The organism is Desulfoluna sp., assembly GCF_030145185.1.
Lineage (GTDB): Bacteria > Desulfobacterota > Desulfobacteria > Desulfobacterales > Desulfolunaceae > Desulfoluna.
Genome location: NZ_JAQYWB010000049.1, coordinates 1 through 43,670 on the forward strand (window position 1 = coordinate 1; position 43,670 = coordinate 43,670).

The 43,670-nt window shown below is 54.1% G+C and carries 32 protein-coding genes; 27 read left to right on the top strand and 5 right to left on the bottom strand.

Translation table 11 applies throughout. The annotated features are described in order from the left end of the window. The first annotated feature begins 487 nt into the window (after positions 1 to 487). From Q1Q75_RS15605 to Q1Q75_RS15645, 9 genes are all read left to right on the top strand, one after another. Positions 488 to 2,665: a sensor histidine kinase gene (locus Q1Q75_RS15605; RefSeq protein WP_300672499.1), complete on the top strand. Its 2,178-nt coding sequence runs from the start codon at positions 488 to 490 to the stop codon at positions 2,663 to 2,665. A gap of 9 nt (positions 2,666 to 2,674) precedes the next feature. Further along, entirely contained in the window at positions 2,675 to 4,108 is a 1,434-nt protein-coding gene (locus Q1Q75_RS15610) for a sigma-54 dependent transcriptional regulator (RefSeq protein WP_300672501.1), read from the top strand. A gap of 894 nt (positions 4,109 to 5,002) precedes the next feature. Continuing rightward, positions 5,003 to 6,073, top strand: a complete 1,071-nt coding sequence (locus Q1Q75_RS15615; RefSeq protein WP_300672503.1) for a calcium/sodium antiporter — start codon at positions 5,003 to 5,005, stop codon at positions 6,071 to 6,073. 64 nt (positions 6,074 to 6,137) lie between these two features. Beyond that, positions 6,138 to 7,178 carry a sulfite exporter TauE/SafE family protein gene (locus tag Q1Q75_RS15620; protein ID WP_300672505.1) on the top strand — a complete coding sequence of 347 codons (1,041 nt, stop codon included), beginning with the start codon at positions 6,138 to 6,140 and terminating at the stop codon, positions 7,176 to 7,178. Between the two features lie 164 nt (positions 7,179 to 7,342). Next, positions 7,343 to 7,840, top strand: a complete 498-nt coding sequence (locus Q1Q75_RS15625; RefSeq protein ID WP_300672507.1) for a hypothetical protein — start codon at positions 7,343 to 7,345, stop codon at positions 7,838 to 7,840. Between the two features lie 210 nt (positions 7,841 to 8,050). Further along, positions 8,051 to 9,718 (top strand): sensor histidine kinase, encoded by a 1,668-nt coding sequence (locus tag Q1Q75_RS15630; RefSeq protein ID WP_300672509.1) that lies wholly within the window; start codon positions 8,051 to 8,053, stop codon positions 9,716 to 9,718. A gap of 5 nt (positions 9,719 to 9,723) precedes the next feature. Next, positions 9,724 to 12,087: a histone deacetylase gene (locus tag Q1Q75_RS15635; RefSeq protein WP_300672511.1), complete on the top strand. Its 2,364-nt coding sequence runs from the start codon at positions 9,724 to 9,726 to the stop codon at positions 12,085 to 12,087. Between the two features lie 237 nt (positions 12,088 to 12,324). After that, positions 12,325 to 14,037: a PAS domain-containing sensor histidine kinase gene (locus Q1Q75_RS15640; RefSeq protein WP_300672513.1), complete on the top strand. Its 1,713-nt coding sequence runs from the start codon at positions 12,325 to 12,327 to the stop codon at positions 14,035 to 14,037. A 188-nt stretch (positions 14,038 to 14,225) separates the two neighbouring features. After that, positions 14,226 to 14,675, top strand: coding sequence for a response regulator (locus Q1Q75_RS15645; protein ID WP_300672515.1), 450 nt, complete (start codon positions 14,226 to 14,228; stop codon positions 14,673 to 14,675). Positions 14,676 to 14,780: 105 nt separating this feature from the next. Here the strand turns inward: Q1Q75_RS15645 and Q1Q75_RS15650 are convergent, their stop codons facing one another. The 5 genes from Q1Q75_RS15650 to Q1Q75_RS15670 all read right to left on the bottom strand — a co-directional run bounded on the left by Q1Q75_RS15650 (position 14,781) and on the right by Q1Q75_RS15670 (position 22,429). Continuing rightward, complete coding sequence (locus Q1Q75_RS15650; RefSeq protein ID WP_300672517.1) at positions 14,781 to 17,228, bottom strand: transporter substrate-binding domain-containing protein; 2,448 nt, start codon at positions 17,226 to 17,228, stop codon at positions 14,781 to 14,783. A gap of 350 nt (positions 17,229 to 17,578) precedes the next feature. Further along, entirely contained in the window at positions 17,579 to 18,997 is a 1,419-nt protein-coding gene (locus Q1Q75_RS15655; protein WP_300672519.1) for an MFS transporter, read from the bottom strand. A gap of 143 nt (positions 18,998 to 19,140) precedes the next feature. After that, a complete protein-coding gene (locus tag Q1Q75_RS15660; protein WP_300672521.1) occupies positions 19,141 to 19,599 on the bottom strand; it encodes a MarR family transcriptional regulator in 459 nt (152 codons plus the stop codon). Between the two features lie 186 nt (positions 19,600 to 19,785). Then, positions 19,786 to 20,778, bottom strand: a complete 993-nt coding sequence (locus tag Q1Q75_RS15665) for a hypothetical protein (RefSeq protein ID WP_300672523.1) — start codon at positions 20,776 to 20,778, stop codon at positions 19,786 to 19,788. Positions 20,779 to 21,265: 487 nt separating this feature from the next. Further along, positions 21,266 to 22,429, bottom strand: coding sequence for a methyltransferase dimerization domain-containing protein (locus Q1Q75_RS15670; RefSeq protein ID WP_300672525.1), 1,164 nt, complete (start codon positions 22,427 to 22,429; stop codon positions 21,266 to 21,268). A gap of 365 nt (positions 22,430 to 22,794) precedes the next feature. On the opposite strand from Q1Q75_RS15670, the gene Q1Q75_RS15675 reads away from it, so the two are divergent. From Q1Q75_RS15675 to Q1Q75_RS15760, 18 genes are all read left to right on the top strand, one after another. Further along, the gene (locus Q1Q75_RS15675; protein ID WP_300672527.1) at positions 22,795 to 23,031 is read left to right on the top strand and encodes a hypothetical protein; all 237 of its coding nucleotides are present in this window, start codon (positions 22,795 to 22,797) and stop codon (positions 23,029 to 23,031) included. Between the two features lie 20 nt (positions 23,032 to 23,051). Further along, positions 23,052 to 23,921 carry a hypothetical protein gene (locus Q1Q75_RS15680; protein ID WP_300672529.1) on the top strand — a complete coding sequence of 290 codons (870 nt, stop codon included), beginning with the start codon at positions 23,052 to 23,054 and terminating at the stop codon, positions 23,919 to 23,921. Between the two features lie 490 nt (positions 23,922 to 24,411). Continuing rightward, on the top strand, positions 24,412 to 24,543 hold the full coding sequence (locus tag Q1Q75_RS15685; RefSeq protein ID WP_300672531.1) for a hypothetical protein: 132 nt from the start codon (positions 24,412 to 24,414) through the stop codon (positions 24,541 to 24,543). Between the two features lie 119 nt (positions 24,544 to 24,662). Continuing rightward, the gene (locus Q1Q75_RS15690) at positions 24,663 to 25,805 is read left to right on the top strand and encodes a type II secretion system protein (protein ID WP_300672534.1); all 1,143 of its coding nucleotides are present in this window, start codon (positions 24,663 to 24,665) and stop codon (positions 25,803 to 25,805) included. A gap of 591 nt (positions 25,806 to 26,396) precedes the next feature. After that, complete coding sequence (locus Q1Q75_RS15695; RefSeq protein ID WP_300672536.1) at positions 26,397 to 28,412, top strand: prepilin-type N-terminal cleavage/methylation domain-containing protein; 2,016 nt, start codon at positions 26,397 to 26,399, stop codon at positions 28,410 to 28,412. Positions 28,413 to 28,813: 401 nt separating this feature from the next. Next, positions 28,814 to 30,316, top strand: coding sequence for a PilN domain-containing protein (locus tag Q1Q75_RS15700; RefSeq protein WP_300672538.1), 1,503 nt, complete (start codon positions 28,814 to 28,816; stop codon positions 30,314 to 30,316). Then, positions 30,313 to 30,855 (top strand): type 4a pilus biogenesis protein PilO, encoded by a 543-nt coding sequence (gene pilO, locus Q1Q75_RS15705; RefSeq protein WP_300672540.1) that lies wholly within the window; start codon positions 30,313 to 30,315, stop codon positions 30,853 to 30,855. The genes Q1Q75_RS15700 and pilO overlap by 4 nt, the downstream gene beginning before the upstream one ends. Positions 30,856 to 31,081: 226 nt before the next feature. Beyond that, complete coding sequence (locus Q1Q75_RS15710; RefSeq protein WP_300672542.1) at positions 31,082 to 31,441, top strand: hypothetical protein; 360 nt, start codon at positions 31,082 to 31,084, stop codon at positions 31,439 to 31,441. Between the two features lie 26 nt (positions 31,442 to 31,467). Continuing rightward, positions 31,468 to 33,255, top strand: coding sequence for a hypothetical protein (locus Q1Q75_RS15715; RefSeq protein WP_300672544.1), 1,788 nt, complete (start codon positions 31,468 to 31,470; stop codon positions 33,253 to 33,255). 721 nt (positions 33,256 to 33,976) lie between these two features. Further along, the gene (locus tag Q1Q75_RS15720) at positions 33,977 to 35,149 is read left to right on the top strand and encodes a type IV pilus twitching motility protein PilT (RefSeq protein WP_300672546.1); all 1,173 of its coding nucleotides are present in this window, start codon (positions 33,977 to 33,979) and stop codon (positions 35,147 to 35,149) included. Then, positions 35,150 to 36,802: a type II/IV secretion system protein gene (locus Q1Q75_RS15725; protein ID WP_300672548.1), complete on the top strand. Its 1,653-nt coding sequence runs from the start codon at positions 35,150 to 35,152 to the stop codon at positions 36,800 to 36,802. It begins immediately after the preceding gene. Between the two features lie 3 nt (positions 36,803 to 36,805). Further along, entirely contained in the window at positions 36,806 to 38,023 is a 1,218-nt protein-coding gene (locus tag Q1Q75_RS15730; RefSeq protein ID WP_300672551.1) for a type II secretion system F family protein, read from the top strand. 350 nt (positions 38,024 to 38,373) lie between these two features. Further along, complete coding sequence (locus Q1Q75_RS15735; RefSeq protein WP_300672553.1) at positions 38,374 to 39,246, top strand: peptidyl-prolyl cis-trans isomerase; 873 nt, start codon at positions 38,374 to 38,376, stop codon at positions 39,244 to 39,246. A gap of 352 nt (positions 39,247 to 39,598) precedes the next feature. Then, positions 39,599 to 40,123 carry a hypothetical protein gene (locus tag Q1Q75_RS15740; protein ID WP_300672555.1) on the top strand — a complete coding sequence of 175 codons (525 nt, stop codon included), beginning with the start codon at positions 39,599 to 39,601 and terminating at the stop codon, positions 40,121 to 40,123. After that, a complete protein-coding gene (locus Q1Q75_RS15745; RefSeq protein WP_300672557.1) occupies positions 40,120 to 40,497 on the top strand; it encodes a type II secretion system protein GspG in 378 nt (125 codons plus the stop codon). Before Q1Q75_RS15740 ends, Q1Q75_RS15745 begins: the two co-directional genes overlap by 4 nt. A gap of 225 nt (positions 40,498 to 40,722) precedes the next feature. Then, positions 40,723 to 41,277 carry a hypothetical protein gene (locus Q1Q75_RS15750; RefSeq protein WP_300672559.1) on the top strand — a complete coding sequence of 185 codons (555 nt, stop codon included), beginning with the start codon at positions 40,723 to 40,725 and terminating at the stop codon, positions 41,275 to 41,277. 175 nt (positions 41,278 to 41,452) lie between these two features. Beyond that, positions 41,453 to 42,598 (top strand): type II secretion system protein, encoded by a 1,146-nt coding sequence (locus Q1Q75_RS15755; RefSeq protein WP_300672561.1) that lies wholly within the window; start codon positions 41,453 to 41,455, stop codon positions 42,596 to 42,598. Between the two features lie 287 nt (positions 42,599 to 42,885). Next, positions 42,886 to 43,512: a DUF4405 domain-containing protein gene (locus Q1Q75_RS15760; RefSeq protein ID WP_300672563.1), complete on the top strand. Its 627-nt coding sequence runs from the start codon at positions 42,886 to 42,888 to the stop codon at positions 43,510 to 43,512. Positions 43,513 to 43,670: the final 158 nt, after the last annotated feature.

The following is a 43,670-nucleotide window of genomic DNA, read 5'->3' on the forward strand; positions in this document are numbered from 1 at the left end:
TGCGCTCATATGCAAGGCATCAGAGCTGAAGATGTAGTGGTTTACCTCAAAGCTCTGATAACGCGGCAGATGAGTGCACCCGGCTCGCCCGAAGGGTGAGAAAATCAAACAGAATACCGTGGATTACATTTTGCATTTTTGAAATGACTGAAAATATTACCGCAAAGAACTGTAATTACGAATTATTCCTTAGTCCTGATTGTTTTTTCATGAAATATTCGGGATAGGGCGCTGGCTTTCCCCGGCGGTCATGGTGAATTTTACAATCTGTAAAAGATATGTACATCCCCGCCGCCTGAGTTCTTTTTATGTCCGGTGAGCAGGATCGGGCAATCTATTGATATTCAGGTCTATAATTCCGAACCTTTCTTCTTGCTCTCATTGGCACAGTCGTTGCCACTGTTTGATAGAGGCACATGGGAAAAGAGATCCGCAAACGGTGGTTTCCCATCCTCAGAAGTGACCTCAGGCACAGGATATTCAGGTTGTGAAAAGACCAAAGACGGGAAAACACCAGACACCGACCCTGAAACCATCCTATCGGTACCAGCGTTCGGGAATAGAGAAAAGTATTATCATTATGGTGGCCCTGACGGCGCTTATTTTTGTTGCCGCCAGTGCGGTGATGTCCCAGTGGTCTATTCGGGCCATGAGCCAGATTGTGAGGGATCAGTTCAATAGAGAGCAGATGGTTGTGGCACACAACGTCAGGGACTTTATTGAAATGAAATTTTCGGCATTAAATCGGGAGATGGTCGTTTTGTCCCGTGAGATAGAAAATGAGGGTGATCCCGAAAAGGCGATTAAAATGACCCTTGCCCGTGTCATCGAATTCGGCGTCAGTAAAATTGAATACCGTGACACAGAGGCAGGCATGGTTTATACCGGCGCTCCTTTCCATGACGAACTTCTTCGGGCTTCTCTTGGAACGCAGCCGCTGCTTCCTTTTAATCTGGACGCCGACAGCCAGGGAGAATTGAGATTTTCAAGGCCGCAAAAGACCCCCTCCGGTCTTTTTATTTTGCTGGGTATCCCCGTGGGCGGACAGGGTTCCGGGAGTCTGGTCTGTCACGTGAACATCTCATGGCTTCTTGGCCCCTCCATTAAGACGATCCGTTCCGGGCGGACCGGGTACGCATGGATTATCGATTGTGACGGAAATTTTCTGTATCACCCTGATGTCACATTTACCGGCCAGAACGCATTTATAGCGCGGAAATCAAAATTTCCTGACCTCTCTTTTGTGGCGATCAATAAAATTCAACGGGAGGAGATGCTCAAAGGAAACCAGGGCTCGGGGTCGTATATGGCGGGATGGCATCGGGGGCAGACAGGCCCGATCGAAAAACTGATCGCATACACGCCCGTGACGATCGCAGAGGCCCCGGCTCAGACGTGGTCGATTGCGGTGGTGGCCCCTGTTTCGGAAGTGGAGGCCGCCGTGAGGGAAAAATACAATCGCCAGTTTTATGCCCAGCTGGCCGTGATCCTGATTATTATCGGCAGTGCTTCGGTCATCATGTTTTTTGAAGTGAAATGGTCCGGGTATATGGAGAAAGAGGCCAATCGTCAGACCGATGAGCTCGTAAAATCCGAGGCGAAATACCGATCCCTTGTGGAGAGTGCGGAAGACTTTATCTTTACCGTCGATCGCAACGGGATTTTTCAGTCCATGAACAGCTTTACGTCAAATTTTTTTGAATGCAGGGCAGAGGATCATCTCGGCAAGGGGCTCTCGTCTTTGTTTCCTCTTGAGTTGAGCCGGAAGATGGAGCGGCTTTTTCACAGAATTTTTGAAAGTAAAAAAAGCATCCGAAAGGAGGCCCGGTTTGACCTAGGTGGCGCGCAGATCTTTATCGACGCCAACATGGTGCCTGTGCGCAGCGAAGAGGGGCCGGTCAACTTGGTCCTCTGCATTGCACGGGATATTACGGAAGATAAAAAACTGGAGCGTCATCTGATCCATACAGAGAAGCTGGCCTCCCTGGGAACACTGGCTGCCGGGGTTGCCCACGAGGTGAACAACCCCTTGGGCGTGATCCTTGGCTTTTGTGACCTTTTATTGCGCAAAAAAGACCCGGCCTCCCAGGAGTACGAGGACCTTAAAACCATCGAACGCCAAGGGCTTCATTGCAAAGAGATCGTCGAAAACTTGCTGAGTTTTGTGCGTACCGGAGAAAATCAGGGGCCTCGACACACGGATTTGAACCTTTGCCTGAAAGACGTGATTCAGATCGTCAGGCATCGGCTGGCCAAAGAAAAAATTGATTTAACCACCGATCTCCTGGACACTCTGCCCCTTGTCAGGGGCGATTTTCATAAGCTTCAGCAGGTGTTTCTTAATTTGATTAACAACGCCGCCGATGCAATGCCTGAAGGTGGGTCTCTGACCCTTCGGACATCCATGGATACGCATCACGACATGGCAGAGATTGTGGTTCAGGATGAAGGCATCGCCATCGCAGAGAAAGATATCGATCATATATTTGAGCCGTTTTTTACCACCAAACCCGAGGGAAGGGGAACAGGACTCGGCCTGTTTGTGAGTTACGGCATCATCACAGGGTTTGGGGGGATTATGGCGTGTGAGAGCAGGGCGCATTCTTCATCAGATGCCGCAGACGGCGGGACAACCTTTACTGTCAAGCTGATGGTTAAATCGTGAGGAGGAAAGATGAGCGGTCGTATTCTGATAGTCGATGATGAAAAGGACATGTTGACACTGCTTGGCAGGATTGTTTCTGAAGATACGAATTATACGGCTGTCACGGAGAACAACCCGGAAAAAGCCCTTGAGATGTTGAGAGAGGAGCCCTTCGATTTGGTCATGACCGACTTGAACATGCCCGGGATGTCCGGGATCACCCTGATGGAAAAGGTCCGGGCGATGCGTCCAGATATATCGGTGGTGATTCTGACGGCCTATGCCACCATTGAGACGGCGGTGGAAGCGACACGCAAAGGGGCAGACGATTATCTCACCAAGCCCTTTCGTCGGGAACGGCTGCTGGTTACTCTGGATCGGGTGATGAAGTGCCAGCGGGTGGTGAGAGAAAACAGGCAGCTTCGCAAGGCCCTTGAAAAAAAGAACGATCTTTCCATCATCGGATCCACGGCCTCCATGGCCGATGTGTTCCAGCGCATTCGGCAGGCAGCGCCCACCTCCGGCACGGTGCTGATTACGGGTCCCAGTGGCACGGGTAAAGAGCTGGTGGCCCGGGCCATCCACAAGAACAGCCGGAGGCGTGAAAAAAATATGGTGACGATCAACTGCGCAGCCATTCCTGAGAATATGATCGAAAGCGAGCTGTTCGGATACGTCAAGGGGGCCTTCACCGGGGCCGTGGTGGATAAGCCTGGCCTGGTGGAAGAGGCGCAAGGGGGGACCCTGTTCTTAGATGAAATCGGAGACCTGAACCCTGGGTTTCAGACAAAATTGCTCCGGCTGCTTCAGGAAGGGGAGTACCGCCCCGTCGGCAGCGTTAAAACTCTGAAAGCAGACCTCCGGTTTATTGCGGCCACCAACAAAAATCTGGAACAGGCCATGGTGGAAAAAACATTTCGGGCCGATCTTTTTTATCGCCTCAACGTGATTCGTATGGAGATCCCTTCCCTTGGCGAGAGAAGGGAGGATATTCCCATTCTTTGCCATCATTTTTTTACCAAATATGCGGCACTCAATGGAAAGACGATTCAGGGGATCGCGGCACATGCCCTCCAGGTGCTCAAGGAGAGGAATTACCCTGGCAACGTCCGGGAGCTTGAAAATATCATCGAACGGGGCGTCATTTTTTGCAACGGAGAGACCCTGACTCTTGCGGATCTGGGACTCGCCGGACCGAATCAGGGGTGTCTTCCCCGGATGAATTTAGAAAAACCTATGATGAGCTTTAAAGACGCCAAAGACGAAAATATCCGGACCTTTCACGACCTTTATATCCGTACTCTCCTGAAAGAGAGCGGCGGGAACATCAGCAAGGCCGCTGAAACGGCAGGGATACAGAGGCAGTATCTTCACCGCCTGATGAAGGAATCGCACATTGAAGCCGATGAGTTCAGGGGCAAGAAATCGGATTCTGCCAAGGATCTTTTTCTGGTCGCTGGCTAAGTCCGGATCCGGCCTTTGACCAGATATCCGTTGGCGTAAAAGACCTGTTTTTAGAGAAAGCAGACTACTTATTTTAAGTGGTCTGCTTTTTTTGTTTGCCCTATCCCGGCTCGCCCGAAGGATGAGAAAATCAAACAGAATACCGTGGATTACATTTTGCTTTTTGAAAATAGCAGAATTTTTCATAGCAACCCTCTGTAATAACCGTTCATTGACGTAGCTATTCAGCTATCCATTTTTTCTTTATAACCCCGGCCTGACAGCACCCTACGCTTTTCGTCTTCCCCGCGCAGGCGGGAATCCATGTATGAAAATCCGTATCGTCCTCATTTTTACAATGCAGTACCGGGTGGATGCGTAGGGTGCGCCTTGCGCACCGTCAGGCGTATCGTAATCCGGAAACACCGCATTTTGAAATAAGACGCGTGGCCATCGTTCACTTGCGAGGCCGATGGTCCTCTCTACGGTAGAAGGTGCGGGAGCCGCACCCTACGCGGTGATGAAAAGGTGTGACGTATTGGCATTTGAATCTTTCTGTCATTTGCCTCGACGACCTGGCGAAGGCAAACTGAATAGTTACTCATTGTCTTAATCTAATCGTTTCTCATGAAATATCCGGGATAGATGCCACAGAGGGGACACGGGCTGTCCACAGTGAAGTGACATTGCTGAATGGTAAGTGTCCACCCACAGGTTTTGTCTGGTGTCTGTCTTCAGGAGAGTGACAGGAAAAAAGGTGTGCTTTACTCATTGAAATCAGGGGCCTACTGGGTTTTACTTCTTTTCTTAATTTGTTGGTACGCCTTTTGTAATAACTACTACAGAAGTGAACGTCGGCAAGCAACGTACCGGCTTCGTTATTTATAAGGAATGTTGATTCAGGAAGGAGGGTTTATGCAACACACTATCTGGCAATGGATCGGAGATGAAGCCTTGCTGTCGCAAGCGTTATCCGCTCTGTCAACTCCGGCCTTGCTGGGCGTAATTGTCGTCTGCATCATTTTGCTGTCCAAAGGGGCGGATTGGATGATCGACGGCGTTGTTGACCTGGCAACACGGACGGGGATTCCCAAAATAGTAATCGGTGCAACGATTATCTCTCTGGGAACCACCATGCCCGAGGCTTTTGTTTCCGTCATGGCGGCCTTCATGGGGAACCCTGGGCTGGCCCTTGGCAACGGGGTGGGCTCCATCATCGCGGATACCGGTCTGATTTTCGGACTCACATGCATCCTGGCAGCGGTCCCGGTCAATCGGTTTATCCTTAACAGGACCGGCTGGGTGCAGGTGGGCTCTGCAACCCTTCTCGTTTTTATTGCCGTGGTTGTGTTTTTTACCTCCTCGGGCGCTCCGGTGATCGGTCGATCCATCGGGATCTTTTTTCTGATCCTGCTGGCGGTCTATATGTACGCCACCTTCATGTGGTCAAAGCATGGCTCCCTGCAGGGTGACGAAGAGGCAGACAGTGACGAGGGGGATGAAGCCGAGCTGATGGGGCTCTTCCAGTGTTGGCTCATGGTCATCGGCGGTCTCTTCTTCGTTGTTCTCGGTGCCCGTATTCTGGTCCCGAGTGCCTCGGAGATCGCCCTGCGGTTTGGCGTGCCTGAAGATGTTATCGCCGCGACCATGGTGGCCTTTGGAACCTCCCTGCCGGAACTTATGACCGCCATTTCGGCGATCCGAAAAGGCTACCCCGAAATCACCGTCGGCAACATCGTCGGTGCCGATGTTCTCAATTGCCTCTTCGTTATCGGAGCGGCTGCCACGGCCAAGCCCCTGGCCATTCCACAGAATTTCTATTTCTTCCACTTTCCGGCCATGCTCATCATCCTCTGGTCTTTCAGGGCCTTTATTACGATGAACAAGGACGGCAAGTTTAAACGGGTACAGGGTTATTGGCTACTCGGCGTCTATATCAGCTATGTGGTGCTTCAGTACGCGTTGAATGTGAAATTACCGGCTTAAAATGAACGTAAAAGACAGGACAAAATAAACAGGAAACAGGATTGGACTGAAAAGGAGAGAACGTATGACTGGACATGAAAACAAGAACATGGGCTGGGAAGTGGCCCGGGAGCTGGAGAAAGAGAAGCAGACCATCGCAGAGCGGTTTATTCCCGAGTGGCGCCATATCCGCGCCGCTCTGGGGGCTGTGTTTGTCTTTTTTCTGGTGTTTCTCCTGGGCATCTGGCTGGCAGGAAACCCCTTTGAGCCCACGGTCAGGATTCAGTCCGACTGGGTCGTCGCACACGGCCTTCAGGGAAACCAGTGGACCATCGTCTGGAGTGTGGTTCTTTTGGCCGCATTTTTTGAGTTCATGGACGCCTCTGCGGGCATGGGCTTCGGGACCGCGTTGACCCCGATCCTTCTCGTGATTGGCTTTGACCCCAAGCAGATCGTGCCGGTGGTCATGGTTCAACAGGGCGTGGCAGGCATTGTCGGTGCCTTCCTTCACCGGGAATTTGAGAACGTGGAGTGGAAGTTCAGCCCCATGTCTGAAACCGTCCGGCTCTGGCTTATTATTGCGGTGACAGGATGTATCGCGGTGGCCATCTCCATCTGCGGTGTCTACAAATACCTCCATGTGGACAAGGTCTGGATCAAGCTCTATGTGGCATGCCTGCTTCTCATGATGGGTGTGATCTCCGTTTGGAGCGCCAAGAAAGACATGCCTTATAAACCGAATAAGATGATCGGGTTTGCTGCCCTGGCTGGGTTCAACAAAGGGGTCGGCGGCGGGGGCTACGGGCCGGTTGTGACCATCGGTGGCCTTCTCTCCGGTGTGCCTGTCAAGAGTATGCTGGCTGTGACGGCTATCTGTGAAGGCACGGTCAGTACCTTTGCCATTGTTGTCTGGCTGGCGCTTCTCTCCAGCGGTGTTCAGATTGACTATCTGCTGCTGCCGTCCATGATGCTCGCGACCATGTTCTCTGCGGTTGCGGCACCTTACATGACCCGCGTCTTCCCGGAAAAATTGTGGAAAATCATTGTCCCGGCTTACTGCCTGATCGTGGCTGTGCTCTGCTTCTACAAGATTATTCCAGGGATCTATGCAAAACTCGTCGGCTGATCTCCTCAGCAGTTGAGATGACCCGATGACGATCATATCGTCAGACCTCTCCCTCCCCGATTTCGGGGGAGGGAGACCCGACGGGATTTCGCGGTGCCGGGTTTGGAGAAGAACGAAAATGCCGGGCGGACAGCGGCCGGAGCTTGGATGAAAGGAGAGATGAAATGAACGGCAACCCAATGGATCAGAGTCAGTATTTACGAAAACGCACCCACAGTATCGGGGTGAGCATGATTGTCATGGGGGGGTCGTTTTTCCTCTATTACCTTGGGCTTTTCGGAAATGTCCAGGGCCCGTTGACGCCGTCGACCCTCGGTGCTTCATTGGCTGGGCTGGGGCTGACGAAGAAGCATATGCTCTTGTTCTTCCTTTCATTTTTTATAATGTCATTGATCTGGAATCATCTGTTTAACCTCACCGCTTTTGTGACAGGGGCTCGGCGGCGCTGCCTCGGCGAGGATGAGGAGGGCCATGTCTGTGGCGCGGTGACCCGGAAAATCAAGGGGATCTCTGCGATCGGTGAAAAGGTGGTTCAGTATGAATGCGCACAGGGGCATCTGTGCACCGAGGCTCATTTTGAGGCGGTGAAAAAAGGGGTGGTCAGCTATACGGTCACCGTTGCCGCCCTGATGTTTTGTGTCATCGTGATGTATTGTTCGTGAACTGCCCGTGCGTTGGGGAATTTTTTGTTCCCGTTGAGGCCGGGCCGCTGTTAAGTGGTCTGGCCTTGTTGCGTTGCCTGAGGTGAAACCAAAAGGATGGCGTGCGACCGGAGGTCACCTCCATTCTTTGTTCAAACAGGTTTTTAAGTGATGTTTCACGTGATTAATAAATTCACGAAGTCATCTCTTCAGAATCGGAAGATACAAGCCATGTCTGACAGATCTTTTTTTACATTATCGGCACCCCGGGATTTTCCTTATTATCGGAAAGTATGGAAAAGAGTGGTCGCTATTTTGACGCTTTCAGCTTTCCTGCCCCTGCTCGTCATCGGGGGGGGAATGTATTTTTACATGGCCGGTTCTTTGAAAACTAAGACGATCGATGCTCTGCAGGCCGAGGTGGTTTCTCATAAGAGGTCCATCGATTTATTTCTTTCCGAACGGATCATGGATTTAAAGTTTATTTCTCAGAACAACAACCTGGCCCAGATGGTGTCGCAGGACCGCTTTGATCGTATTTTTACCGCCCTTCAGCAGGAAAAACCCTATTTTGAAGACATGGGCATCATCGGCAGTGACGGCAACCACCTTGCCTACATTGGGCCGTACGATCTCAAGGGGAAAAATTACCGCGAGACCCGCTGGTTTAAAATAGCGATGTCTGACGGGGTGTATGTCAGCGATGTGTTCACCGGTTTCAGGAATCAGCCCCATTTTATTATCGCGGTCAAGCGCAGGCAGGGGGAGGTCACCTGGATCCTCCGGGCCACGGTGGTCTCCGGATTGTTTGACAACATTGTGACCCGGGTGGCTCAACACCGGGACGGCGATGCCTATCTGATCAACAGCCAGGGGGTGTTCCAGACCAACCCGAGGAAGGGGGGCGGCTTGATGATGATATCTCAGGTACCGGTCCCCCAACGTTTTGAAGGCGTTCAGGTAGACGAGAAAGGCTCGGCCGTGACTCTGACCACCTGGCTTGAGGCCGTGCCATGGCTCAGTGTGGTGAGCATCCAGAAAAAAGATATTTTCAAAGAGCTGCACAAGGTGCGGACCACCGGTCTCTTTGTCGCCTTGCTGGGCGGATTTATCATTGTGTTGACCGTTCTTTTTACCACGGACAGCCTGGTGATGATGCTTGAGGATAAACGGAAAAATTTAAGGCGTCTGGACAATCGCCTGCGGACCACAGCCAGCTTTGCTTCCTCCATGGAGCTTTCAAAGGGCGTGTTCAGTGACCTGAATGATATCCTGTCAAATATTCACGTAACCGCTATACTGGTGAACGAGGAGGTGGGCCATGCCAGCGTGAGCGAGACCTGTTTTATCACAAACCAGATCCTCACGGAGTCCATCCGAGGGCGCAACCTGATCGACAGTTTTTTAAAGTTTGTCGGGACGGAAGACCCGGTGATTATGGAGGTGGATGTTCATCTGATCTTGGACCGGATCCTTGGCTTTCTAAAGGCCTCCCTCATTGAAAAGAATATGAGTGTAGTGGCTCATTGGGGAGAAGGATGTCCTGCTGTGAGAAGTGACGGGACGGCGCTGCGTCAGGTATTTCAGGATCTTTTACTCAATGCGGTGGCGGTTACCGGGGCAAACGGGGCCATCGGCGTCTCCACATCCGTTACAGCCTCCAGTGTCGTGGTTTCGGTCTCCGATGCGGGGCTTCCGTTGCAGGAGGCAGAGGTCTCCCAGCTTTTTGACCCGCATTACTCCACGGGTCGTGGGGATTCAAGTCTGGGCCTCTCTATCAGCCAGCGTATTATGGAGAGGCTCGGAGGGAGCCTGACGGCCAAAAACGGGGAAGAACAAGGCGTGGTGTTTGAGATTGAGATCCCGAAGGAATTTATGAAGGAATCGTTGAAGGCGTAACGCTCATGATATTGAAACGGGAACATATCAAACAGGCTGTGGATGCCATCGGCAAGAGACGGCCGGAGATCGCTTATACCCTCAATATCATGTTGGGGAAGGGTAGGATCGACGTGCCTTGTGCATCCGAGGCCTCGGAGGAAAAAAGACCGTATTTTTTATTCTCCGGCCGGAAAGCCTTTGTCAACAAGTACCAGTTTTTTAACGACGGAACCGCCCCGGTCGAGCAGGCCCTGTTGCTCTTTTACGGAGAGATGGCCCAGAAGCGCGCGCTGCTCCATCAAGAACCCGAGGGAACGCCCGGAAAACATGCATCTCAAACCGATACGGCCGGTCTTTCCCTGGTGATAGACTATGAAATCGATCGTGCCGCGGCCGACCTGAATCATCGCATCGCCCTGGCCCGTCAAAAAGGGGGGGAGACCGAGGGGAGCCCCCGGGTGGATTTATTGACCCACAGGCTTCAGCGGCTCGAGATGATTCGATCCGTCGATACCTTGGATGAGGGGTTTCGGCATGCCTCCGATGACCCCCCGACTCTTTTTCGGGGGGTCATCGGCGATGAGACGAAAGCCATGTTTATGAGCTTTCCGTTTACACGGAACAGCCTGATGCAGTCCGCACGCCTCAATCTGGACTATTTCCATATTCGTTTTCTTTTGAATTGTCTTATCACCGGCACGGAGAAGCTGCTGTTTGCCGGTGTCGCCGGGGAGGCCCTCCAGGGTCTGATCTTTCTTGAATTGTTGACGAAGCCTTTTTACCAGAGCCTTGAGGTCAAATACATCGCGACGCGGGGTGGCTTGCCGGAGGGCAGCGGCATCCGCTCGATGAAAGGGACGGGGACCTTTATCATGGCCTCCACCTGGATGCTTTGGAAGAGCCGGTTTCCCAATGTAAAAGAGCTTTCTCTGGACTCGGAGATTGAAGCCGAACGCTTTTACTCATCCATTGGGTTTCATCGGAGGGGGCTCTACCGATGTGTCCTGACCTCCCCGGAAGGGAGGCTCCTCACCTCCATTACCGCCATGTCCGCCTTTTCGAAAAAAAGGTACCCTTCCATTACCCACTCACTGTGCAACAGAGTGGCCGGACAGGTGAAGCTTCTCAGGCGAAGAAAAACGATGAACGGGAAGCGAAGCACGGCGCGTGAGTTTCTGAAAATTGCGATTCATCCTGCTGGGTCGGACCTGCTGGCCCGGACCACGGTGCGGCTGCTGATGAAAAACAGGTCCCGCATCCCTGAGGGCGAAGCGCTGTTTGCCCTGGCGAAGGCCTTCGGTCGAACGGCCACGCAGTCAGGCCACGGGGGGGACTCCATGCCGGTTGCGGTGGTCACGGACCGGCGATATCGGAATCATCTCCAGGGCATCGCACATCTTGAAAACTACCGGCGGATTAAGGCGGTGGAAGATGTCTTGAGTCACCGTTGTCTGGATGGGCACTGGTTCGGGATTGCCCCCCGCCTGGCGGAAATATATGAGCTGACCTGGGTGCATACCCCGGAGTATGTGGCAAAGGTGGCAAACACGTCGGGAAAAAAACTTTCTGCCTTTGACTTTGATACCCAGACGACGGAAGAGTCCTGGGCCACGGCCAGGTTGGCGGCAGGAGGGCTCTTTTCTCTTTTGGACGCCATTATGTCCGGCATGGCGCGACGGGGTTTTGCCTTTATTCGGCCTCCGGGACACCATGCCTTGCCCTCGCGGAGCATGGGGTTTTGTATTTTCAACAACGTGGCGTTGGGGGCACGGTATCTCAAGCACCGATACGGGGTCTCGAAGCTGATGATTATCGATATTGACGCCCATCACGGCAACGGCACCCAGGAGGTGTTTTATGACACCGATGAGGTCCTTTTTGTCTCTATCCACGAGTCGGGTTCGTTTCCGGGCACGGGGCGGGTTGAAGAGACCGGCCGGGGAAAGGGGGAAGGCTATACCATCAACATTCCCCTGGGCAAGGGGAGCCGGGCACGGGACATCGGAAGGGCGCTCTATTTTATGGCCGGACCGGTGGCGCAGGCCTATGAACCGGAGATGATCCTTGTCTCTTTTGGGTTTGACCTTTTTATTCATGACCGGCTGGCCGGCATGAAGGTGACGCCCAATGGCTATGCCATTTTAACCGCGCTTCTCCTGGAAATGGCGGAACGCCTGGCAGGGGGCCGTATTGCCTTTGTGATGGAAGGGGGCTACAGCATTGACGGGATTCGCAAATGTGGGCTTGAGGTGATGAAAGAGGTCTGCAACGTGTCGAGTGTCAGTCGGGAAAAAGTCGATAACATACGTAAAAGTGACCTCCGCAGCCTGGCAGGCCTTAAAACCGTGATCAACACGCATAAAAAGTATTGGGAGGTCCTCCAGTAGGGATCCCGAACTGTCATATGGTACTTTCCACCCCTGTCTCCTCTGTGATGACAATGCCCGTGAATGCACGGGCTTTTTTTTTGCCTTCTGTTATGTAAACGATGATATTTTCGAGGGTTGTCACGAAATGGCATGGAGGGCTCTGTCTGGCACGCTTGTTGTAATGCTTGTTGTATTGAACGGATAAAGAATCAGCCGGCGGAATGTTTACTTCATCATGTCCATGGGGGGGGCTGCATGACTCAATACTCAGAAAGCAGAAAACAGGCACATTATTCCCGTCTCTTTCGTCGGTTTATTTTTCTGACCATGATCTGCTCTCTGGTTCCCCTTCTCTTTGCTGGCTGGGCCATCAATATCCATTATTCACGGTTTGCCAGAGAACGCACGATGAACACCCTCTGCACCCGGGTTGATTATCACAGGAAAATTATTGAACTTTTCTTGAAGGAAAATCGGGACAGACTCGATTTCATCGCGCGCACGCATTCCAAGTCCAGCCTGGTTGAAGAGGGCCAGCTCACGCAAATTTTAGAAAATGTGAACCGCGATTCCTGGATCCTCACCGATATAGGCATCATCGATGATACCGGGGAGCACCTCGCCTATGTCGGCCCGTTTGATCTGATCGACAAAAATTATTCCGAAACCATCTGGTTCGGAGAGGTGATGGAGAAAGGCATTTATACCAGCGACATGTTTATGGGGTTCAGAAAAGTACCGCATTTTGTCATGGCTGTGGCACGGCATGAAAACGGCCGGTGCTGGATATTGAGGGCCACGGTCAACACGGATCGGTTTCGGTCCCTGGTGGAGAACATCAGGTTGGGCAAGACCGGAGATATCTATCTGGTGAACAGCCAGGGCCTCTATCAAACAAGCCTCGGGTCAGGTGGGGAGATGATGACTCCGGCTCCTGGATTTGACGGCATCGCGCACCCCCATTCGAAACCGGAGTGTTATGAAACCACCGGCAGGGGGGGGGACCAGCGGATTGTCTGTGAAACCTGGCTGGAGGATCCCCGGTGGCTTTTGGTGGCGAGCCAGGGGAAGGCCGAATTGTTTAAAGAGGTTCGTTATGCTAACAGGGCGTCCCTGGTGTATTTGCATCTCAGTGCATTGATTATTTTAATTGTCACCATCTTGATTACCCGGCACATGGTTTCGGTGATTAAAAAAAGAGATCTCGAGGTTGAATGCATGAACCTTCAACTCATGCATGCCGGGAAAATGGCCTCCATCGGTGAGCTTTCAGCAGGCGTCGCCCATGAGATCAACAATCCCCTTGCCATCATCATGACGGAACGCCAGCTTTTGCTGGATACGGAACAAAGGGCTCGCATCACAGATGAGGTCTTCAGGAAACAATTTGAGGATTCTCTGAATCAGATTAACATCCAGGCACGTCGGTGCAAGCACATTACACGAAGCCTTTTACGGTTTGCCCGAAGGACACGCTCCGATATCGAGACCGTGGATGTGAATCAATTTATTAAAGAAGTGATCGATCTGATGGAAAGGGAAGCCAAATCGGACGGCATCAAGTTTGTCGCGTTGCTGGAGGCCACCCTGCCGTCCATTTTGTCGGATCCCTCACAGCTTCAGCAGGTGTTTTTGAATATTATCAACAACGCCATTGAGGCCCACGAAGAAAAAGCCTGCGGTGTGATTACTATTACGACGGCTTCTGCCAAAGATCAGAGCGGGATCGTCGTCACCGTCGAAGATACGGGCACGGGAATCCAAAACAGCGATATGGGAAAAATTTTTGATCCTTTCTTTACCACAAAGCCTCCGGGAAGGGGCACTGGCCTGGGGCTCTCCATCTGCTACAGCATTGTCAAGCAGCTTGGAGGGCTGATTCACGTGGAAAGCGAAGCCGGAAAAGGGGCCGCTTTTATTCTGGAGCTGCCGTTGACCCCTCCCGAAGAGCGGGTGAAGAAGGGATGAACTCGACTCCGTTTTAATTGACTGGGGAAGGTGACGTTAAAAAAAGAATCGAGGGGAGACGAAAAGCCGATGCACATGGCTTGGAGGCTCTCCCTGGTTTTCGATGCCCCTAAGGCGCGAGGTAAGTGTCGATGTTTTTTAGGGTCACCCATGTTGACCAACCCTTAATGAAGGAAAGGAGATGGCCTATGATAGGAAGTAAAATACTATTGGTTGATGACGAGGAAATTTTTGCTAATAATATGGCGAAACTTCTCGAAAACAGGCAGTACAAAGTCACGGCGGTCTACAATGGAGAGAGTGCCATAAGCGCTCTTGAAGACGACAAATTTGACGTCGTTGTCCTGGATCTTAAGATGCCGGGGATGGATGGACTGGCAACCCTGAAACAGATCAAGCAATTGGGGCTTCTTACCGAAACACTTCTCCTGACCGGCCACGGTTCCATTGATGCTGCCGTTGAAGCGATTCGTCTCGGAGCATACGATTTTCTCACCAAACCCTGTGAAATCGACGACCTTGTCGAAAAGATCGAGGGGGCGTGGAGAAAAAAAGATGACGCCTGGAAAATAGATATGGAGGGAAAACTGAAAAAACTTGTGGAATCACCCTCATCCGTTTTTGATTTGTTTGATTGATGCGTCTGACAACATATGAGGCGCTTATCCAAATGAATGGGTGAGGTTTACAAATCGTGCTGGCCTCGGAATTCTGCCTGAGGCAGCCCGGTTTGTAGACTTTTTTTATTTATCCAGCAGAACCCGCAGCAGGATCTCCTTGAAATCCGAAAACCGGTAGGGCTTCACGGCAATGGCTTTGATGCCGTGCTCTTCATAATTCGACATGATGGGATCGCTGGCGTAGCCGCTGGAGAGGATGATTTTAGCCTGGGGATCCATGGCGAGAATCTTCTCTGATGTCTCCCGTCCCCCCATCCCTCCGGGAATGGTCAGGTCCAGAACCACACAGTCAAAGGGCTTCCCTTCCGCCTGTCGTTTTCGATAGGCTTCTACCGTTTCATGCCCCTCCACGGTGAACGTCACCCTAATTCCCAGCTTACGTAAAATGGTCTCCAGGATTTTTCGGATCACCGCCTGATCGTCTAGAACGAGAACGTGTGCCTCAAGGGCATGGGTGTCGATATAATTCTCCAGCCTCTCTTCCAGCGGCTCTTCAATGGGTTTTGTGGCGGCAGGAAGGGAGAGGGTGAAGGTGGTGCCTTTTCCCAACTCCGAATCCACGGCGATGGTTCCGTTGTGCTTGGCGACAATGGCGTAGGTGGTGGCAAGGCCCAGCCCGCTGCCTGTTTTTTTTGTGGTGAAGTAAGGGTCGAAAATTTTATCGAGGTGTTCCGGGTCGATGCCGGTTCCGGTGTCCTGGATGGTGATGCGGACCGTGCGGCCGGAAGGCGCCTGTGCATTGCATGCGGTCAGGGAAATCACACCTCCGGTAGACATGGCCTGGTGCGCGTTGATGACCAGGTTCCCGACAATCTGGCTGAGCTGCCCCTTGTCGGCGGAGACGGGCCACAGGTCGTCATCAATGCTGGTTTCCAGGCGTGCGTTAAGCCCTTGCGCGGCGAAGGCGGCGGCTTCGGCCAGGGTTTTCCCGGCTGCGATGACTTTCCTTACAGGCTGTTCGTTTTTTGAAAAGGTGAGAAACTGACCGGTAAGCGCCACGGCCGCCTCCATGGATTCCTCGGCCGATGCGAGATAATCCATGGCTTCATGTGTTGGCGGCAGTGCCATCTTCGCCATGGAGATGTTGCCGTAAAGCCCGGTGAGCAGATTGTTGAAGTCGTGGGCGATGCCTCCGGCGAGGATGCCCAGGGACTCCAGTTTTTTCACCCGAAGAAGGTCCTCTTCGGCTTTCATTTTATCGGTAATATCCTTGAAAATAATCACAATACCGATGGCTTTTCCCGTTTCATCCCGGATGGGGGCAAAGTTATAGCCTATCCGATACAACGACTCGTTTCGTGAGATCAGCATGGCTTCGGTGGTCGTTTTATCCTTATCGCTGAGTTCATCGCCGGTGAATTCAGGAAGAGAGATCGGCTGGTCTGTGTTGCGGTCCTGAAGCCGGAAGACGTCACGGATGTCTTTTCCTTCGGCATCTTCCAGGGGCCATCCCGTTAGATTCTCCGCCGCTGCGTTCAGGCGAGTGACCTTTCCGTCTGTGCCCGTGGTGATGACCGCATCTCCAATGGAGTCCAGGGTGATGCGCAGGTTCTCGTTGTTTTCCCGGATCTGTTGGGTCTGTCTGCCGACCTGTTGTCTCAAGCTGGTCGTCCAGGCCCAGAGCAGGAAGATAAGGGAGAAAACGAGTCCCGTCCCGATTTGAAGGCTGATGCGCAGGGTTTCCGGCAGGGTGACTTCACCGGTACTGACCCATCGGCGGTAGATGGCCTGTCGCCGATTTGGTTCGATTTGATCCACTATTTTTTCGAGAATGCTGAAGAGCTCCGGGTCGTCAAGGGAGGTGGCCAGGGCCAGCCGGTTGCGAAATTGCGTCTGGCCGGCAATCTGGAGATTGGTGAGTCCCAGATTTTCGATCAGGTAGGAGGCCTCCATCTGGTTGATGACCATGGCGTCACAATTCCCTGAGGAGACCTCATGAAGGCCTTTGATGCTGGTTTTTACTCCGATGGGGGTGATGTGGGGGTAGTATCGCGTCAGGTCGTCATTGACGGCATAGTTGGTGACCGCGCAGAGTTTTTTTTCGGCAAATTCCGGGATGGCTGTGCCCTGAGTGGTTTTTCGCGTGACGATGGCGTAGGGCACTTTGACGACGGGGTCGGTAAAGAGAAGGTAGCGGGCGCGCTCATCGGTGCGGTGGATCCCCAGAAAGATGAAGTTTCGGTTCGTCCTGGCGTGGTCGAGGAGCTCATTCCAGCGGGTGAATGCTTTGATGGGCAGGTTGAGGCCCAGTTGTTTTTCAATTTCTCTCAGGTAGTCCACAAAAAAGCCGTCATAATCTCCGGCTTCATCATGGAAGACGTAAGGAGGCAGGCCATCTTCAAGAAGAATCGTCAGGTCTCCCTGATGAGCTTTAAGCCAGTGGTGCTCTTCGGGTGTCAGGGAGAGAGCGTCATCCATCCGGCAGGACAGGGCGAAAAACAGGATGAGGATCGCCGCAAGCAGGTATCGAAGGGGCCATCGAATGACCCGGTGTGAGGGAAAGCCCGGCATAGTGTCTATTGTCCATAGGGTGTGAGGGTCTTTTCCTGATGAGATTACCACATATTCTTAGGCTGTTGAAGGACCGGCGTCGGTTTTTTGAAAGGACGCCGGCTGCGCATCGGTAAAAGTCCGTCTTCGCCTTCGGCTACGCCGCGACAAGCCCCAAGACTTTTCGGTTGCAAGGAACTCGCATGTGATGCGTTAGCCCGGATATTTCACGAAGGGTGAGAAAATAAAACAGAATACCGTTGATTACATTTTGCATTTTTGAAACGACTAAAAATATGACTGCAAAGAACTGTAATTATGAATTATTCATTAGCTTTGATCGTTTTCTCATGAAATATCCGGGTTAGGGCTTATCCCCTGGGTTCGGGCAGGGCCTCTTCTGATTTTCTTTCCATGCGTCCCATGGAACAGAAAATGCCGAGGACGCTCAATCCGCTGAAGATGACAAAGCCGGTGCGCATGGCGTCGACAAAGGCGGTGGCGGTTTCGGCGGTCACCGGTGCATCTCCCATAAAGAGGGTGAGAATGAAGGTGATGAGGGTCATGGCAGTGAGCATTCCGATGGTTCGCATGGTGGCGATGAGGCTGGAGGCGATGCCGTAATCTTTTGGGGCGACGCTCCCCATGACGATGGTCATGTTGGGCGAGGAGAAGAGGGCGAAACCGATCCCCAGAAGCACGAGGATAGCCAGGAGCATAGGCAGGGGGGTCTCGACTCGGAGGGTGGTGCACAGGGCCAGGGCCACGGCGCAGAGCCCCATGCCAAAGGTGGCAATCCGGGCGGGTGGCAGGGTATCTGCGAGTTTCCCGGACAGGGGGGAGAGGACGGCCTGCAGGAGGGGCTGGGTGACGAGAATGAGGCCCGCGCCCTGGGGGCTGAATCCCTTTACCTGTTGAAGGTAGAGGCTGAAAAAGAAGGTCACTCCGAAGGAGGCCGCGTAGTTGATCAGGGTGGCGAGGTTGCTCATGGCAAAGACCCGGTTGGTACTTAGAAGGCGGACGTTCAAAATGGGAGAGTTGCTTTTGCTTTCCCAGGACAGAAATCCGATCATACCGGCCAGGCCCATGGCGAGGAGCCCCACGTGGTAAGGCCCCTCCTTTAAATGGGTGGCGCCGAAAATCATCGCGAACAGCGCCGCCATGTAGAGGAGGCTGCCCAGCCAGTCAAAGGGCATGCCTTCGGCCCCTTTCCATTCCCCTTTGAGATACCTGAGGGTGAGGAACAGGGAGATGAGCTCCAGGGGGAGGGCAAAGAAGAAAATCCATCGCCATCCGAGGTGGGTGACCATAAACCCTGCCAGGGTAGGGCCGGCGGAGAGGCCCATGTAAACAGCTGCGACAGCGATTCCCATGGCCTTGCCCCGGTGGGCCGGGGGAATCACCGAGGAGAGGATGGCCACGCTGGTGGCCGTGACCATGGAGGCGCCGGTCCCCTGGAGGAAGCGGAAGAGGATAAAGGTACCGATCGATGGGGCCAGGGCCAGCAGAAGGGTGGCGATGATGAACAGGACCGTCCCGAAGACAAAGACCTTTTTTCGCCCGTGGATGTCAGCCATCCGACCGGCAGGCAGCATGATGAGGGCAACAGCCAGGATGTAGATCATCTCCACCATGCCGAGCTGGACAGCCCCGGCGGAGAATTCCTTGCCGATGGCAGGCAGGGCCACACCCACGGCAGACATCATAAAGGGGGTGAGGAATTGAACCACCGATACCACGAAGACGGTGGCGGCAGGGGATGCGGTGTTTTCAGGGGCATTTGAACTCATGATTTGCGGTGTGTCCTTGTTCGTTTCTCTGTTTTTACGTGGATGGGGCGCGAACATCTATTTTGGGTCTCGCGCCTGTTGTTATTTACTCTTTTTGGTAACTATTCAGCTCTAAAAAACGCCTCCGGCGGCAAGCTGAATCGTTACTCTTTTTTTCCGTATTTCGCCGTCATGCCATTGGCCATGATGCGATCCAGAAGAGTGAGCGTCGTCTCTTTTTCTTCTTGGGAGAGTCCGATCACCAGCTCCTCCGATGCATTGCTCAGGACCTTGTAAAACTTTTCCTGCATCGTCCAGGCCAAGGGGGTGGCCGATACGAGTTTTTGGCGGCGGTTTTCAGGATTGACCTCCCGAGAAACCAGCCCTTTTTTCTGCAGCTGGTCCAGGGCTCGGGCCGTGGCTGCCGGGTCGATGCAGAGGGTTCGAGAGAGGGTCTCCTGGGTCACCGGGGGCTGCGCATGGAAGAGTTCTCCCAGAAAGGGAAACTGGGCAGCGGTGATGCCCAGGGCGAGCATGCCTTCCCGGGAAAGGGCTGCGTGCATGCGGTGGATCATCGCAAACCGGTAACCGAACGATGTTTTTCGTGTGGTCGGGCTTTTCATGGCGCTCCTTGAAGGTCTCCTCTCTTACTGTTGATATGTCAATTATTGACATGGCAACAATAGGGCGAGTGATGTTCCTTGTCAAGAGATTCTTCTTGAAGTGCCCGGCTCCTGATTCTGCACTTATATCGGCATGGATGAAGGGGGGCGCGGGTCCCATCTGTCGCAGGTGATTTTTTGAAAGGGTTACAGAGACCATTCCCAGTAGGTTAAAAAGGCCTCAAAGTCGCGCATGTCTGATGCTTTCCTGGCCCATGGTTTGAGGCTTGTGTAGAACTCGGGGCCGTCCTGTCTGTTTTGGCCAAGTTTTTTGTCTTCGCCAATCCGCCAGTCGAAGGCCCACCAGCTCATCAGAAGGCGTTCCCGTGGCTTTTGACTTCCTTTGACGTAGCCTTTTCGGGGACCTTCTGTTTCATAAAAAGACGTGGATTCTCCCTGGTTAAGGGGCAGTGTTTCAAGGGTGGCGAGGGGTTGGAGAGCCGCGCTGAGGGTGGGGTAATCCCGCAGGCTGTCCCCTGGGGTCAGCCAGATGTCCTTCACCCGGTGGGTGTCGTCTCTGATCAGAATCGTGAGGCGGCGGTGTTCCCTGGGGTCGTCCCTGAGGTCAAGGTATCCGGGCAGACTCTCAGAATGAACCGTCTGCCGACTTTTTTCCCACCCGTTTGGAAAACACGCTTCGGGCAGGGACGAGGTGGGGACAAAGGCCAGGTAACAGCCGCAGGTGTGCACGCTGGTATAGAGTATCGGCAGGTTGCGGCTGTTCAGGGTGACCACCACGATCAGCCCGACATTTTTTCCTTTTCCCAGGTGGTAAGGAAAAAATCCGCCGGGAATGTTCTCGAAGTGGACGCGGTAGATCAGGTTTGTATACCTCTCTTTTGAGGTAGCGAATGCCCTTTTTTCAGCATAGATCGTCGCCTTGTCGGGGGTGACGTAGATCCGCTGGCTGTGATCAGGCCTTATCTCGGCACGGGCCGAGCCGATGAGGTTGTGTCTTTTTTCAGGGTGTTCGATGACAAATGCGGGGGCATGGCGTTCCAGGAGGGTTGGGCTGCCCTTGACCGCGAAGGTCACGCCGTCGCTTGGGGGAGGTCGTGTGGGGATTGTGGTGCAGGCAGAGAAGGCCAGGAGCATAAGCAGGGGAAGAAGACCCCTGGGTGGGTGGATGGATCGATGCATGGAACCCCCTCTTGAACGTTTTTTTTGTAACTATTCAGCTTGTGCCTCCGGCGGCCCTGCCGAGGGCTAAACTTTTTAAAAGTTTACCAAACAGGTTTTAAAAATTAATCGTAACTATTCAGCTACCCATTTTTTCTTTATGACCCCGGTCTGACAGCACCCTACGCTTTTCGTCTTCCCCGCGCAGGCGGGGATCCATGTATGAAAATCCGTATCGTCCTCATTTTTAGAATGAAGTACCGGGTGGATGCGTAGGGTGCGCCGTGCGCACCGTCAGGCGTATCGTAAACCGGAAACACCGCATTTTGAAATAAGACTCGTGGTCATCGTTAACTTGCGAGGCCGATGGTCCTCTCTACGGTAGAAGGTGCGGGAGCCGCACCCTACGCGGTGATGAAAAGACGTGACGTATTGGCATTTGAATCTTTCTGTAATCCGCTTTCAAGGTGGCGCCACCTTGCCGCCGGAGGCAAACAAGGCCATTTTATCAGATTTTTGTTCCCATGGGCTTTCGGGCCGCAAAGAGGAGGGCCCAGCTATCGTCGTCAAAGGCGGTTGTGGTCTCCTTCAGACCGCAGGCATCGCAGGCGGTCTCCAACTCGTGCTGGCTGAGGGAGTGAGACGGATAGCCCGAAAGAGTGGCGTGGAAGGCCATGAGGGCGTTGATCGGGTTCGGTTTGCCCTCGGTGGGGGCCATGTGGTTCAGGACAAGCCATCCCCCCGGTTTGAGGGAACGGCTCAGCTTGCCGATCACCTCGCTCATGCGCCCTTTCCAGCTGTACAGGATGTGGGAAGCAAAGATGATGTCATAGACTCCGTCGGGGGATTCTGTCTCTAAATTAAGATTTTTCACCTCCATCCGCTTGGCGTAGCCGTATTTTTCGTGGAGCTTGCGGGCCGGTCCGGTGACATGGGGGAGATCGCATACGGTGGCGTAGAGACGCGGATTGGCATCGAGAAGAGCCATGCTGTAGAAGCCGTGATTTCCTCCCATGTCGCAGAGGGTGGTGGCTTCATCGAAGCCGGGCAGGTTTTGGACAAAGGAGAGGGTGGCCTGCACAGGTCCGCGCAGGGAGGCGCGCCCCATGCCCTCCAGGACTTCGGGAGTAGCCCACCCCTTTTCCATTTTCTCTTTTTCTCCGTGTGCGTTTTTCATCCGGGATGGAATATCGGAGAGGGCCGAGTCATAAAGCCCTGTGAGCATGGAGATGAAGGGGGCCTGGCAGTTATCGGAGGACTGAACGAGATATTGGTGTGCGCACGGGGCATTCTGATAGGCCCTTCCCTCTCGCTCCACCAGCTCGAGACTGCGCAGGACCTCCAGCAGGGCTTCGGTCTGGTGCGGCGTCGATTGGATGATCGCCGCCAGCTCCTCAGGGGTGGCGGGGCCTTTGGACAGTTCATCAAACAGGCGGAGCTCCATGGCGGCTTGAAGAATTCGCGTGCCGCATCCTGCGGCGAGGATGCGATGGACAGGGCGGAAGGGGGCGGTGACGTGTGGGATGTGCATTCGGGTCCTCTCTTCTTGCGGGGGCAGTGCAAGGGCTTTTATGGATGAGGCCGAGGGGCCTCCGGGAGAGTGCCTGACCTCATATTCGATAAATTCAGGCACATACACGGCATAGGTGTAACGGGTGTAACGAGGACTCATTGAGTAAAGGTACCTGGGTCCTTTGCCTTATTCTGGACGGGTGCATGAATTTTTAATCATAGCATTAATCTGATTGTTTTAAAAATAGTATGGGCGTCGGGCCATTCCCTTTGCTGGTAGGGACAATCGCCGGAAATCCGGACGTTTCTGTGTATTATTTTACTACTCAAAATTGTTTAGGTGAGGCTAAAACCTCTTGACACTTCATACTTGCTATGGATAAAGAAGATATGTCAAAGGGAGATGGAGACGGGTTGATTTATGGTGCCTCTTCGTTCGCTTTGGTGATTAAAGATCCGCTTTTCCCGGTCTTTATCCTGATGGACAACACGTTTGAATTTTTTTAAATGAAGGGACAAGAGGGCATGATACCTGAACAACATCGCCATATACTCCGAAAGATCGAGGAATTGTATGAAGACCTTTTTTCTCATGATGGCTACGGTCAGATGGAACTTGAGATGCGGTTTCTGAAAAAAGGCCAGAAAGAGATTATCATTCGATGCGGGAAAGACTATCGGTACGTGGTGGACTTTACCCCGCCTGCAGAAAATCGGCCCGAGGCCGTGCGACGTGGGGCCACTCCAGTGAGCCCCGGGTGATGGCTGGGGTGTCGCGCCTGATGTTTCGATACCTGGCCTGGGGGCTTCCCGCTGCCATGGTATCCTGTATAACCCTGCCGCCCGATTCTTCCCCTGGGGCACAGGCAGCATGTTTCTGGTTTGCTGTCCTCTTCTTTGTCGCGATCGCAGCTCATCTGATGGACGTCACTGTCCGGTGGGAATCCCAATGGCCGGAAGGGAGAAAACGCTCCTTGGCTTTTCTCCTTTCCGGCTCCCTTCTTGTGTGGGGCCTTCTTTTCTATACAGGCAGGGCCGGGCTTTGGAGGGGCGGGGTGCCGGCCATTGTTTTCAGCGCCAATCTTCTCCTGATGGCAGGGCTTGTGGGGCGCTGGCTTGCCTCGGGAATTCGCCGGCCTTCTGAACTTCTCCCTGTTTGTGCAGTGGTCTGCGCTGCCGATCTGGTCAGCTTTTTTAAGGGTCCCACCGGCGCCATGGCCGATGGGGTGGCGGCGTACTATGCGGCTGGCATGGTGGGCCCCCCTCCGTGGGCGGATTTTCTCCTGGTGAAAATTCCGGTGCCGGGTATTTCCAACTGGGTTCCTCTCTTCGGCGTGACGGACTGGGCTGTTGCGGCATGCCTCACCGATGCCTATCGTCGGCTTTCTCTCGATCGGGCAGGGGCCAGGGGGGAAGGGGCGTCGCGGGGCGTAATGAATGCCTTTCCTTCGCCTGCTGTGGCGGGGCTTCTTGCGGCCATTGTGCTGGCTCATGTTACCGGGCGTTTTGTGCCCGGGATGCCCATGATGGTTCTCTTCTATCTTCCCGTTCTCCTCGCCCGGTCACGGCAGGCCAGGAGGCCGCGAAGGCATGAAGTTTGGCTTGCTTTACTTTTTCCTCTGGTTATTGCGCTGGCAGGGCGTCTAATGTGATTTATTATGGAAGTTAAAAAAAAGTTAGGGGAGACTAAAAAATACTTGACGTATCTGCTTATCAGGGGTAAAAACAGATCATCAAGGAAGGCCGAAGCCCATTGACCCGGTCTTCTTGAGCCACGTCTCCTCCGACGCAGCAGATCCTCTGGGTGGATTGTTTGCATGATGTTTAAAACATGTGCCGGTGATTCCCTGGAAGGATGCTGCTTCTTTGTCTGCAAGCCGCGCAAAGCCTCATCCCTCTCGATCCCTTTTTTCCAGCATTTTTTTATCCCATCGTGCAGCGAACCACGCCTCGGGTCAGGGTCCTCTCCTTTGTTGTTGCCTCGGGAGTGGGCCCTGCACCCGACGGATCGCCGGCTTTTAAAAAAGTCACTTTACAGCGGCTTTGACCGCTTCGCTTTGCTTTTTTGCAGATCGACTCTGCTGAGATAAATCGGCACCTGCCGGTTTAAAATATAACTACAGGAAAGGAGTTCAGTAAAAATTGGAAAAAAAGTCGTCCCACCTGTCGCGGGAAAATGGCCCGGAAGGGGGATGCCTGCAGCCGGAAGAGGCTGCGGATCGGACAGGCAAAAAGGCAGTCCAGGCCCGTGCGGGCGGAGCGGTCTTTGCCTGATGAGAGCCTTCGGGACGTCCCCGCGCGGCTCATCCGTTGCAAAGAAAAACGACAGTGCTGCAGACTCTGAGGGTGGGTTGTTGACACGACTTTTGTGGAACACCATTTAGGAGAAAACGATGAAAACACAGACCCACGACATGCAAAAAGAGCAGAAAAATCCGAAGAAGAGCCAGGATGGCTTTACCCTCCTCGAAATCCTTGTCGTCCTGACCATCATGGGCTTCCTCATCGCCATGGTCGCCCCCAGATTGGCCGGTATTTCCGGCGGGGCCGTGGACACCGTGTGCGACTCGAATCAGAATCGGATGGTGACGTATATGTCTTCATTTTTTGAGCAGACGAATCGGTTTCCCAATAAGCTGACCAACCTGGTGATTGAGGATGGTATTATTGCCGCAGGGACAGCTGGGAAATATCAGATTCCCATGACATCTGATCAGGATCCTGAGAATGGAGCGGAAGTTCTTGCCGCCGAGTTTTATGAGAGAAACCATTTCCATATCCACGTGTTGAATGACGATGAGGCCAAAGAGCTCAAGAAGATGGGGATCGTCAAGGTGTTTAACTTGAATGACTACAGCGGCCAGAATGATGCCGGCGATGATTTCACCGGTGATGAAACCACGAATGATATTGCTAATGATCTTGTTTTGGCTGCCGACCGTAAACCCGTCATGGAGTCGGTTACTGTTAAAGAAGACCTGGGTGTTGCTATGGTCGGTTGTGGTATCGCTGACGCCAATTTTGTTGCAACCAATAAAACCGAGCGCGGCTGGGGAGAGCCTGAATTTATTGGCCGTATCGTTTTGGGCATGGGCCCTGAGTGCAGCCTCATCACCTCCGGTATTATCGGCAATGCCGCCCATTGTCCCGGTGGGATTCAGAACACCGACAATTGCACCTACAATGATTACAGTCTGGTTCTGCCCAGGCTGGAGGCGACGGCTGCAAGGATGAGTGATGCCACAATAGGTGCCGTGTTCATTCCTATGGATGGTGACACTGATGAATCCGGTATTCAGATCAGCTGTTTGTCCTACGATGATGCACCCACCAGTGGTTACGATTACGTCGGCAATACTGAGAACTTTAGATATCGTCAGTTTACGATTGATGAAGCTCAGGAAGCTTGGCAGTTTGCTACTCAGTGCCCCGAGGGACATATGTACCCCGAGGATGACGGTGAATTTTGGGGGATCGATTTTGCTCCGACGACCCCTGCTCACGGTGGGCCTAGTGCTGGTTCTATCGACGGTTAAGGCGTCCCTGTTAGTTTAAAGTGACATACTGCGGGGAGGGCAGCTTCCCCGCAGTTCTTAATCCGTTTTAAGTCTGATGTAAGAACTTTGGCGTAAAATGTCACACGCCGTGGGTGCCTCGTGAACCCTGTAGGATGGGCAAAGGGAATGCCGTGCCCATCGGGCGCGGGGGTAACCGTCCACGCCAGAGAACGGTGCCGGTCCATCGATATTTTCGTCATTATCAGCGATGCGGGTGCCCGATGAAAGATGGGCACGCTTCGCGCTTTGCCCATCCTACGGGCCGTCGTCGTGCGGATAATGACGGTGGCTGAGAAAGGATGGTAATCAAAAAAGCCATTGCGGCGGCTTATGTTTTTGTTCCGTCCTCATTTTTCCCGGTAAGAGGGAACCCATAGAGTGGGCCGAAACGATGATCAAGGTCATTTTTTTAACAGCCAGACCGGATGCGCAGGGGCTGCTGTATAGCTTTTCAAAACCTGTTTGTTAAACCCGTCGTTATAAAATCAGGCAAAAGTTTGGCCCCCGGCAAGGCCGCCGGAGGCGCTTTTGTTTAATGTTTAAAGTGATGTGATGATGAGACGTAATTTCTTGGATCCAACTGGTTTTACCCTCCTCGAGATCCTCGTGGCCCTGACGATCCTCGGTTTTTTAACGGCCATGGTGGTTCCGGCCATGGGGGTGATGGACAATCGGGCGAGGGCGGAGGAGACGGTGAAGCGCATGGAGCGGATCCGGCGAGCGATGCTCGGGGACCCGGATCGCTACGATGAGAAGGGGAGGCGGATCATCGGGGGGTACGTGGGGGATATGCGGAGATGGCCGGAGTTGTGGGAGGCGCGGGCGGAGATCAGGCCAAAATGTGGAGATCCTGATTGGGATGATCCCGCGGGGCCTGCCGAAGGCCTCGGCCAGGGACCGGGGTATGATCTAAGCCCCATCAAGGCTTTTTACAGGCCATCGGGGCGCTTCGTGAAGGGGCGGTGGCGGTGGAATACTCCCTATAGAAAGCTTGAAAACCGCTCCGATAGCAACGACCACATCGGCGGCCTGGAGACGGAAAACGAGGGCCAGCCCCGAGGGCTCTGGACGCGGTATACGGAAGATTTAAATTTTACCGTGAAAGGCGCGTCTGCCGGCGTGGGGGATTACGAACCACCGGGAACGGTTGAAGGCAGCGACTGGAAGGGGCCGTATCTCAATCCTGCCCTTGATGAGAACCTCAAAGATGCCCTTCATTTTGCCGATGATGAGGCTTCATATGAAGCCCTGGAGCCGTTTTGGCACAACTCGGGGCCTCACAACGGGTTCGAGACCTGGGAAGACGGAAGCTATGAACCGACGTCAGAGCTTGGAGAGCTTTTTGACGAAAAGGAGAGTTTTCGGCTCCTCCAGAACGACGGCCGCCTGGCGGACGGATGGGGGCGGGCGTTTCGGTTTTTTATCACCGAGGACAAAGACCGGGCGGGGAGTACGATTTTTTGGATTATCTCTGAAGGCCCGGATTATGAAGGGCGGTACCCCACCAAGGGAAGCTGCCCCCCCCTTACCTGGGACGATGATCCTGATGACACCATGGGACAAGCCTACGATCCGGACGATACGTACAATGCGGACAACATCGTGATGAAGCTTTTCTCCTATGATTGGGAGGCTGTTTTCGAAGAGGAGAAAAAGGAAAAAGAGGCCGCGACTCGCAAGCGTCTTGAGGTCATTCGGAAGGCCGTTGTGGGTGAAGCGCCCACAGGCCTGAATTACGGCTTTACCGGCGATCTTTGCCGGTTGCCGAAATTGTTCAGGTGGGAAGGTTCGTCCTGGGACGATGCGGATGAGTCGAATGCCTACACCAAAGGCCAGCCTCGGGGGCTCTGGACCGATACCCCGAATACCGCTGATTCGGGTGATGATCTTCCCGAATCAACCTCGGGCATCGGCTGGCGGCATCGGTCCCTGAAAGAACCGGGCGGGATCGAAGACGAAAATGTTCTTCAAGATGCCTGGGGAAGGGATCTTCTCTTTTTTTATGACGGGGCAGGTGACGCGCTGCTTGTGTTGTCACGCGGGGCGGATGGAAAATTTAATTTTTTGTCAACCAACCCGGAGAAAACAGAGCCGGAGTCCCTGACGGAAGCCGTGGATACCTCCGGTTACGATCCGTCGGTGGTATGCAATCAGGATAACCTTCACCTGCTTATCGATCAAAGCGATTGGATGCCGGGTTTTTTCCGTCTCGCTAAACTGACAGTGTTCAACGCAACAGCCAATGTAACCAAACTTAGATTTTTTCGAGGGGGCACAGACGCAGCCTCGGAGACGAAGATGGCGGAGAGCCTTGTGGACGCCGATGCGGACACCCAGGTGGATGATTGGGTTGTCGGCGACGGGACAGTCCCCGCCTTGGTTTTTAATGACACCACAGCAGAGAAAGCCGTTACGGGCGCGCGGTACCTGGTGATCTGGAATGATACCGATATCGATGCCGAAGGATTAAACACACCCGATCCCGGCGAAGAGGGCATCACCATCATCTACCCTCTCCTTGGCGTTTCGGGGAGCGGGCAACAGGGAGAGCTGACCCTTGATGTGGGAGATTTTAAGGGGTTTTGACTCTTATCCCAGCTCTTTTTCGTTTGTCGTATCCGCCTTTGGGAGGCTCAGCTCCCTTTTTTGAGAGTGTGAACCCGAACTGAATGAATCAACACAAATCCCCTTGTCTCCGAAAGCGTTTTGCTCAGGTGCGGCGTGGGCGACGCCGAATCAAAAAGCCGCACCGGAGTGCGGCGCTCCGTTTCAGCTCGGCTTTCTGTTGAGGCTTTGGATCTGCTCATGAATTTGCGGCGAACGGTCCGTCTACGCCTTTGGCTACGCCGCGACACGTGCATAACCTCGCCCATCACGCGAATGCGGACGCATTACAGCCCAGGGTAACGACACCCGCGGCGCATTCGCAAACCAGCTTTCAAGGTGGCACACCTTGCCGCCGGAGGCTTTTTTTGGAGATTTTTTTATTGTTCCCGTTTTTAGAAAAAAAGATCCTTGCGGTGGAGACGTCTGGAGAGACCATCCGGGCGGCACTCATCGTGAAAAAGGGGCGAACGCATGAAATCCGGGATCTGGTCTCCCTTGTGCGCCCGTCCCCCGAGGACGACTTGCCGGACATCGGGATGATCAAGGAGCTTGGGGTGAGGCTGGGGGTCTCTGAAGGGCCTGCGGTTTTTGTCACCTCCATGGCGCGGGCCGTGGAGATTCCCATGGACGGGGCCCGGGTCTATGAGATGAAGCAGTACGAGCTTTGTGAGGCGGTGAAGTGGGAGGTGGAACCTTACACCGGCGTGACGGGGGACAACGCCCTGGTGGGCGTCTCCGTTGCGTCCAAGGCAGCCGTGGAGCCGGGGATGATTATCCCGGATGACGATGACGAAGAGACCCTGGTGAACGTCTCGGTGCTGGAAAGAAACGTCTATCGGGCGGTTAAGGAGAGATTCAAGGCGGCCGGGTTTTCCCTGACGCGGATCTACCCTCCGGACGTTTGTTTCTATATGCCCTTGTATCTTGCGCCCCATGAGGAGGCCTCACGTGCCATTTTAGAGATTGGCGTGGATTACTCCAATTTCGCCATTCTTCGCGGGGGGGCTCCTTTACAGATCAACACCCTCAATATCAGTTACGAAGCCTTGAAGGAGCTGCTCTCCGGTGAGTCGGAGAGCCCCGATCTCGAAGAGACGATCAAATTTACGGTGGGACAGGCCCCCGGCCCGCTTCCCCTCGTGGTGAGCGGGGTGGGCGCGGGGGATCCCGAGGTTGTCTCGTATCTGGCTGGGGTGGTTCCCCATGGCGCGGAGCCCCTGGAGATCAGGAAAAGCGCAGGGCTCAGGGGGGGCGAGGCCGCGCAGAATTCTGCTTTTGCGACGGTCTCCGGCGCGGGCATTCGGGAACTCAAGGCCGGAAGCACGCGGAAAATTGGCATTAGCGATGAGGAAGCCCTGGTCCTGAAGGTGAAACGGAGCGCCTATCTGATGCCCCTTGTGGTGATGGTGCTCCTTTTTCTGGTGCTCTTTTCCCACTATGAGTACATGCGCTTCAGGGAAGGGACTCTGAAAAAGGAGATGACGCACTATAAGGCAGTTTTAAGCGAGAAAAAAGCGACGAAGGCTCATTATGAGACCCTTCTTACCCGATCCAAAAAGCTTCGGGATGAGATTGATTTTATCAAGAAACGTATCGCCTTTGCCCAAGGGGACGCAGATAAAAAAATAGACCACCTGATCCGTGTGATGGAAGGGGTGGCTGATGCAGCGCCATCCCGCGTTGTTCTTACTGATTTCACTCAGAACGGGGAGCGGCTTTATACCCTCTCCGGGGAAGCCGGCAACCTCACCTCGGTGGGGGCATACGCCACCGGCCTGCAGGCGCTTGCCTGGTGCGAGGTGGCTGAGATGAAGGAAATCAGACAGGTCGGTGCTTCTTTTGCCTTCCTTTTTTCGATTCAGACGCAGGGGGCTTCGGAGTGAAGAAACTGACCAAGCTAGAAAAATTCGGCATGGCAGCGGCTATCGTTGTCATTGGCACCTATTTCTATATGGGCAAGGTGTACGACCCCCAAGCCGCCTCACTTAAGAAGACGGTGACCTCCCTTAATAAGATTATTCAGGAGATCAACGCCATGGAGGAGGTAAAGTCTGAGCGCAGTATTCGGAAAACCGTTGAAAAACGTGAAGCAGAGCTGGCTGTGTTGAAGGAGAACCAGGGCGGTTCGGTAAGGCAGACCGGGGATGAATCTGAAATCACGACCCTGATGACGGACATCAACCAACGCATCGAAGGCAGCGGGCTGAAAGCCCTTGCCATTCTCCCCATGGGAGAGGCGGAAACCGGTCTTCTCGGAGGGTTCAAAAAGTATTCACTCCAGATCAGCGGGCGCTATTATCCCTTCCTTGGTTTCATAAAGGGCCTTGAATCCATGGAGGATGCCGTGGTGATTGAACATATTACCATGGAAAAGATGGATGACGGGCTGCCCTTGAGGATTTCCCTGGACTTGATGATTTAGCTTAAAAAAATGGTAACGATTCAGATCCAAAAAAAGCCTCCGGCGGCAAGGTGTGCCACCTTGAAAGGAGGTTGCAAATGCGCTTTGGGGTTTCGATTCGCCCAAGATTGATTTTTAAGACCTGTTTATCAAACTTTTCAAAAGTTTGGCCCCCGGCAGGGCCGCCGGAAGCTTTCTGGAATTCTGTCAAGTAACTGTAATGATGCTTATAAAACGAGATGTGCCCATGAAAATGAGATGTGCTGTGTTTATTGTGCTGATGGTGGCCGGTTTTGTCCGGGTCTCCTTTGCTGAGCGGAGCCCCTTTGAGGTGCCTGCCGTGTCGAAGGATCGTTACAATTATGCGGAGGCTCTGAAGGAGGTCACCCTTAAAGGGGTTGTTTCAACGGAAAAAGGGGGCTGTGCGGTTTTTGAGAGAGGGGGGACGGAAGGGGAGGCAGAGGCCTCGATGTCTATCTATAAGCTTGGAGAAAAATTAACGGTAGTCCGGGATGGCCTTGAGCATGATTTCAGAGTTGTCTCCTTCGACGGCAAGGTCGTTCATCTTACGGCCGAAAATAAAGAGCATTTTGAGGTGACGCCATGAGGGGGGGGCGGGGGGCCGCAGGGCTCATGGTCTTTTTTTGTGTGGCTTCTCTGGTTTCGGGGTGCAGCCACGGCAAGGGCCTTCGCAAGCCGCAGAGCCATGGCGGGATTTTTTCTTCGGTGGAGCGGGCCAAACCTGCCCCTGTTGTTGAGGCATTACCTGAAGCGGACCTCGGCGATGGCAAGCCCATGGTGAAGGTGATTCGCGGAAAAGAAGTCCCTGACATGGAGGCGGCCCGCAGCCTTCTGGGCGAGGCGGAATACCGGGTGGAAGGCCTTGGGGCCTCCATTGATCACCTTTACCTTAAAGGCGTAACGGTTCGGACTCTTGCGGAAATCATGACAGAGCTCTCCGGCTATAACGTGGTGGCGTCCAACGAGGTGGCGGCTAAGCAAATAACCCTTTTTTTAAAGAACCTCACCTTTCGGGAGGCCATTGAGACCCTTTGCCGCCTGAACAACCTCTGGTACCGCGAGGGGCGTCAGGTGGTGACCCTGATGACCGAGGCCGAGTACACCAAAGACATGGTGTCCCGAAAAAACGAGAGCACCCGCGCCTTTTATGTGCGGTATACCAACGCCGCCGACATGGCCAAGATTATTGCCGCCGCCATGGGGGATCAGGTGGTGCTGGCGGCCGTAAAGAACGAAAAGGTTTACGGGTATCTGGAGGAAGACGACGACCCGGACGTTTCTGTGGAGAAAACGGAACGGGCGGTGAACCTTGCCGAGGGGGCAGGGCTTATCCCCGTGTCCAGGATCCTGGCAGAGGACGGGGGCGAGGGGGGAAGGCATTTTGCAAAGATCAAAGAGAGGCATTCTGAGCGCCTGGCCGTGATCACGGTCTCCAAGCGAAACAACTGCGTGGTGGCCCGTTCCGTGGATGAGGCGATTTTAACGGAGATCGGTAAAATTATCGAAGCCCTGGATACCCCCACGAACCAGGTGCTTCTTGAGATGAAAATTCTCCAGGTGACCTTAGGGGATAAGTTCGAGTCCTTTTTTCAGATGGATTATGAGGGGAAGGGGAACCCGGGCGCGGGAGGGAAATTTTTCAATCAACTGGTGTCCATGCCCGGGCTGGGGCTGTCGTCTACCACCGCCGGCTATCTTTTCGCAAATAATAAGTTGAACGCACGGGTTCAGTTTTTCCAGAGTCAGTCCCGGGCGGACATTATCGCCACCCCTTTTCTCATGTGCGCCAACAACAGCTCCGTGGAGTTTTTTGTGGGGGAGGAGACCCCGCTGCGCGACGAGGTGACCACCAAGACCGTTACCCTGGGCGAATCTGAAAACACGGTGACCACCTTTGAGGTGAAGATCAAGCGGGAAGAGCTCGGCACGGACGTCACCATCGCCACCTTTATTAACGAAGACAACACCATCACCCTGGACATCGACACCGAGATCTCCTCGGCCAACCTCAACATGACGCAGATCGGTGTCGTCAACGAAGAGACCGGGGAGGTGGTGCCCTTTCCCCTGGACGGCATCAACACCAACAAGATCAAGTCCATTGTCTGCGCCCGGTCGGATCAGTCCATCGCCATCGGCGGCATTATCCGCGAGGTGGATAACGTCATAGAGACCAAGGTCCCCATCCTGGGCGATATCCCTTTTCTGGGGATGCTCTTTAAAAAGAAAATTGACCACAAAACCAAAACCGAGACGGTGATCATCCTGACCCCCCATATCATCACCCATCCGGCCCTGGCCGGAAAAACCACGGAGCGTTTTTTGAAGCGGAAAAGCTCCCACCCTCAGATCACCCGGGGTGAGGAGAACCTGTTGAAGTTTGAGCTGCAGGGAAAATGAAAAGCATGAAACACGTGCCCCTGGCGGCGAGGGTGGCGAAGCCACTTTAACGAAAAACAGGCCTTGGTCATCGTTTGGGCTGCGGCCTTTAAAAAACCGAGAAAGACGAACCGAAACGGAGCGCCGCACTCCGGTGCGGCTTTTTAGTTCGTCGTTACCCATGCCGCACCGGAGTGCGGCGCTCCAGGGGACAAGGGTGTTCAGGTCGTGATGTAGACATGCTGATGGCCGAAACGATGATCGAGGCCGAAAAACATCTTGAAAGCGGGTTGGGCAAACAATCAGAACCATTGGCAGCACTGCGTTATGTAGGGTGAATTTGATGTGCCAAGACGATAACGATCAATATATCGAAATGATCCGGAAAATTAAGACTGTTTCTCTCGTTCCCAGGCTCCGCCTGGGAATGCTTTCCGGAGGCTCTGCCTCCATGTTTGAAACCACCGCTGCCTGTGAATTCAAACCTCACGGCTTTCCACACAGGCAAGGCGGATCCTTGCGAACGACACCCCCAGGCAGAGCCTGGAAGCGAAGAAAGGTCACGTTTTTCGAAATACGAAATCGGTATTTTTTGCAGAGACGGTTGCCGGATATCACCCTTTGCACGAATGCCTCGAAAGCATTCAGAGAACAGCGATTTTCATGCATTCGTCATAGGGTTTCAAGGTGCCCCCACCTTGCCGCCGGAGGCTTTTTTAAAGCCCTATCAAAAACAGGAGAGATGATGATAACCGATGGGAATGTGATTGCCATGAAAGAGCGAAAACCGGGTTCCATGGACGCCCTTTTTGCCGAAACCCTGGCGCGGGGCGCCTCGGATCTTCATATGAACGCCAACATGCCACCGGTTTTCAGGGTCAAGGGAGAGCTCATGCCCATGGCGTGTGAACCTTACAGTTCTGCTGAGATTTTTGAGCTGCTCCAGGCCATCCTGACGGAACGTCACAAGAAGGTCCTGGAGAAGAATTTTTCAGTAGATTTTGCCGTGAGCGCTCCGGATATCGGCCGGTTTCGTGTGGCGGCTTACTACCAGCGGGGGGCGGTGAGTGTGGCCTTGAGGATGCTGGCCGACGGCATCCCCACATTTGAATCCCTGGGGCTGCCGTCGGCGGTGGGGAAGCTGGCGGAGATGCGTGACGGGTTGATTCTTGTGACGGGGGTGACGGGATCGGGAAAGTCCACCACCCTGGCCACGGTCATCGATCATATCAACGAGAAATCACGGCAGAATATCATCACCATCGAAGACCCCATCGAGTATGTGCACATCAACAAAAACTCCATCATCAACCAGCGGGAGCTTCACTCGGACGTGGCAAGCTTTGCCGATGCCCTGCGCGATTCGTTGCGTGCGGATCCGGACGTGATCCTTGTGGGGGAGATCAGGGACTTAGAGACCATGCGCACGGCCATCATGGCTGCCGAGACGGGGCACCTTGTCTTTTCCACCCTCCACGCCCGGGATTCTCTCTCTTCGATTAATCGGCTGGTGGGGGCCTTTCCGGCGGACGAGCAGCCCCAGATAAGGCAACAGCTCTCTTCTACCTTACGGGCCGTCGTCTCCCAGCGGTTGCTGCCCAATGTGTCGGGGGCAGGGCGTATCCCCGCCGTGGAGCTGATGTTCTGCACGTCCGGCATTGCCAACCTCATCCGGCAGGGAAAAGACGACATGATTTATTCCGCCATAGAGACGGGCAAGTACGATGAGATGCAGACCATGGAGCAGTCCCTGGTGACACTGATTCAGTCCGGCCAGATCAGCATGGAGACGGGCCTTGCCGCGGCAAAGAACAAGAACATGTTGAAACAGCGCCTTTCGTCATGCCGTATGAACCCCATGGCGTTGACGGGGTGCCCGGGGCGCGGCACCGGTTGCCCGAGGGGACGAGGATAGATGGCAGGTTTCGAACGATTCGGGGAATATCTGGTTAGCCGAGAGCTGGTCTCTCGGGATGCTCTGACGGGGCTCCTGGCGACCCAGCGGCTTGTGAAGGAACGCATCGGTCTCCTGGCCGTCCGGGAGGGGCTGATCACAGACGATCAACTTGCCGAGGCGCTCTCGGGCCACCTGGGCATTCCCCTGATGGGGGAGATGGTGACGAACATCGAGCGGGGGGTGGTTGAGGCGATCCCTAAAAAGATGGCCCTCAAGGCCGAGGTGCTTCCCGTGGGGACCGGCGAAAAAGGGGAGCTGCTTCTTGCCTGCAGCGGTCCGGTGCCCAAGGGGGTGCTCCAGAATATGTCGCGGCTTGCCAGGCGGCAGATTCGGTTGGTGCTGACCACCCCGAAAAAGCTGAAGAAGATGCAGAATCTTTTCTTCAGTAGGGATTACGATACCTCCATCAAGATCAACACCGCCGTGGCCGTGGAGGATATCGGTTTTGGTATCGAGATTGTCGAAAAAATCCTTCTTCGCGCGGTGAACCAGGGGGCCTCGGATATTCATGTGGAACCCGGCAAGGAGGCCCTTATTGTCCGGTTTCGCGTGGACGGGGTGATGTTTAAAACCGAGACCCTCCCCTTTGACCTTGCGTCTAAGATTATCTCCCGGATCAAGGTCCTCTCCAGCCTGGACATCGCGGAAAAGCGAAAACCCCAGGACGGCTCTTTTGCCTTTGCCCCGCGGACGTTGAATGTGGATATCGACCCGGTGAATATCCGTGTGTCGATCCTGCCGGTGATCCATGGTGAGAAGGCCGTGCTGAGGATTCTGCCGCCCCATGACGAGGCGGTGGATCTTGCCGGAATTGGGATGAAAAAAGATCTCTATGAACGGTTTGTCGAGTCACTTCAGTTGCCCCATGGCATCGTCCTGGTCACCGGCCCCACCGGCTCGGGAAAGTCCACCACCCTTTATGGGGCCTTAAAGCTCCTGCGCAGCGACACGATTAACATCACCACCCTGGAAGACCCGGTGGAGCTCACCATGCAGGGAATCAACCAGACCCATATCTCCGGGTCGGAGAAGATCTCCTTTGCCGATGGCCTGCGCTCTATTTTGCGGCAGGACCCGGACGTCATCATGGTGGGGGAGATCAGGGACGCCGAGACGTTGAATGTCTCCCTTCGCGCCGCCATTACTGGCCATATGGTGCTGTCTACCCTTCATACCAACGACGCCCCCAGTGCGTTCAGCCGGTTGCAGGACATGGGGGCCGAGCCGTTTCTGGTGGCGGCTTCCGTTCGGGCGGTGCTGGCTCAACGGCTGGTGCGTCGCGTTTGCCCGGCCTGCCGGGAGACCGTCGAGATCTCCAGGCTGGAAAAGGAGATGTTAGGGCTTCCCCTTGATGAGACCTTTACCTTCAACCGGGGGCGTGGGTGCCCGGAGTGTGCGCACAGGGGCTACCGGGGGCGGTGCGGCCTCTTCGAACTTTTTTTTATGGAGGATGAGATCAAGGAGATGGTGGTGGAGGGGCGCTCCTTCGGAGAGCTTGCAGAGTACGCCACCGAGCACCTGGGGTTTACCACCCTGAGGCAGGACGGTATCGAAAAGATCAGGCAGGGCATCACCACCCCGGAAGAGGTGATGCGCGTGACCATGGAGTAACTTATGCCTTTTTATACCATAACGGCCGCAGCGCAGGACGGGCGTACTTTTTCCCGTACCGTGAACGCACGGGATGAATCCTCAGCCGTCGAAGAGCTGAGAAAAGACGGGCACGTCATCATCGATATCTTCGAGGAGCGCGGCGGTGAATCGCCCGGCTTTCAGATGAAAAATTTTCAGTTTCTTACCGCCATCTCCCGGGTGAGCAATAAAAACCTGATTCTTTTCTTCCGAATGCTCTCCTCCCTGATCGCCTCGGATGTGACGATCACCGAAGCCCTGGTGATTCTCCATGAACAGGAGGAAAATCGGAAACTCAAGGCAATCATCGGAGATATCCGGGAGCATATCGAAGGGGGCATCCCCTTAAGCGAGGCGTTTGAGAGGCATCCGAGTGTTTTTTCCGGTCTTGTCATCAACATGATTCGTGCCGGAGAACTCGGCGGAATTCTTGATGTGGTCTTAGAGCGCATTTCAGAGTACCTGGAGTCCAAAGCCGCATTAAAGTCCAAGATGATCATGAGCATGATCTACCCGGCCGTGGTGCTCGTGGTCTCCATTGGGGTGATTATTTTTCTCGTGGCCTTTGTTATCCCCCGGTTCGCAGGCCTCCTGGGGGGACGGAAGCTGCCCGCCAATACCCAACTTCTTCTCGATATGGCCGGGTTTCTCACCGACAACGCCCTGCCCCTTGTTGCCGGGTTTGCCGGGAGCATCGTGGGACTGATCGTGCTGATGATGACCGAACCCAGTCGGCGGATTATCGATCGGTATAAAATTTATATCCCCGTCATTGGCCCGGTGATCCGCTACGGGGTAATCGTTCAGTTTTCAAGAACCTTTGCTTCTCTTCTTGAGAGCGGTATTTCCCTTGTGGACGCCCTTAAATCCACGGGGGCGACCATCACAAACCTCGCAGTCAAAGAGATTATTGAAAGGATGACCGGAAATGTGCTCGCCGGAGAACCCCTCTCCACCGTGGTGGGGGAAACCGGCTTTTTTACCCCCATGGTGAAAGCCTTGACCAAAATTGGTGAGCACTCAGGGCTCCTGGATAACTCCATGGTGACCATCGCCGAACTCCATGAGCGCATTTTAGAAGAGAAGATCAATCGCATGAGCGCCATGATCGAACCGGCCCTCATCATCTCCCTGGGCGGGATCGTCGGCTACGTGGCCTGGGGCCTTATTGCCGGTATGCTGGCCATGTACACCGGGTAGGCCAGGACAAAAAGCAGCCAGGGGATAAATCCCCTGGACCCAAGGTTCGCGAATGCTCCCGGCTCGCTTGTCGCGCCGTAGCCCGCTGAGGGTGTGTGGGTGGTGACACCCATCAAACGGCGAAGGCGGATTCCTCGAGCCGATCACATTCGCTGACGGGCTGCGCCCGTGGTTAATGGTATGGAGTTCATAAAAGAACAGGGTGTGCGTGAGACATCCTGTCTGAGTGTCAAAAGAGTCTGTCTTTACAAAATAAAAACTTGTTTATCAAACCCAGCCTATAAAACTTGGCAAAAGTTTGGCCCCCGGCAGGGCCGCCGGAGGCAACTTTTCAATGAAAGGACCCTGGTATGAAACGTTTTATCGTTATTGTTTTTCTGGTTGTCGCACTCGTGGGATGCACCTCGGATGAAAAAGGCTCGGAGGTGGCGACCTTTAAGGGTGGAAATTTAACCGTGGAAGACCTGGAAGCCCATCTCCGGAAGCTGAAAAAGGAGAAGCGGTATCGGAACAACCCGGAGCTGCTGACCCGGGAGTTTGTCTACGATCACGCCTTGAACATGGAGATGATCATCGCCGAAGGCCTTCGGCGGGAGCTCCACCTGGACCCAGCCATTCGTCAGGAGATTCATGGCTTCATGGCGGACCTTTTCTTAAAGGTGCTCCAGGACGAACTGGTTCCCAAAATTGATCGGGAGGGCATCACCGACGAGGAGGCCCTCGCTTTTTATAAGGACAATTTGGACCTATATACAAAAAAACCCATGTACAGCGTCTCCCTTATTAAATGCGAAAAAAAAGACGATCTGGAGCGGGTCCAAGAGCAACTCCTGGCGGGCTCCATCACTTTTGAGACGGCCGCCTCTACTCACTCCGAAGATAAGGTGTCGGCCCCCCACGCTGGGGCCATCGGCAGCCGCGCCCTCTCCCGCTTCAGGCCGGACTGGCGAGAGGCAATCCAGGGGCTTGCTGTCAACGAACTCTCACCCCCAAAAGAGATCGGTGATGCCTGGTACCTCTTCAAGCTGACCGCCAAAACCGAACCCAAGCTCTCCCCCTTTGAAGAAAAACAGGCCTATGTCGTCAATGATTTGCTTTATGCCACATACCGGGACGCCTGGGAGACCACCTATGATCGCCTGAAACAAGAGTTCGGGGTCGAAGTAAATGAGGCCACCCTCGAAAAATTCAAAGCGACGCCAACCATGGCCAAGGGTGGGTGAGCCACAGAGGGCTTAGAGGAAAAGCCAAGGGCGTGCCTCCGGCGGCCAGGGGATGATCCCCTGGACCCCAGGTTGCGAATGCTCCCAGCCCTCGTACCTCGGGCTGATCTCATTCGCTGACGGGCTGTGCCTGGAATAACTCCGGCGAATTGGGGTGATTCTTTGATCCTCATCAGCACCGGCCGTTCATGCCCTTGCGACACCCGTTGCCACTCCTCACCCGTCACGCGAATGCGGACGCGAGGTGCATAGAGTACCGACAGCCTGGGCGCATTCGCAAACCCGCTTTCAAGGTGGCGTCACCTTGCCGCCGGAGGCCTGCTTTTTTACACAGGCCCATAAGGAGATGATGATGATGAGACATGTAATCGTATGGACTTTTTTGTTTGTGTTTTTTTTGGCATCCAACGCCATGGCCCACTCCACCCAGGGACGATTGAAGGTGGACCTTAAAAAAGATCAACCGACGGTGGACGATGTGGCGTTTTATGTTGAGTCCTACGTGAACCGGGAGAAGTACGCCCAGAGCGGCAAGGTGACCAAAAACCGGTTTATCGTGGATGATTTTTTGCGCATGGATTACGCGCCTGGCAGTGCCACGGTGACGTTTCGGGTCCTTGATAAAAAAGAGAACCGGAAATTTGAGGACACCGTGGTGCTGAAACGGACGAACAAAAAACGCTGGATCAACGAAGCGGATGGGGACAAGGTGGTTTATACCTTCGTGAACAAGGCACTTTACAATTACACCCACTACATCCTCCCCGGATTAGGCGTTACGGCGCTTCTGGCCTCTTTGAGCTATCTCTCCACGTTGCTGCAGAAGCGGCGTCGCCTTGCCCACGGAAAGGGCCGCGTATTGGAGACCTCTGAATGATCGAGATCATGCGGCGGCTCATCGTCGGCGGCATGGCCATCGGTGTGATTGTCGCCAACTCCGATGAGGTGACCCGCTTCTTTGACGAGACCATCGCCATGGCACAATCCATCGCCACGGCCGGGGACATGCGGAGCATCGGAGACATGCTCGACTATGAGTACATGAAAAAGGGGCGCTTCCCGCCAAAAAAGGCTTTTAAAGCATGGCTGGCCCGGACCTTTGCCGAAAATAACCTGAAACCCATGACCGAAGACCACTGGGGAACCCCCTACCTCTATGAGGAAGCGGGCAGGAAAGCCTACCAGCTACGCAGTGCTGGCCCGGACAAGATCCTGGGGACCTTCGATGACATGATTCGTACGGGGCCGTAGGGCAGGGGCCGAAAATCAGCCTCCGGCGGCGAGGTGAGCCACCTCGAAAGCTGATTGCCATTGCAGCGGGTGACTATGTGGGCATTTGCGAAGGTTTTCATGAAAATACCGAAAACCTGTTTATCAAAGCTTCACTTAATCAAACAGGCCAAAAGTTTGGCCCCCGGCAGGGCCGCCGGAGGTATTTTTTGTCCACCCGGCACAACCCAATAAGGAGACAGCACCATGGACGTATCGTACGGCAGCGGGATGGAGGGGCAACCGCGGAGGCGTTATCTTGTGAACACGAGGTTTCAGGTCAATCACATCCTCAGCATCAGCGTGATGGTGATTTTCGCTTTTTTGGTCATCTCCCTGTGCATGGGGTGGTTTTATCTTCATTGCAGCGATGATCGGTTGGTCTGTCACCACAACGCCACGATTCTCTGGCGGGTAGGGATTATTTTTCTTTTTTTCATGACCGGGATGATGCTCTGGTCTATCCGGTACACCCGGGCCATTGCCGGTCCCATCGAGACCCTGTGTGAGACCCTTAAAAAGGCGGAGAACGGTTCTTTTCCGGAGCATCCTGTCCGCTTCCGCCGCCATGATCTCTTTAAGCGGCTGGCTGCTCCTCTGACCGCATGCCTGACCTCCATGCAGAGGACTCGGACCACCCTGGATCAGACCCTGGATCGCCTCGAAGCCCTTCGGGGTGACCTGGCTCAGGAACGTATGGTGTCTTCAGAGATAGAAGAGGCTCTGGAGGTCATTGTTCGACAAGGCAGGGGAGGCGCATGACAGGGAACAGGTGACGAGAAAAAATCGTCAGGTGACGGGCAGCGCCTTTCGAGACGGAAACCCACAGTCCCTTTGGTGGGGATGTTTTTATCAATACACCCGAATAGTCAGTGGCTCAGTCAGACCCTGTGGATGCGTTGGCTGTAAAGAAAAATCGTTTGAAAAGGAGAGACACATGCACCCAAAGCACACCCAAAAAAGAAAGCAGCCACGTGAGGCAGGGTTTACCCTGCTGGAGATTCTTGTGGTGCTCACCATCATGGGCTTTCTCATCGCCATGGTCGCCCCACGGCTTGCCGGCATCTCAAGCACGGCCTCGGGGACGGTCTGCGATTCCAACAAAAACCGGGCCAAAACCTACATGTCCTCGTTTTACGAAAAATTTAATCACTATCCGAATCGGGTCACGAATATCGTGATGACCGATGGGGCGGATGTCGCTGCGGCCAACGCCGCGGCTGCCGGTTACCAGATCCCCTATTGTTCCAATGAAGACCCGGATGACGGGCCGGAGGTGCTTCCGTTTGGGCATAATAACCTGTATAAATTCATGATTCATCGGTTGAGTGCTGAGGAGGCCAAGGAGTTGAAAGGGCTGGGTATTACCACGGTGCTGAATTTGAATGATTATGCGAGCGGTGCTGAAGGGCTTGATGGGGCGGCTGATGTCAAGGGCAGACAAACTTCAACGGACCACAACAGCGGCCGCGTGAGCAACTGGGCGGATGTCGCGGCGATTACCACCAAACGGCCCATGCGGGAGGCGTGTTCGGTGGAGGCCGGTGTGGGGGTTGCCATGTGCGGATGCGGCATTGACCAACCCGGAACCGGTTTGACCTATTGCCAAGCCGAGCGGGGGTGGGCCGAAGAGGATATCTTTGCACGGATGATCTTCGGGCTCGGCCCGGAGTCGGCGCTGGTGACCTCGGGCATCGTGAACAACGCCGCCCATTGCCCGGGAAGTATCCAGAACGCGGATAACTTTACCTTTGGTGAGTATTACCTTATTTTACCGAGGCTTGAGGCGACGGTTGAGAGGCTGGCTGATTCCGGTGTGACCTATGCCCCGTTGTGGGGTAGTGGATGCAACCTGGACCACGATCACCTGTCCGCCGGTACCCTTGAGGCGGTCTCCTGGCCGAAGAAGGGACCCCAGCCGTCTAAACCCTATAATATCACGGGTAATACATCGCACTTTAAAGTGAGGACTGGGCTGAATCTCCACGAAGCCATGGAACCCTGGGATTACGATACGAATCGCCAGCGGTACGATGAAGTCTGGGGGATTGATCTCGCCAACTCCAACCATGGGTTGAACTGATGATAAAGGAGGTCATAGACGGGCATTTCTATGGCTTCAGTCGTTGATTTCCCTCGTTCCCAGGCTCCGCCTGGGAGCGAAAAAACATAGCGGCCCACGCACTTGCGACGCACCGTGCCGACCGCCACTCTCCCGGCGAATGCGGACGCATTTCAGCCTCAAGAGACGCCGTCCAATGCGCATTCGCAAACCCGCTTTCAAGGTGGCGCCACCTTGCCGCCGGAGGCACGTTTTTGCCCCGAATTTTAACCATAGAAGGCATTTTTTAACATTTTTCCGGAGACACCATGAAGCTGAAAAAAATCACCTCCTTGACCGCGCTGTTCTCTTTTGTCGTTCTGACGATCTCCTCCATTGTTCTGTACGTTATGCCCCATGGCCGGGTGGCGTACTGGGCCGACTGGCATTTCTGGGGGCTTGCCAAGGCCGACTGGGACAACATGCATATCAACAGCGGTATTTTGTTTCTTGTGGCGGTCTGTATTCATATCTTTCTGAACTGGACGCTTATTTTGGCCTATATCAACAACAGGGCAAAGGACGTGAAGCATGTTACCGGCGAGTTTATGGGGGCATTGGTCCTGACCCTTGCCGTTGTTGTCGGGACATACCTGATGGTCCCCCCGTTTACCTACACCCTGGAGTTGAGCGAATCCTTGAAAGACAGGGGAGAGATCCTGTATGGAAATCCTCCCTATGGTCATGCCGAGCTTTCGTCCATCTATGTCCTGTCAAAAAGAATGGGGTTGGATCCTGAGATTTCAATGGTGAACCTTAAAAAGAGTGGCACGAAGGTGACGGGTGTGGATCAGAGTTTGCTTGAGGTTGCCAAAGCAAACCAGACCAATGCCAAGGCTATTTATCAGGTGATGAGTCAGGGGCAGGAAGGGAGGAAGAAGGGCGATAGGCGATAGGCGATAGGCGATAGGCGATAGGCGATAGGCGATAGGCAAAAGGCAAAAGGCAAAAGGCAAAAGGCAAAAGGCAAAAGGCAAAAGGCAAAAGGCAAAAGGCAAAAGGCAAAAGGCAAAAGGCAAAAGGCAAAAGGCAAAAGGCAAAAGGCAAAAGGCAA

Excerpts from the sequence above, each read along its gene's own strand:
- Q1Q75_RS15750 (WP_300672559.1), top strand. The coding sequence starts at position 40,723 with ATGGACGTATCGTACGGCAGCGGGATGGAGGGGCAACCGCGGAGGCGT.
- Q1Q75_RS15630 (WP_300672509.1), top strand. The coding sequence starts at position 8,051 with ATGTCTGACAGATCTTTTTTTACATTATCGGCACCCCGGGATTTTCCT.
- Q1Q75_RS15755 (WP_300672561.1), top strand. The coding sequence starts at position 41,453 with ATGCACCCAAAGCACACCCAAAAAAGAAAGCAGCCACGTGAGGCAGGG.
- Q1Q75_RS15645 (WP_300672515.1), top strand. The coding sequence starts at position 14,226 with ATGATAGGAAGTAAAATACTATTGGTTGATGACGAGGAAATTTTTGCT.
- Q1Q75_RS15760 (WP_300672563.1), top strand. The coding sequence starts at position 42,886 with ATGAAGCTGAAAAAAATCACCTCCTTGACCGCGCTGTTCTCTTTTGTC.
- Q1Q75_RS15715 (WP_300672544.1), top strand. The coding sequence starts at position 31,468 with ATGGTCTTTTTTTGTGTGGCTTCTCTGGTTTCGGGGTGCAGCCACGGC.
- Q1Q75_RS15615 (WP_300672503.1), top strand. The coding sequence starts at position 5,003 with ATGCAACACACTATCTGGCAATGGATCGGAGATGAAGCCTTGCTGTCG.
- Q1Q75_RS15745 (WP_300672557.1), top strand. The coding sequence starts at position 40,120 with ATGATCGAGATCATGCGGCGGCTCATCGTCGGCGGCATGGCCATCGGT.
- Q1Q75_RS15720 (WP_300672546.1), top strand. The coding sequence starts at position 33,977 with ATGATGATAACCGATGGGAATGTGATTGCCATGAAAGAGCGAAAACCG.
- Q1Q75_RS15735 (WP_300672553.1), top strand. The coding sequence starts at position 38,374 with ATGAAACGTTTTATCGTTATTGTTTTTCTGGTTGTCGCACTCGTGGGA.
- Q1Q75_RS15620 (WP_300672505.1), top strand. The coding sequence starts at position 6,138 with ATGACTGGACATGAAAACAAGAACATGGGCTGGGAAGTGGCCCGGGAG.
- Q1Q75_RS15635 (WP_300672511.1), top strand. The coding sequence starts at position 9,724 with ATGATATTGAAACGGGAACATATCAAACAGGCTGTGGATGCCATCGGC.
- Q1Q75_RS15675 (WP_300672527.1), top strand. The coding sequence starts at position 22,795 with ATGATACCTGAACAACATCGCCATATACTCCGAAAGATCGAGGAATTG.
- Q1Q75_RS15730 (WP_300672551.1), top strand. The coding sequence starts at position 36,806 with ATGCCTTTTTATACCATAACGGCCGCAGCGCAGGACGGGCGTACTTTT.
- Q1Q75_RS15690 (WP_300672534.1), top strand. The coding sequence starts at position 24,663 with ATGAAAACACAGACCCACGACATGCAAAAAGAGCAGAAAAATCCGAAG.
- Q1Q75_RS15655 (WP_300672519.1), bottom strand. The coding sequence starts at position 18,997 with ATGAGTTCAAATGCCCCTGAAAACACCGCATCCCCTGCCGCCACCGTC.
- Q1Q75_RS15660 (WP_300672521.1), bottom strand. The coding sequence starts at position 19,599 with ATGAAAAGCCCGACCACACGAAAAACATCGTTCGGTTACCGGTTTGCG.
- Q1Q75_RS15625 (WP_300672507.1), top strand. The coding sequence starts at position 7,343 with ATGAACGGCAACCCAATGGATCAGAGTCAGTATTTACGAAAACGCACC.
- Q1Q75_RS15650 (WP_300672517.1), bottom strand. The coding sequence starts at position 17,228 with ATGCCGGGCTTTCCCTCACACCGGGTCATTCGATGGCCCCTTCGATAC.
- Q1Q75_RS15740 (WP_300672555.1), top strand. The coding sequence starts at position 39,599 with ATGATGAGACATGTAATCGTATGGACTTTTTTGTTTGTGTTTTTTTTG.
- Q1Q75_RS15610 (WP_300672501.1), top strand. The coding sequence starts at position 2,675 with ATGAGCGGTCGTATTCTGATAGTCGATGATGAAAAGGACATGTTGACA.
- Q1Q75_RS15680 (WP_300672529.1), top strand. The coding sequence starts at position 23,052 with ATGTTTCGATACCTGGCCTGGGGGCTTCCCGCTGCCATGGTATCCTGT.
- Q1Q75_RS15670 (WP_300672525.1), bottom strand. The coding sequence starts at position 22,429 with ATGAGTCCTCGTTACACCCGTTACACCTATGCCGTGTATGTGCCTGAA.
- Q1Q75_RS15665 (WP_300672523.1), bottom strand. The coding sequence starts at position 20,778 with ATGCATCGATCCATCCACCCACCCAGGGGTCTTCTTCCCCTGCTTATG.
- Q1Q75_RS15640 (WP_300672513.1), top strand. The coding sequence starts at position 12,325 with ATGACTCAATACTCAGAAAGCAGAAAACAGGCACATTATTCCCGTCTC.
- Q1Q75_RS15710 (WP_300672542.1), top strand. The coding sequence starts at position 31,082 with ATGAAAATGAGATGTGCTGTGTTTATTGTGCTGATGGTGGCCGGTTTT.
- Q1Q75_RS15725 (WP_300672548.1), top strand. The coding sequence starts at position 35,150 with ATGGCAGGTTTCGAACGATTCGGGGAATATCTGGTTAGCCGAGAGCTG.